54 protein-coding genes and 1 tRNA gene (1 of these 55 only partly in view) are annotated in these 56413 nt (G+C 62.2%); 18 read left to right on the forward strand and 37 right to left on the reverse strand.

The features are described 5' to 3' along the window. Positions 1 to 8 precede the first annotated feature (8 nt). The 5 genes from F8A88_RS02115 (at position 9) to F8A88_RS02135 (ending at position 2418) form a co-directional block, all read left to right on the forward strand. Positions 9 to 413: a hypothetical protein gene (locus F8A88_RS02115; protein ID WP_151149387.1), complete on the forward strand. Its 405-nt coding sequence runs from the start codon at positions 9 to 11 to the stop codon at positions 411 to 413. A gap of 3 nt (positions 414 to 416) precedes the next feature. Beyond that, entirely contained in the window at positions 417 to 1370 is a 954-nt protein-coding gene (locus F8A88_RS02120; RefSeq protein WP_151149389.1) for a major capsid protein, read from the forward strand. A 95-nt stretch (positions 1371 to 1465) separates the two neighbouring features. Further along, positions 1466 to 1702: a hypothetical protein gene (locus F8A88_RS02125; protein WP_151149391.1), complete on the forward strand. Its 237-nt coding sequence runs from the start codon at positions 1466 to 1468 to the stop codon at positions 1700 to 1702. Between the two features lie 80 nt (positions 1703 to 1782). After that, the gene (locus tag F8A88_RS02130) at positions 1783 to 2163 is read left to right on the forward strand and encodes a hypothetical protein (RefSeq protein WP_151149393.1); all 381 of its coding nucleotides are present in this window, start codon (positions 1783 to 1785) and stop codon (positions 2161 to 2163) included. A gap of 12 nt (positions 2164 to 2175) precedes the next feature. Next, positions 2176 to 2418: a helix-turn-helix domain-containing protein gene (locus F8A88_RS02135; RefSeq protein ID WP_241667313.1), complete on the forward strand. Its 243-nt coding sequence runs from the start codon at positions 2176 to 2178 to the stop codon at positions 2416 to 2418. Positions 2419 to 2519: 101 nt separating this feature from the next. On the opposite strand, the gene F8A88_RS02140 is transcribed toward F8A88_RS02135, so the two are convergent. Both F8A88_RS02140 and F8A88_RS02145 read right to left on the reverse strand, forming a co-directional pair. Next, a tRNA-Ala gene (locus F8A88_RS02140) sits at positions 2520 to 2595 on the reverse strand. A 49-nt stretch (positions 2596 to 2644) separates the two neighbouring features. After that, positions 2645 to 4183, reverse strand: coding sequence for a glycosyltransferase family protein (locus tag F8A88_RS02145; protein ID WP_241667314.1), 1539 nt, complete (start codon positions 4181 to 4183; stop codon positions 2645 to 2647). A gap of 67 nt (positions 4184 to 4250) precedes the next feature. On the opposite strand from F8A88_RS02145, the gene F8A88_RS02150 reads away from it, so the two are divergent. From F8A88_RS02150 to ruvB, 5 genes are read left to right on the forward strand one after another with little or no spacing between them, the layout of a single operon-like run. Beyond that, positions 4251 to 4850 carry an RlmE family RNA methyltransferase gene (locus tag F8A88_RS02150; protein ID WP_151149399.1) on the forward strand — a complete coding sequence of 200 codons (600 nt, stop codon included), beginning with the start codon at positions 4251 to 4253 and terminating at the stop codon, positions 4848 to 4850. A gap of 49 nt (positions 4851 to 4899) precedes the next feature. Next, a complete protein-coding gene (locus tag F8A88_RS02155) occupies positions 4900 to 5649 on the forward strand; it encodes a YebC/PmpR family DNA-binding transcriptional regulator (RefSeq protein WP_151149401.1) in 750 nt (249 codons plus the stop codon). Between the two features lie 26 nt (positions 5650 to 5675). After that, positions 5676 to 6191: a crossover junction endodeoxyribonuclease RuvC gene (ruvC, locus tag F8A88_RS02160; RefSeq protein ID WP_151149403.1), complete on the forward strand. Its 516-nt coding sequence runs from the start codon at positions 5676 to 5678 to the stop codon at positions 6189 to 6191. Next, positions 6188 to 6814 (forward strand): Holliday junction branch migration protein RuvA, encoded by a 627-nt coding sequence (gene ruvA / locus F8A88_RS02165; protein ID WP_151149405.1) that lies wholly within the window; start codon positions 6188 to 6190, stop codon positions 6812 to 6814. The genes ruvC and ruvA overlap by 4 nt, the downstream gene beginning before the upstream one ends. Next, positions 6811 to 7809: a Holliday junction branch migration DNA helicase RuvB gene (gene ruvB / locus F8A88_RS02170; protein WP_151149407.1), complete on the forward strand. Its 999-nt coding sequence runs from the start codon at positions 6811 to 6813 to the stop codon at positions 7807 to 7809. The genes ruvA and ruvB overlap by 4 nt, the downstream gene beginning before the upstream one ends. Before the next feature lie 459 nt (positions 7810 to 8268). On the opposite strand, the gene F8A88_RS02175 is transcribed toward ruvB, so the two are convergent. Then, the gene (locus tag F8A88_RS02175; RefSeq protein ID WP_151149409.1) at positions 8269 to 9228 is read right to left on the reverse strand and encodes a hypothetical protein; all 960 of its coding nucleotides are present in this window, start codon (positions 9226 to 9228) and stop codon (positions 8269 to 8271) included. A gap of 159 nt (positions 9229 to 9387) precedes the next feature. Between F8A88_RS02175 and F8A88_RS02180 the strand changes: the two genes are divergently transcribed. After that, a complete protein-coding gene (locus F8A88_RS02180; protein WP_151149411.1) occupies positions 9388 to 10806 on the forward strand; it encodes a sensor domain-containing diguanylate cyclase in 1419 nt (472 codons plus the stop codon). A 515-nt stretch (positions 10807 to 11321) separates the two neighbouring features. Here F8A88_RS02180 and F8A88_RS02185 read toward each other — a convergent pair. The 3 genes from F8A88_RS02185 to argB all read right to left on the reverse strand — a co-directional run bounded on the left by F8A88_RS02185 (position 11322) and on the right by argB (position 14757). Beyond that, positions 11322 to 12434 (reverse strand): M20/M25/M40 family metallo-hydrolase, encoded by a 1113-nt coding sequence (locus F8A88_RS02185; RefSeq protein ID WP_151149413.1) that lies wholly within the window; start codon positions 12432 to 12434, stop codon positions 11322 to 11324. A gap of 109 nt (positions 12435 to 12543) precedes the next feature. Further along, positions 12544 to 13725 (reverse strand): metallophosphoesterase, encoded by a 1182-nt coding sequence (locus tag F8A88_RS02190; RefSeq protein WP_151149415.1) that lies wholly within the window; start codon positions 13723 to 13725, stop codon positions 12544 to 12546. A gap of 156 nt (positions 13726 to 13881) precedes the next feature. Next, a complete protein-coding gene (gene argB, locus F8A88_RS02195) occupies positions 13882 to 14757 on the reverse strand; it encodes an acetylglutamate kinase (RefSeq protein WP_421958088.1) in 876 nt (291 codons plus the stop codon). A gap of 159 nt (positions 14758 to 14916) precedes the next feature. Between argB and F8A88_RS02200 the strand changes: the two genes are divergently transcribed. Continuing rightward, entirely contained in the window at positions 14917 to 16137 is a 1221-nt protein-coding gene (locus F8A88_RS02200; RefSeq protein ID WP_151149419.1) for a putative sulfate/molybdate transporter, read from the forward strand. 81 nt (positions 16138 to 16218) lie between these two features. Next, positions 16219 to 16611, forward strand: a complete 393-nt coding sequence (locus F8A88_RS02205) for a hypothetical protein (RefSeq protein WP_151149421.1) — start codon at positions 16219 to 16221, stop codon at positions 16609 to 16611. Between the two features lie 12 nt (positions 16612 to 16623). Here F8A88_RS02205 and F8A88_RS02210 read toward each other — a convergent pair whose 3' ends face one another. The 13 genes from F8A88_RS02210 to F8A88_RS02265 form a co-directional block, all read right to left on the reverse strand. After that, positions 16624 to 17358 (reverse strand): tetratricopeptide repeat protein, encoded by a 735-nt coding sequence (locus F8A88_RS02210; RefSeq protein ID WP_151149423.1) that lies wholly within the window; start codon positions 17356 to 17358, stop codon positions 16624 to 16626. 133 nt (positions 17359 to 17491) lie between these two features. Beyond that, positions 17492 to 17638, reverse strand: a complete 147-nt coding sequence (locus tag F8A88_RS15830; RefSeq protein WP_170283766.1) for a hypothetical protein — start codon at positions 17636 to 17638, stop codon at positions 17492 to 17494. Between the two features lie 126 nt (positions 17639 to 17764). Beyond that, positions 17765 to 18943 carry an MFS transporter gene (locus F8A88_RS02215; RefSeq protein WP_161598311.1) on the reverse strand — a complete coding sequence of 393 codons (1179 nt, stop codon included), beginning with the start codon at positions 18941 to 18943 and terminating at the stop codon, positions 17765 to 17767. Positions 18944 to 19020: 77 nt separating this feature from the next. Beyond that, on the reverse strand, positions 19021 to 19596 hold the full coding sequence (yfcE, locus tag F8A88_RS02220; RefSeq protein WP_151149425.1) for a phosphodiesterase: 576 nt from the start codon (positions 19594 to 19596) through the stop codon (positions 19021 to 19023). Positions 19597 to 19631: 35 nt separating this feature from the next. Further along, on the reverse strand, positions 19632 to 20795 hold the full coding sequence (proB, locus tag F8A88_RS02225; RefSeq protein WP_151149427.1) for a glutamate 5-kinase: 1164 nt from the start codon (positions 20793 to 20795) through the stop codon (positions 19632 to 19634). Next, on the reverse strand, positions 20785 to 21834 hold the full coding sequence (gene obgE, locus F8A88_RS02230) for a GTPase ObgE (protein WP_151149429.1): 1050 nt from the start codon (positions 21832 to 21834) through the stop codon (positions 20785 to 20787). The genes proB and obgE overlap by 11 nt, the downstream gene beginning before the upstream one ends. 134 nt (positions 21835 to 21968) lie before the next feature. Next, positions 21969 to 22238, reverse strand: a complete 270-nt coding sequence (gene rpmA, locus F8A88_RS02235) for a 50S ribosomal protein L27 (RefSeq protein ID WP_151149431.1) — start codon at positions 22236 to 22238, stop codon at positions 21969 to 21971. 19 nt (positions 22239 to 22257) lie between these two features. Continuing rightward, entirely contained in the window at positions 22258 to 22569 is a 312-nt protein-coding gene (rplU, locus tag F8A88_RS02240) for a 50S ribosomal protein L21 (protein ID WP_151149433.1), read from the reverse strand. Positions 22570 to 22677: 108 nt separating this feature from the next. After that, entirely contained in the window at positions 22678 to 23406 is a 729-nt protein-coding gene (locus F8A88_RS02245) for a ComF family protein (RefSeq protein ID WP_151149435.1), read from the reverse strand. Beyond that, the gene (locus tag F8A88_RS02250; RefSeq protein WP_151149437.1) at positions 23403 to 24011 is read right to left on the reverse strand and encodes a flavodoxin family protein; all 609 of its coding nucleotides are present in this window, start codon (positions 24009 to 24011) and stop codon (positions 23403 to 23405) included. The genes F8A88_RS02245 and F8A88_RS02250 overlap by 4 nt, the downstream gene beginning before the upstream one ends. 9 nt (positions 24012 to 24020) lie before the next feature. Further along, positions 24021 to 24206, reverse strand: coding sequence for a hypothetical protein (locus tag F8A88_RS02255; protein WP_151149439.1), 186 nt, complete (start codon positions 24204 to 24206; stop codon positions 24021 to 24023). 47 nt (positions 24207 to 24253) lie between these two features. Further along, positions 24254 to 24889, reverse strand: a complete 636-nt coding sequence (locus F8A88_RS02260) for an MBL fold metallo-hydrolase (RefSeq protein WP_151149441.1) — start codon at positions 24887 to 24889, stop codon at positions 24254 to 24256. Then, positions 24889 to 25410: a nitroreductase family protein gene (locus F8A88_RS02265; RefSeq protein ID WP_151149442.1), complete on the reverse strand. Its 522-nt coding sequence runs from the start codon at positions 25408 to 25410 to the stop codon at positions 24889 to 24891. Before F8A88_RS02265 ends, F8A88_RS02260 begins: the two co-directional genes overlap by 1 nt. 142 nt (positions 25411 to 25552) lie before the next feature. On the opposite strand from F8A88_RS02265, the gene F8A88_RS02270 reads away from it, so the two are divergent. After that, positions 25553 to 26566, forward strand: a complete 1014-nt coding sequence (locus tag F8A88_RS02270) for an HD-GYP domain-containing protein (protein ID WP_151149443.1) — start codon at positions 25553 to 25555, stop codon at positions 26564 to 26566. Here F8A88_RS02270 and F8A88_RS02275 read toward each other — a convergent pair. The 3 genes from F8A88_RS02275 to F8A88_RS02285 all read right to left on the reverse strand — a co-directional run bounded on the left by F8A88_RS02275 (position 26559) and on the right by F8A88_RS02285 (position 28480). After that, positions 26559 to 26999: a GNAT family N-acetyltransferase gene (locus F8A88_RS02275; protein ID WP_151149444.1), complete on the reverse strand. Its 441-nt coding sequence runs from the start codon at positions 26997 to 26999 to the stop codon at positions 26559 to 26561. The two genes, F8A88_RS02270 and F8A88_RS02275, sit on opposite strands and share 8 nt — an antisense overlap. Continuing rightward, entirely contained in the window at positions 26996 to 27739 is a 744-nt protein-coding gene (locus tag F8A88_RS02280; RefSeq protein ID WP_151149445.1) for an acyl-[acyl-carrier-protein] thioesterase, read from the reverse strand. Before F8A88_RS02280 ends, F8A88_RS02275 begins: the two co-directional genes overlap by 4 nt. A gap of 147 nt (positions 27740 to 27886) precedes the next feature. Continuing rightward, on the reverse strand, positions 27887 to 28480 hold the full coding sequence (locus F8A88_RS02285) for a MarC family protein (protein ID WP_151149446.1): 594 nt from the start codon (positions 28478 to 28480) through the stop codon (positions 27887 to 27889). A gap of 114 nt (positions 28481 to 28594) precedes the next feature. Between F8A88_RS02285 and F8A88_RS02290 the strand changes: the two genes are divergently transcribed. From F8A88_RS02290 to F8A88_RS02305, 4 genes are all read left to right on the forward strand, one after another. Beyond that, entirely contained in the window at positions 28595 to 30388 is a 1794-nt protein-coding gene (locus F8A88_RS02290) for a sigma-54 interaction domain-containing protein (RefSeq protein ID WP_151149447.1), read from the forward strand. 107 nt (positions 30389 to 30495) lie between these two features. Next, positions 30496 to 30873: a RidA family protein gene (locus F8A88_RS02295; protein ID WP_151149448.1), complete on the forward strand. Its 378-nt coding sequence runs from the start codon at positions 30496 to 30498 to the stop codon at positions 30871 to 30873. A gap of 298 nt (positions 30874 to 31171) precedes the next feature. Further along, on the forward strand, positions 31172 to 32905 hold the full coding sequence (ade, locus tag F8A88_RS02300) for an adenine deaminase (protein ID WP_151150233.1): 1734 nt from the start codon (positions 31172 to 31174) through the stop codon (positions 32903 to 32905). Continuing rightward, positions 32902 to 33540, forward strand: coding sequence for a nucleotidyltransferase family protein (locus tag F8A88_RS02305; RefSeq protein ID WP_151149449.1), 639 nt, complete (start codon positions 32902 to 32904; stop codon positions 33538 to 33540). The genes ade and F8A88_RS02305 overlap by 4 nt, the downstream gene beginning before the upstream one ends. Positions 33541 to 33578: 38 nt before the next feature. Here F8A88_RS02305 and yqeC read toward each other — a convergent pair whose 3' ends face one another. The 15 genes from yqeC to ygeW form a co-directional block, all read right to left on the reverse strand. After that, positions 33579 to 34349 (reverse strand): selenium cofactor biosynthesis protein YqeC, encoded by a 771-nt coding sequence (yqeC, locus tag F8A88_RS02310; protein ID WP_151149450.1) that lies wholly within the window; start codon positions 34347 to 34349, stop codon positions 33579 to 33581. A 20-nt stretch (positions 34350 to 34369) separates the two neighbouring features. Next, the gene (locus F8A88_RS02315) at positions 34370 to 35740 is read right to left on the reverse strand and encodes a 5'-deoxyadenosine deaminase (RefSeq protein WP_151149451.1); all 1371 of its coding nucleotides are present in this window, start codon (positions 35738 to 35740) and stop codon (positions 34370 to 34372) included. A gap of 83 nt (positions 35741 to 35823) precedes the next feature. Further along, on the reverse strand, positions 35824 to 37140 hold the full coding sequence (locus F8A88_RS02320; RefSeq protein ID WP_151149452.1) for an NCS2 family permease: 1317 nt from the start codon (positions 37138 to 37140) through the stop codon (positions 35824 to 35826). 116 nt (positions 37141 to 37256) lie between these two features. Then, on the reverse strand, positions 37257 to 38660 hold the full coding sequence (locus F8A88_RS02325; protein ID WP_151149453.1) for a nucleobase:cation symporter-2 family protein: 1404 nt from the start codon (positions 38658 to 38660) through the stop codon (positions 37257 to 37259). A 180-nt stretch (positions 38661 to 38840) separates the two neighbouring features. After that, a complete protein-coding gene (gene xdhC, locus F8A88_RS02330; protein WP_151149454.1) occupies positions 38841 to 39317 on the reverse strand; it encodes a xanthine dehydrogenase subunit XdhC in 477 nt (158 codons plus the stop codon). Further along, a complete protein-coding gene (gene xdhB / locus F8A88_RS02335) occupies positions 39314 to 40192 on the reverse strand; it encodes a xanthine dehydrogenase subunit XdhB (protein WP_151149455.1) in 879 nt (292 codons plus the stop codon). Before xdhB ends, xdhC begins: the two co-directional genes overlap by 4 nt. Positions 40193 to 40203: 11 nt before the next feature. Next, on the reverse strand, positions 40204 to 42486 hold the full coding sequence (gene xdhA, locus F8A88_RS02340; protein ID WP_151149456.1) for a xanthine dehydrogenase subunit XdhA: 2283 nt from the start codon (positions 42484 to 42486) through the stop codon (positions 40204 to 40206). Beyond that, a complete protein-coding gene (yqeB, locus tag F8A88_RS02345; protein ID WP_151149457.1) occupies positions 42483 to 43337 on the reverse strand; it encodes a selenium-dependent molybdenum cofactor biosynthesis protein YqeB in 855 nt (284 codons plus the stop codon). The genes xdhA and yqeB overlap by 4 nt, the downstream gene beginning before the upstream one ends. A 75-nt stretch (positions 43338 to 43412) precedes the next feature. Next, positions 43413 to 46283 carry a molybdopterin-dependent oxidoreductase Mo/Fe-S-binding subunit gene (locus tag F8A88_RS02350; RefSeq protein WP_151149458.1) on the reverse strand — a complete coding sequence of 957 codons (2871 nt, stop codon included), beginning with the start codon at positions 46281 to 46283 and terminating at the stop codon, positions 43413 to 43415. Positions 46284 to 46294: 11 nt separating this feature from the next. Continuing rightward, positions 46295 to 47068, reverse strand: coding sequence for an FAD binding domain-containing protein (locus F8A88_RS02355; RefSeq protein ID WP_151149459.1), 774 nt, complete (start codon positions 47066 to 47068; stop codon positions 46295 to 46297). A 23-nt stretch (positions 47069 to 47091) separates the two neighbouring features. Beyond that, positions 47092 to 50385, reverse strand: a complete 3294-nt coding sequence (ygfK, locus tag F8A88_RS02360) for a putative selenate reductase subunit YgfK (RefSeq protein WP_151149460.1) — start codon at positions 50383 to 50385, stop codon at positions 47092 to 47094. Beyond that, positions 50382 to 51812, reverse strand: a complete 1431-nt coding sequence (gene hydA / locus F8A88_RS02365) for a dihydropyrimidinase (RefSeq protein ID WP_151149461.1) — start codon at positions 51810 to 51812, stop codon at positions 50382 to 50384. Before hydA ends, ygfK begins: the two co-directional genes overlap by 4 nt. A 31-nt stretch (positions 51813 to 51843) precedes the next feature. Continuing rightward, positions 51844 to 53127 carry an amidohydrolase family protein gene (locus tag F8A88_RS02370; RefSeq protein WP_151149462.1) on the reverse strand — a complete coding sequence of 428 codons (1284 nt, stop codon included), beginning with the start codon at positions 53125 to 53127 and terminating at the stop codon, positions 51844 to 51846. A 39-nt stretch (positions 53128 to 53166) separates the two neighbouring features. Then, entirely contained in the window at positions 53167 to 55728 is a 2562-nt protein-coding gene (gene xdh, locus F8A88_RS02375) for a selenium-dependent xanthine dehydrogenase (RefSeq protein ID WP_151149463.1), read from the reverse strand. A 33-nt stretch (positions 55729 to 55761) separates the two neighbouring features. Further along, positions 55762 to 56413, reverse strand: the 3' portion of a protein-coding gene (ygeW, locus tag F8A88_RS02380) for a knotted carbamoyltransferase YgeW (protein ID WP_151149464.1). The gene runs 545 nt beyond the window's last position; only the last 652 of its 1197 coding nucleotides appear in the window; its start codon lies beyond the right edge, outside the window; the stop codon is at positions 55762 to 55764.

Consider the following 56413-nt stretch of genomic DNA (forward strand, 5'->3'; position numbering starts at 1 on the left):
GTTCCGTAATGGAAAATCAAAACACCGGCATCGTCCCCGACAGCGACGAACAGACCCCGAATCAGGACACCGGCAACGCCCCCGACAGTGGCGCAACAGAGGACACCGGCACCGAGCACATGCTACCCAAGTCGCGCTTCGACAAGGTCAACAACAAGCTCAAGGACATGACCACCCAGATTGAAGGGCTGGTCGCCGTCGAGCTTGAGGCTCTGCCCGAAGACATGCGCGACATCGTGCCCGACCTCGACCCCGTGGCAAAGCTCAAGTGGCTCCAGAAGGTCAAGGCCAAGGGCGTCTTCAACAAGGCACCCGTCCGCACCTCTGACCCTGATTCCAAGCGGCCCGATACCCCGAAAAACAACGCTGGTGCTTCCGAGTATGAGAAGTACCTCAAATCCACTGGAGCTTAATCAATGCCCATCAATGCTACTGACTTCGCTGATGCGAAGAACCCCGAACTGTACAAGACCATCGTGGAGACCGTGAACGGTGCCAGCCCCGTGCTGGACTTCCTGCCGTTCATGCCGCTCAACAACGACACCTTCAAGTACAACTCTGAAGGTCTGCTTCCCGGCGTTGCCTATCGCAACTACAACGAGGAATACACCGAGAACACCAGCGTGGTTGTTCCGAGCGTGGAATACCTCCGCATCTTCGGTGGTGACTCTGACATTGACGTGAAGATGATGGAAGCCAACGGCGGCATCGCCTACCGCGCCAACGAAGACCGCAAGAAAGCGAAAGCGCAGGCTCTGTTCTTCGCCAATGAGTTCTTCGTTGGTGACTCCGAAAACAACACCGTGAACCGCATTGACGGCCTCCGCGCCCGTCTGACCGGCGATCAGGTGCTTGACGCTGGCTCTTCTGACGGCGGCGATGAACTGACCCTCGACATGCTTGACGAACTCATCGTGTCTGTGGACGGTGAAAACCCGGACGTGCTGTTCATGAATCCCAAGCTGTGGCTCAAGGTCAACAAGCTGGTGCAGGGCACCGCCCGCGCCACCGAACAGGTCTCGGGCAACTTCGGCAAGCTGTACCCCACCTACGCTGGCATCCCCATCGCCAAGATCGGCAGCGTGAGCATGGACAACCCGGCCAACCCCGGCACCCCCATCGTGCTCAACCCGCTGGGCTTCAATGAGCCTGACCTTGATGACGGTTCCCAGAGCGTCACCACGTCCATCTACGCCGTGAAGTTCGGCAAGGGCGAGTACGTCTCTGGCCTCCAGTGCGGTGCCTTCGATGTCGAGGATTGCGGCAAGCTCCCCGGCATGAACAAGGAGCGCACCAAGCTGGATTGGATGGCTGGCCTCGCCACCTTCCACCCGAAGAGCGCGGCCCGTCTGCGTGGCCTGAAAGGCTAATTGAAAACAAGGGAACGGTCTGATGGCCGTTCCCTTTTATGCGTTGCAATGTTATAGAGCCTCTGGTTTTAGAAATCATAAACAGGGGTTACTTGATGAAACTCTTCAACATCGAAATCACCGAGGACGTTGGATTCGCTTTGATTCTGCTTGCTATGATGTCTCCCTTTATTGTGGGTTTTATAGCCTACAAGTGGGACGGTCATTTTTTCCCGCAAGAGAATTGTTGGAAGGTCCAAGAGGTCAATGGCCGCATCTTTAAGGTGAACACCTGCAACGGCGAAGTTGAAGAAATCAAGGAAGCTGACGCAAACAACGCAACGAAGAAATAACACAACGAAGCGGACTTGAATTGCAAGGCCCACCCTTTGGTTGAGGGGTGGGCCTTTTCTTTTGCCCAAGGAGACTCCCCATGATTTCTACTGTCATCATTGACCATATCGCTACCAATGTGCCCGACCTCACCACTGGCGAAAACCTCTTTGCCGAACAGAGCAAAGGCAATCAGACCGTGACCGTCATCACCCGTGACCTTGCCCCGTGGCCGGGTATGCCGCAGAATTTCCGCAAAGCCCTGATTGAGGTTGAAGTGAAGGGTTATTCCATGCAGGAAGCTCACGCACTCGCAGAAGGTCTGCTGCCTCATGTCAACGGTTTGCAGCACACGACCTTTGAGGCCAATGGCAAGACGTACAAGACCAGTTCCATTGAGAACCGCATGTGCCCCCGTTTTGTGGGTGACAACACTGTGACCTTTTCTTTTGCCCTCTACTTTGTCGTGGAGGGTGCATAGATGAAGGCCTACATGAATCAGATCAAAGCGGCAGAGTATTGCGGCTACAGCGTGGACACGTTTAGGAGGCACCTGAGAAGCTACCCCTTGCCCAAATATGGCCCGAAGAGGAATCGGTTCAAGGCCATCGACCTCGACGCATGGATGGAAGACCCGCACAAGTTCAAGGTGATCACGATGAGGCCGAGGGCAGAAAAAATGCTCTCTCTGGCAGAGCAGAAGGCCGCAGTTTTCGGGTATGGCAAGACCGGGTAGGGCGGTATGGAAAGGCCCGTATGGCACCGGCTCAGTATGGTAAAATGGTATGGTAAATGAAAAGGCACTCACAGATCGTATCTGTAAGTGCCTGTTTTTCTTGGTGGAGACGAAGAGATTTGAACTCTCGACCCCTGCCTTGCGAAGGCAGTGCTCTCCCAGCTGAGCTACGTCCCCGTTGAGGATTCGGTTTGTACTTCTTTTCGTACCGGAGGACAAGGGGTTTTTATGCGCGGGGCGGGACGAGGCGCGGCTCGTCCAGTTCCAGCGTTTGCAGCAGGGAGGCCACGCGCTGGGTGTATGTGTGCTCCATGAGGATGAGCGCTTCCCACGATGCGCGCAGTTCGCGGGTGCGGGCCGGGTGGGCGTGGAACTGTTCCCGCTTGGCGGCGATGTCGTCCGGCGCGGCAAAGGTCACGGCTTGGGCCATGTCTTCCGGGAAAAGGCCCATGCCCGGCGTGTTGTCCGTGAGCAGGAAGCCTCCGGCGCACCAGACGTCGAAATGCCGCTGGGTCAGGGCCGCGGGGAGCTGCATGCTGGTCATGTTCAGGCAGATGAGCGCCTCGCGGTACACGGCGGGCAGGCCCGCATAGTAATCCACGGGCGGGCGGACGTCCGCATTTGGCAGCAGCGCGTTCCAGCCCTCGTCGCCGAATATGGTCAGTTCCGGCGTGGCCGCAAGGCACATGGCGCGCCATGCCTTGCCGGACTCCTCGGCCGCGTGGCCCAAAGCGCGGCTCTCGTTGCCGGGCCAGAGCCGGTCCGCGTCCAGCCGCTCATGCCACCAATGGAAATCCGGGCGTTGCCCCTGTTGCAGCATGGCGCGGGCCTGTTCGAAAATATTCGCGTCCAGCTTTTGGCCCGCATAGTAGCGCTCCTTGTCCGGGAACTCCGAGCGGCCCACGAAGACCATGCGTTCCTCGATGCCCCGGGCATGGCCGGGCAGCGAGCCTGTGCCGCGAAAAAGATCCGGGCTGGCGGCCAGCGGCAGGAAATGCACGTGTCGTGCGCCCAGTTCGCGCAGCGGCAGCATGTAGCTGGAGTCGGTCATGAACAGCTGCATCTGCTGCCAATAGGAGGACTTGAGGCCCGTGAGGATGCTGAACGGGTTGTCCACCAGCCATGTGGCCACCGTGCATCCGGCCTCGCGCAACAGGCTGTATCCGAGCCCGAACGGGTCCAGCCCCTTGAAGTTCACGGAAAGGAACAGGGCCGGGGTTTCGTCCCGCAGCAGTTTGGGCAGAGCTGTGCCCGCGGAGCGGGAAAGCTGGTCCGGGTCGGGGGTGCGCACGGTGAATCCGGCCTCGGCAAAGGCCAGCCCCAACTCTCTGCCCAGCAGGTCGTTTTCGCCGTGGGGAATCCACACGCTGCGTTTTTTCGGTCCATTGGGTGCGTGGGTAGCCGAAAGCCGGGCCACCAGCGGCATCCAGAAGGCCGGAAAGGCCCGGATGCCCGGCGAATAGCGCAGGACGCGCGCCTTGCGCAGGAGCTTGGGCGTGATGTTGTCCGGCTGCACGCGCCGGAATTGTCCGGGAATGCGCTCTGCCCAGTCCGGCCCCATTTGCTCCTCGAATTCAGGGCTTTCCACATAGTGCACCGGCCCGGACACGGGAAACCATTCGGGCAGCCGGTCCGGTTCCGGCCCGAGCCCCATGAACAGGGTTTCCACGCCAAGCCCCCGGCATTCGAACTGCTCGGCGGCTGCGGGCATGGATTGCTTTTTGCCCAGTTCATTGATGATTTGGGCGTGTCGGGGTCGGTTCACGGGTACAGCCTTGGCTAATGCGCCGGTTTCGGCTACTGTCCGCCCACATCGGCAACGGAGCAGCATTATGAAGAAATATAAGGATCACTATTTCAAGCGGGCCAAAAAGGACAACTTTGCGGCCCGGTCGGTCTACAAGCTTCAGGAGATCGACAAGCGTTTCAAGATTTTTCGCAAGGGCCAGACCGTCATCGACCTGGGCGCGGCACCGGGGTCATGGACCCAGTGGGCCTCCAATAAGGTCGGTCCGAACGGCCGCGTGCTCGGCGTGGACCTGCAGGACACGGAAACCGCATTTGCGGACAACGTGGTCTTTTTGCAGTCGGACGTGTTTTCGGACGCGCCCGAACTGCTGGCGGCCATGGAACCGCTGGTCCCGTTCGATCTCGTTATCAGCGACATGGCACCCAAAACAACCGGAGTCAAGTTCGCGGACCAGGCCAACAGTCTTGAACTGTGCGAAAAGGCCTTTGAAATAGCGTTGAAGCATTTGAAAGAGGGCGGCCACTTCGTGGTCAAGAATTTCGAGGGGCCGGATACCCGGTCCTACATCGATTCGTTGCGTCCGCATTTCTCGTCGGTGAAGGTCTTCAAGCCCAAGAGTTCGCGGGCGGAAAGCAAGGAGACCTTCATTGTCGGACTTGGCTTTACGGACGCCAAAGGGTAAAAGAACTGGTTCAGATTCGATCAGGAACTACATTTTTCAGGAGGAATATATGGCCGGACACAGTAAATGGGCAAACATCCAGCATCGCAAGGGACGTCAGGACGCCAAAAAGGCGAAATTCTTCACCAAGGCCGCCAAGGACATCATTCTGGCCGCCAAGGCCGGGGGCGGCAACCCCGAGGACAACTCCACCCTGCGTCTTGCCATCCAGAAGGCCAAGGCCGTGAACCTGCCCAAGGACAAGATCGAGAACGCCATCAAGAAGGGCACCGGCGAGATCGCGGGCGGCGACATCAACGAGGTTGTTTATGAAGGATACGCCCCGGGCGGCGTGGCCGTGCTCATCGAGGCCGCCACGGACAACAAGAACCGCACCGTGGCGGAAATCCGCCACACGCTCGGCAAGCACGGCGGCAACATGGGCGAGGCCGGTTCGGTTTCGTGGATGTTCAACAAGAAAGGCGTGCTGACTTTTTCCAAGGAAAAGTTCGACGAGGAACAGCTCATGGAAGTGGGGCTGGAAGCCGGTGCCGAAGACATCATCGACGACGGCGACGTCTTTTCCGTGCACTGCGAACCTTCCGACTACATGCCCGTGCAGCAGGCCTTTGACGATGCGGAAATGGCCTATGAAGAATCCGAACTTTCCCAGGTTCCCGAAAACATGGTTCCCGTGGACAAGGAAACCGGCGCCAAGGTCATCAAGCTCATTGATGCCATCGAGGAAAACGAGGACGTGCAGAACGTCTACGTGAACGCCGACTTCCCGGACGATCTGCTGGACGAGATGGCCGACTAGCCGGTCGTTTGTACGCGGGAGTAAGCATGGCGGACAAGGATTCCGGCATAGTGGTTCTGGGGCTGGACCCGGGATCGCGGGTCACGGGCTACGGCATTGTCCGCGAGGTTTCCGGACAGGTGACGCTCGTTGCCGAAGGAACCGTGCGCACGCCCGTCAAGAAATCCATGGCCACGCGGCTGGGCGTGATCTTTACGGAGCTGGCACAGCTCATCGAGGAACATGCCCCGGCCGAGGCCGCCATTGAAAACGTTTTTGTTTCCAAGAACGTCATGTCCGCGCTCAAGCTGGGGCAGGCCCGGGGCGCGGCCATGAGTGCGTGCGCCAGCAGCGGTCTGGACGTGGCCGAATACGAGCCCACCTACGTGAAAAAGAATCTCGTAGGTGTTGGCAACGCACCCAAGTCGCAGGTGGCCTACATGGTGGCCCACACTTTGGGCATCCGCAATCCCGGCTGGGCCGAGGACGCCTCGGACGCGCTGGCCGTGGCCATCTGCCATCTCAACGAGCGCAGGCTCAGGAAACTCACGGGGGGCGTATGATCGCGTATCTTGAAGGCCGTGTTCTGCAGGTGTCGGATTCCGGTCTCATTTTGCTCACGCCGGGCGGTGTGGGCTACGACATTGCCGCGCCGACCACCGTGCTTTCCAAGCTGCCCGCCATCGGCGAGGAGGCCCAGCTCTACATCCACACCGCCGTGGCCGAAAAGGCCATCGATCTGTACGGATTCGCCTCCCACGAGGATCGCGAAGTTTTTCGTACGCTCATTTCCATTGACAAGCTCGGCCCGAAAAAGGCCATGGCCATCCTGTCCCATTTCGATTCCGACCATTTGCGCGAGATCGCGTTTCGTGAGGATGCGGCCGCGCTGGCCACGGTGCCGGGCATCGGCCCCAAGTCCGCGCGCCAGATCCTCTGGAACCTCAAGGACAAGGTGGACAAGCTCGGCTCCGGCCGCACCATTGCCGCGTCTTCGGGCAAGGCCGAACAGCCGCGCGGGCCGCAGGGCGAATATTTCGACGCCCTTGCGGGCCTCAAGAACCTGGGGTACTCCGAAGAGGAGGCCCGGCCTCTGCTCAAGGAAATTTATGAACAGGAACCGGATCTTGACGCTGCCGCAGCCATCCGTGTGGCGCTCAAGAAAATAGCGACGGCCCGCACATGAGCAAATGCACCACGGTTGACGATACCATCCGTCCCAAACGTCTATCCGATTTCATCGGGCAGGAAGCCCTGCGTTCCAATCTGGACGTGTTCATCAAGGCAGCCACGGAAAACGGCCGTCCGCTGGACCATACCCTGTTTTACGGCAACCCCGGGCTGGGCAAGACAACGCTGGCCCGCATCATGTCGTCCGAACTGGGCGTGAATCTCGTTTCCACATCCGGGCCGGTGCTGGAACGCTCCGGCGACCTTGCCGCCATCCTCACCAATCTCGAAGAGGGCGACATCCTGTTCATCGATGAAATCCACCGCATGCCGCCCACCGTGGAAGAGGTGCTCTATCCGGCCATGGAGGATTTCCAGATCGATCTGGTCATCGGCTCCGGGCCCGGGGCGCGCACCGTGAAGATCGACCTCGCGCCGTTCACCTTGGTGGGCGCCACCACGCGCATCGGCCTGCTGACCTCGCCCCTGCGCGACCGTTTCGGCTGCGTGTTTCGCATAGAGTTTTATTCCCCGGACGAATTGGGCCGCATTGTTCAGCGGGCCGCGCGCATCATGGGGGTGGAAATTTCCGAGGACGGGGCTGAAACCATCGGCCGTCGTTCCCGTGGTACGCCGCGCATTGCCAACCGCCTGTTGCGCCGGGTGCGTGATTACGCCCACGTGCAGGGCGACGGCTCCATTGACACCGCCCTGGCCGAAATGGCGTTGGACCGGCTGGACGTGGACCCCTTTGGCCTCGACTACATGGACCGCAAGATCCTGACGGTCATGGTGGAGAACTATGCGGGCGGTCCGGTGGGCGTCAAGACACTGGCCGCGGCCTGCTCCGAAGAGGTCCGTACCATAGAAGAAATCTACGAACCCTATCTCATTCAATGCGGCTTTCTCAAGCGCACCCAGCGCGGCCGGGTTGTCACGCCCAAGGCCTACAAGCATCTCAAGATGCGCTGCTTGGATGATGGCGACGACGACCAGCACTCCCTTCTGTAACGGTGCCGGATAAAGGGCCGATAGCTGCGTTGCTGCAAAAAAAGCAGAGTCTCGCGTATGTAGGAATACGCGTCGTCCCTGCATTTTTTTTGCGCCTTGCTCTCCACCCTTTCTCCGGCCCCGTTCACAGGGGGCGATGGGCCGATAGCTGCGTTGCTGCAAAAAGCGCAGAGTCTCGCGAGTTCCCTCCGGGAGGGCAGGGCTTTGCCCTGCACCCGCAAAGGACGTGTCCCTTCAGACTGTCGATAACGACCTGATTGCTGCGTTGATGCAAAAAGATCAAAACCTCACGTACGTGAAGTACGTGTCGGCCTTGGTCTTTTTTTTCGCCTTGCTCTCAAGCCGTTTTCGACAGCCTGCCGGATTGAAATCCGGATTAAGAAGGTGGCCTCGCATAAACCACCAGCGGCCCGGTCAGCTTTGCTGACCGGGCCGCTCGCCAAAAAGTTTTGGAGGTTCTCAGGAACCTTTTTCAAAAGGTTCCTGAGCCGCCGGAGGCGTTGTCCTTCCTGCTCCCATACCGCGTGCCACCATCCTGAGCGCGGCGGCCAGCAGCCAGAGCGTGGCCAGCGGCAGCACCATGGTCTGGATGACAAACAGCGTCACAAGCCGCACCAGCGTGTCGCCCGTGTTTGCGGCCATGTCGGTAATGCGCTCCACAGCGGCCTGTACCCGCTTTTTGAGGTCCGAAAGTGCCGATAAATATGGGCGTGGATCGAGTTTTTCTGCCCACGAGCGGTCCTGCTCCATGGTTTGCTGTTCATCGGTTCCGGGCACCATGTCCTGCTGCAGCGCGTCCATGTCGGTTTCGGCCTGTTGTATTTCCGCCATGTCCGACCGGTAGTTCTCGGCCAGAAAACGCTGGTCCACATGATCATAAACGAGCACGGATACGGGGATCATGAGCCGCAGGATCACGGCCGCCACCATGATCTTGATTGCCAGTCTTCTGGCCCGGAGTCCGGCCCCCTGCCTGTTCCAGAGCGCGAGCGCATAAAGAACCAGCCCGATGCAGAGCAACACCTCCATGCTGAGCCATGGCGTGATGCGCAGCAGGAACTGCTGGATGCCCACCGAGGTCATGGCCGCCAGAAAAACCCATGAGGCCCGTTCCACGAGGTCGTTGATGGGATCAAGCACCTGTCCGGCCGCAAGGTCGAGGCCGAGGCCCATGGGCTGTAATTGTATCGAACTTTCCTGCACCAGCGAAATGGCCGCGTTCAACCCCTTGGCCGCGGCAAAGGCGGCTGACGTCTTGATCAGGGTCTCGTTCAGGTATTGCTGTGCCCGTTCGTCTACGGGCAATGGCCTGTTGACCTGCGCCGGGAAAAAATGAATGGCTGCGGCCAGAGCCAGAAGCATGACGCTGGCAACGGCCCTGCGAAATATCGTTGTTGTGTGCCGGTGTGTGGTCTGCATGCCGTTGTGTACCGCAGATGTCCGGATATGCACAAGGGAGGAGGGCGTCGATGCCCTTTGTCGGGTAGGTTCAAATAGTTTCGTATGGTCTTGAATGGAGGGACGAATTGTGGTTAACTCGCGGCTCACTTCGGGAGAGTGAGTCAAAGGTGAACTAAGGTGTCGCAGACCGGTATACTTCTTCAGGCGCTTGCCAAGGGCGCAGAGGCTTTGTCACACGGCTCGGGCTGGCCGGAAAACGTGGATACGTTGCTGGCCGAACTGGGCCGGGCCACGGGCGTCAGCCGTGTGTGGATATTTCAGAACATGGAGGTCAGCGAGAATTCGTTGATCCATGACTATGTGACCGAATGGACCGCATCCCCGCGCTATTCACTGGGAGATGTGCCTTCGATGCACATGTTCCAGGTTGACGCCGAAAATCGCGAATACTGGAAAATCATACAGGAACGCAAACGAGGCGAACATCAGGATCTGGTCATAGCCGACCTGCCTGATTGCTGGCTGCGCGCTTTTTTGCAGGAGCAGGGTGTCCTGTCCATGCTGACCTTTCCGGTAATGGTGGACGGCCAGTGGTGGGGCGTGCTCGGCCTTGATGATTGCGAGCGCGAAAAGCGTTGGGAAGAGGAGGAAATATCGGTCCTGCGGGCTGCGGTCTGCATGCTTTCCAATTCCATCCTGCGCAGCCGCCTGCATGCCCATGCCCGGCAGTTCGCCATTTTGCAGCGCATCACGGACAGCCTGACCTGGGAATATGATTTTATTCGGAACCGCATCTGGCTGGGAGGGCATTCCGTGAATACGGGCCGCACGGCTACAGGCAACAGCCATTCTCCGGTCCGGACCCTTTTGCACATGTTTCACCCCGAAGACCGTCGACCGTTTCTGCAGGGGGTGCAGCAATACATAGACAACGAGCAAGGCACCTTTCGACACGACATCCGGTTCCGGCGCAAGGGTAGCTGGGTCTGGGCCGAAGTTATCGGGACACTGGAACGCGACGACAAGGGCAGGCCCGTGCAGTTGGCCGGGATTGCGCTGGACATCCGCCGCCGCAAGCGCGAGGAAATGCACCTTGCCCGCGAGGCCCGGCTTGATCCGCTCACCGGCATTTCCAACCGCCGCACCTTTGACCATATGCTGGAACATCACCTGAACCGGGCCGAGGATGCGGGCGGCGATCTTTCGCTGTTGCTGATAGATTTCGACAGGTTCAAGCAGATCAACGACACCTGGGGCCACAGCGTGGGGGACATGGTACTCAAGAAATTCGTCAACATCTGTTCGGATTGCCTGCGTTCCGACGATGTCCTTGCGCGCATTGGCGGCGAGGAGTTTGCCATCATCCTGCCCGGGGCCACCTCCAGGGCCGCGATCCGTGTGGGCGAACGTATCCGGCTCGCCGTGGAAGAACTCAACCTGCTGCTCGAAGCCGGTGCGGTCTCCTTCACTATCAGCATAGGCTGCGTCACCAAAAACAAGAAACACGACACCCCCGATGCCTTTGTGCTTGATGCGGACAAGGCTCTCTACAAGGCCAAGCACAACGGCCGCAACTGCGTGGTGAAAGGGGACTGAAGCACGGGATCACGTCGTTGCTGTCCTCAGCGCGATGCCTCGCGTATGGTTGCATACGCCTCGGCCCCGCGCCTCGATTGCGCCTTGTGCTCCCGCACTTCATTCCCCTTTCACTTGGCGTTGAGCGGGGAGTGCGCAGAATATCATGGTGGGCGGTGTCTTGGTCGGCACGGGATCACGTGGTTGCTGCTCTCAGCGCGATGCCTCGCGTATATGTTTTTTTGGGATAAGCCATTTGGAGAGGCTCCTTTTTCAAAAGGGGCCTCCCCAAACCCTTCCCCCCAAACTTTTTGGCGCTTTTTTGGTGAGCGTATGGCTTTCCATCTTTTCATCAACCGCCGCGGCATCCGTAGGATGTCGCGGCAGAAAAGGGATGCAAGGGACGTGTCCCTTGCCCGCCGGAGGCGAAATCATCCATCCAATCCCGCCATGGGCGGGGTTCCCCCTGTGATAAAAAAACGGGCTCCCGAAGTCGAACTGCGGGAACCCGTATGGGTTTGGTCCGTGCGTGCGGCCTATTGCGGGCTTTTCATGAACTCGGCGATCATGCGGGCAGTGTCGACAATATCCTGAACCGCGATTTTTTCGCTGGTGGTGTGCACGTTGGTCATGCCGTTGGAGATGTTGATGACCCGGTAATCCTTGCCGTGCAGGATGTTGGCGTCGCTGCCGCCGCCACAGGGCACCGCGGCAAAGGGCAGGTCCAGTGCCTTGCAACAGGCGGCTGCGCGTTGCAGCAGCGGGTCGTCTTCGGGCACGTCCAGCGCGGGATAGGAGATTTCATAGTCGAAATCGATTGTGCCCCCGATTTTTCGGGCAGCTTCCTCGCAGCAGCTGTGCATGTGGTCCAGCTGCCAGCGCAGCTTGGCGTTGTCCAGCGAGCGCGCTTCGGCTGTGAACGAGCAGGTTTCGGCCACGATGTTGGTGACCGTGCCGCCGGAAATGGAACCGAGGTTGGCCGTGGTTTCCTCGTCCACGCGCAACAGGTTCATGCGCGCGATTGCATCGGCCGCGAGCTGGATGGCGGAAACGCCTTTTTCCGGCTCCATGCCCGCGTGGGCAGGCTTGCCGTGACAGGTGACCGTGATCCCGGCCTTGGCCGGGGCCTTGACCGTGACCGTGCCGATGGGACCGCCCGAGTCCGTGACCACCACGTTTTTCACGGGCAGGTCCGCAGGGTCGAGGTTCTTGGCTCCGTGCATGCCGGACTCCTCGGCGATGGTGAACAGCAGAAACAGGTCCGGGTGCTGTGCGTTTTCCTCGCCCATGTGCAGGGCCGCTTCGAGAATGGCGGCTATTCCGGCCTTGTCGTCGCTGCCGAGGATCGTCTCTCCGGCCGAGGTCACAATGCCGTCTTCGACCACCGGTTCGATTCCAAGGCAGGGCGGCACGCAGTCCATGTGTGCGGAAAAGGCCATGGGTTCGCCCGGGCCGTTGCCGGGAATGCGTACGATCACGTTGCCCGTGTTGCTTCCGGCCTTTTGTCCGGCCGCGTCCACGCGCACTTCCCAGCCTTGCTTTTTGGCAAAGTCTTTCAGGTATTCGGCCATGGCCGATTCCTTGAAGGACGGGCTGTCTATTTTTACCATATCGAGAAAATTATCCAGAAGTCGTTTCGGATCGAGCATTGTTCCTCCTGTGTGATTGTCTGAAAAAGAAATGCCCCAGATTCGGGGATTAATCAATGCCCGAAACAAAATGCGGTCGGTCCTGAGAGAATGCCCGAAGCGGTGGTGGTTATGCCCGGGTCAGGGTATGCAGGGTGATTTCCGGGATGGTGCCGAGCCGAAGCGGCGGTCCCCAATAGCCTGTGCCCACGTTGACGTAGAGGCGGGTGTTGTCCACCAGATGCAGGCCGCGTACGTAGGGCTGGAAATAATGGATTACGTGGGTCCAGGGGAAGAACTGCCCGCCGTGGGTGTGCCCGGAAAGCTGTATGTTCACGCCTGTCTTGCGTGCTTCGAATACGGACTTGGGCCGGTGGGCCAGCAGTATGGATGCATGGTGGGCCGGGGCGCTGGCCATGGCTTTTTGCGGGCTGGATTCGTGGGACGGCTCAATATGCCTGGCCCTGAGGTCGGCCACCCCGGCCATGAGCAGCCTGCCATTGCCGCGTTGCACCAGCTGGTGTTCGTCCACAAGCGGTTGGAAGCCAACATGCTCCACCTCGCGCAGCCATGAGCGGACCCCGGAATAGTATTCGTGGTTGCCGGTGCAGAAGAACTTGCCCAGCGGAGCCTTGAGGTCGGCCAGTGGGGCCACGTCCGGCCGCAGCCACGAGGCATGGCCGTCGATGAGGTCGCCGGTGTGGACGATCATGTCGGGGGTGAGTTTGTTGACCTCGTCCACGCAACGGGCCAGCCAGTCTCCCTTGATGGTCGGGCCGATGTGCGTGTCGGAAAGCTGTGCGATGGTCAGGCCGTTCAGGTCTGCGGGCAGGTTGGGCAGAGGGTGGTTTACCCGCACCACTTCCGGCATGCGGCGGGCCTCGAAGACGGAATAGGCGGTCAGGGGCGCGGCTCCGGCCACGATGAACGCATTGGCCGTGTTGATGAGCAGCCTGCGGCGTTCAGGGTCGTGGTTTTTGAAGAATATCTTGCGTTGGGCCGGCTTTTTGGGCCGGAGTTTTCGGGTCAGGGTCCGGAGGAGCAGGGCCGTATCCTTGAAAAGAAGGAACACGACCACAAAGGAGATAAAACCCAGTCCTATGTAGTCGGCCCACTGGACAGCGTCCAGCAGGGATTGGGGTACGCCCTTGTCCCGGAGCAGGCGGATCATGGGCGGTCCGATCAGCAATGCCCCCAAAAGTATCCATGCTGCCATGCGCACACCCGTTCTGCGGGACATGGGCACGATGACGCGCCAGCCCACATAGGCCGTCACGAAAACGGATACGGTCAGGACGATTATAAGCCACATGCGTGTGACGCTCCGGGTACGTTTTGGTCGTATTGTGTCCTAAAAAGCGTATTGGCGCAATATGGTGTGCGAATATGTTGGAAAAATGAAATAAAATACGAGGTTGGATGCGCGGACGGCAATGGCGTCGCTGCCTGCGCCGCCCTGCGCACGCCCCTAGGGCGTGATTTCCGTGCCAATGCCCGAACGAGTGAACATTTCCAGCAACACGCAGTTTTCCACCCGGCCGTCGATGATGTGCGCCTTTTCCACGGCGGGCAGGGCTTCCAGGCAGCACTTGATCTTGGGGATCATGCCGCCCTTGGCGGTGCCGTCCTCGATGACGGCAAAGGCTTCGTTGCGGTCCATGGAGGTGATGAGTTCTCCGTCCTTGTCCAGCAGCCCCGGAACATCGGTGAGCAGGTGCAGCCGTTTTGCGCCGAGCGCTGCTGCCACGGCACCGGCCACGGAGTCCGCGTTGATGTTGTATGTGTTGCCCTGATCGTCCACGCCCACGGGCGCTATGACCGGGATGAAACCGGATTGTTCCATGGTACGGATGACATCCACGTTGACTTCGGCCACTTCGCCCACCTTGCCCAGATCGATGATCTCCGGGGCCGTGTCATCCTTTTCAATGGCCAGTTCCTTGCGCTCGGCCTTGATGAGCATGCCGTCCTTGCCGGAAAGGCCCACGGCGCGGCCGCCGTGCATGTTGAGCAGGTTGACGATCTGCTTGTTGACCTTGCCAACCAGCACCATTTCCACCACGTCCATGGTGGCGGCGTCCGTAACCCGGTATCCCTGCCGGAACTGGGTTGGAATATTGAGCGCTTCGAGCATTTTTCCGATCTGCGGTCCGCCGCCGTGGACCACGACCGGGTTGACCCCGATGTATTTGAGCAGGATCACGTTCAGGGCAAACGCTTTTTTCAGGTCTTCGTCGATCATGGCGTTGCCGCCGTACTTGATGACCACGGTTTTTTTATAGAACTCGCTGATGTAGGGCAGGGTTTCGATGATGCCACGAGCCTGCTTCTGGTAGCGTTTCATGTCGCGTTCGGAAATGGGTTGTTTTTTCATGGGGGTATGTTCGCTCCGTTTCATTGCAATGACTGGCCGATAGTTGCCCAAGCCCGCCCGTAAGTCAATGGCCGGGGCAATGCGCATCATGCTGGTGACAGAACGCCCGGCTTGGGCTAACCTTGTGGCATGACCGACAATCACACGACGTTTTTGAGCGCCTTTCGTTTCAATCGCATGGAGTTGGCCGGTTCCCTGGGTGACCTCGGCACGTTGTTGCCGCTGGCCATGGGGCTGATCATGGTCAACGGCCTTGATCCGGTGGGGCTGTTCGTTTCCGTGGGACTGCTCTATATACTGGGCGGGCTGTATTACCGGGTTCCCATTGCCGTGCAACCCATGAAGGTCATTTCGGCCTATGCCATTGCAACGGCCGCAACCCCGGCGCAGATATCGGCTTCGGGCTGGCTGCTTGCGGGCATGCTGCTTTTTTTGGGGGTGAGCGGGCTTGTGGACAGGGTTTCGCGCCTCATACCCGTGTGTGTGGTGCGCGGGGTCCAGCTTTCCACGGGTGTGCTGCTCATGTCCAAGGGCGCGTCCTTCATCGCCGGAACCTCGGCGTACCAGCAGGCCCAGGGGGCCCCAGAACCGTTTCTGTCCGTGCAGTTTCTGGGACCGGTGCCGGTGGGCGCACTCATCGGTGCGGTGCTGGGCGTGGCCGCCCTGCTGCTTTTGAACAGCCGTCGTTTCCCGGCCGGCTTGGTGGTGGTCGTCGCCGGATTCGGCTGCGGGCTGCTGTTGGGCGGGGCCTCCGGGTTGGGCGGTGTGCATGCCGGATTTTTCCTGCCGGAAATTCTGCCGTTCGGCCTGCCTTCGGGGGTGGATTTCACGTGGGCGCTGCTGGCCCTCGCCCTGCCGCAGATTCCCATGACATTGGGCAATGCGGTCATCGCCAACCGAGACCTGAGCCATGAATATTTCGGGGGACAGAGCCGAAGGGTCACGGACCGGGCCCTGTGTGTGAGCATGGGGCTGGCCAACATGCTGGCCGCCCTGTTGGGCGGCATGCCCTTGTGCCACGGCGCAGGCGGGCTGGCCGCTCATTATCGTTTCGGGGCGAGAACCGCCGGTTCCAACCTGCTGATCGGCGGCGGTTTCCTGGTGCTGGCCTTGGGGCTTGGCGCCGGGGCGTTGCTTGTCCTGCGCCTGATTCCCCTTGCCGCGCTTGGCGTATTGCTTGTCTTTGCCGGAGTTCAGCTGGGACTGGCTATCATGGACCTCAGAAAACGCAGCGACATGTTCGTGACGCTGGCCATGTGCGGCATTGCCCTCGGTCTGAACCTGGCGTGGGCGTTCGGGGCCGGGCTGGGGCTGGCGCTGGTTTTGCGCAAGGGAACAGTCAGGGTCTGATGTTACGAAGTGTTTCCGTGATGATTATCATTCCTTCCGGTATGGATTGCGGTATTTTCATACCATACGGGGAGGATCGGTGTGAGGGTCTTGCGTCAGCTTTTCAACTGCGTGCTGGCAGGTTCCATCGGTAGTTTGCTTGCCTGCCTTATGTTGCGGGGAGCCGTGGCCGTGGGGTTCGAGGTGCCTGTGCGGGTCGGGGATGCCGGATTCTGCCTCGGCTGGGCCGTGCCCCGCATGGTGGTCTGGTCACTGTGGGGTGTGTTGTTCCTGTTGCCGTTTTTGTCCAACAGGTTGGTTCGCAAGGGATTGCTGATCAGTCTGGTGCCCAGCGCATTCATGTTTCTCGAAGCGTTGCTTCATGCCAACGGGCAATGGATCGGATCGGCCATCGCGTTCGTGCTGGTCTTCAATGCTGTCTGGGCATTGTGTACGGCCGGGTGGTTGATTTTGGACCGGCACTGGGAATTCTGAAGTGCTTGCGCTTCATGCGGAAAGGCGTTCGCAGTGACTCAGGAATTTTTGCGCTTCGACAAATGAGGGATTCAGGTCCAGCGCATTTTTCAGGGACTTCATGCACCCGTCACGGTCGCCCCGTTCATAATGAACCCGGGCGAGGTTGAAGTAGAGGTTCTCGTCCTTCTTCGTGAATTCAAGCGCCTTGTTGTAATACCGGAGCGATTCGTCATAATAGCCGTTTTTGCGCAGGCTGATGCCGAATTCGTTGAACCGCTTGCGCTGTTCCTCCACAAAGACCTCGTCGATGGACAGCAGCGTCTCCAGAACCTTTTTCAGTTTTTCAAATTCATTTTTCTCCGCATATACCTTTCCGAGCCCCATGTTGGCATCCACGTTGCGGTCGTCGATCATCAGCGCCTTGATGAACTGCCTTTCCGCCTCGTTGAGGTCGCCGTTTGCAAAGGCTTCGTTGCCCTGCCGTATTTTGCGTGCCAGTGACTCAAGGGCCGGGACCGTGTTCATGCGGTAGTAGGCCGGTTCCGGAGTGTAGGTGGTCAGGAATTGGGATTTTTTGACCGAATTCTTGATGCCGGACGGCACATGGTATTGGTTCAGGGGCTGCACCTCGAAATCATCGGGCGACAGGATTCTCACATACCAGTACGTGATATTTTCACGGTTGCGTTTGGTTCCGCCCGTGCCGATATCACCTTCCTTGAGCATTGAGAAAACACCCAGAATCTGCGGGAATTGTTGCACCATGCCTCCTTGGTCCTGCACTCCGTGTGCAATGGGGTATACTAAAGTGCTTCATGATAGAAGAGAGCCTTGGTCCAAGGCAATAGGTATAACTCCTTTTTTTATATGAAGGCTTTAGAATGCCCGGATCACGGGCTCAGGGTGCGACCAGACGGTACACGAACCGTTCGTAGCAACCGCACAGGGTTCGTGCCGCATCATAGGAAAGTCCCAATTCACGCAATCGGCAATAAACGTGCAAGGGGTTGAAATGATGTTGTATGTGTGCTCTGAATTGTTGCATTTTCCTGCTTCCCTTTGCCTTCTTATCGGCCGGGATGCGTTAGGACTATAGTCCTGTGCCGGGGGAACGGCTGTCGGCACCTGTTTTGTGCCGACCTGAACAGGATGGGGGATTCTCCCAAAAAAATCAGACAGGTGAGTTTTTCGTGCCGGGTTCGACCCCGAAGATTGCCAACAACAGGATGGCCACGGCACAGAGCAGGCCGCTCATGTACACGGCCTCCATGCCCAGCCATGCGTAGATGCCGCCCATGAGCATGGGCGCGGCGGTCTGGGAAAGGCGCAGGATCATGCCGTTGGCGGCCATGAACGCGCCGCGCTGTTCCATGGGGGCCAGGGAGGTGAGCATGGTCATGACCGTGGGTATGTTCAGGCCCTGGGCAATGCCGAAGCAACTCACGGGCAGGATGGTCAGCCAGAATCCGGGCATGTTCGGCACGCCCACCATACAGAGTCCGTAGAACAGTGCCCCGGTGGCCAGCAACGCCCTGTTTCCGAATCGTTCCGCCAGACTGCCCAGCCGGAATGACGCCAATGCCGTGGCCAGGGAAGCGGCAAGGAACACCGAGCCGATGGTGGCGGGCGTGGACTGGAAGCGCTGGTTCAGGAGTATGGGCAGGTAGGTCACGATGGGGCCGTAGAGGATCACGAAAGTCAGGAACGTGGTGGCGAAAAGCACCAGTGCGCTTCTGGAGCGCATCTGCTGCAGGGTATCGCGCATGTAGGCGCCCAGCCCCACCTTGCTGCGGGGTTCGGGGTTGTTCATGCGCAGGGTGATGGCCAGTCCGAGGGGAATGGCCAGCAACGGCAGCACGAAAGGCCAGTTCCAGCCCAGCATTGCCAGCGCGCCGCCGATGGCCGGGAATATGGCTGTGCCCAATGAGAGCACGCCGGCGTTATAGCCCATGGCAGTGCTGCGGTCGCGTCCCGAATAGAGGTCGCCGATCATGGTTCCGTAGAGCACGCCCAGCGGGGCCGCCCCCATGCCCTGCACGAATCGCAGTACCAGCAGGGTGCGCACGTCGCGGGCAAAGAAGCAGCAGAAACCGGCGATTCCGAACAGAAACAGGGACGGGACGAGGATTTTTTTTCGCCCCAAGCGGTCTGCCAGAACCCCCACAAGGGGCGAGAACAGCACGCCGGGCAGGGTGAACGCGGCAATGACCGTGCCTATGGTGGCCGGGGTCATGTGCAGGCCCTGCATGATGTCGGGGAGCGCAGGGATGATGCTGGATACACCCAGCACAGCCATGAGTGTGACCCCGAAAACGAACTGGAGTTTTCTGTGCAGATAGAGCTTGGACAATGGTGTTCCGCCTGTTGATGCGTTGGAGAGGGACCATACGCCACTTGTGTGCGAATGAAAACCCGGGCTTGTGATCGTCAGGCGGTTTTCTGCTCGGTCATGGTTGCGGGGAACAGGCGGTCTTCCAGAACCGTGTTGCCGTCCATGTCCATGGCGCGGAACACGCCGTTTTCATACAGGCCATAGCCCGCAACCGAGCCCTCCTTGGGCAGGCAGGGACAGCCGGGGTTCCATATGTGGATGCCGTTTTCCACCCGGGCGGACGGAAAGTGCACATGACCGGAGGCGAACACGTCGCCCGGCATGAGCGGGGGCAGATTGGACGGGGACCACAGGTGTCCGTGGGTCAGGAACATGCGTTTTCCATCCGCAACCAGCCATGCGAAATCGCAGGTCATGGGGAATTCCAGCAGGGTCTGGTCCACTTCGCTGTCGCAGTTGCCGCGCACGGATACGATCTTCTGTTTGTACCGGTTGAGCATCTGCGCGGTGGCCTTGGGGTCGTATCCCTCGGTCAGGGGGTTGCGCGGTCCGTGGTAGAGAATGTCGCCCAACAGGGCGATCATGTCCACGTTGGCGGTGTCGGCAATGTCGAGCAGTTGGCGTGTGCGCGGCGCATTGCCGTGCAGGTCGCCGATGAACAATATTTTCATGGGTGAGTGCTCCGAATGGAATTATGGGAATTGGTTCAGATGGCAGCGTCCGGCAACAGGTTGTCCCGGTGGACGGCTTCCTTGTAATGTACCGGACCGATCAGGGCTTCGATCTGCGAGGTGCGCAAGCCCTTGATGCTGTTCAGGTCGTCGGACGAATAATTGGTCAGGCCAACGCCGATGGTGGTGTCGTCCTGCGTGCAGATGCGCACCAGCGCGCCGGGCTCGAAACAGCCCTTGACCGTGGTGATGCCGGCGGGCAGCAGGCTTTTGCCCTTGGCTGTCAGTGCGCGGGCAGCACCGCTGTCCACCGTGATGGTCCCGGCAGGTTCGTCGTGGTAGGCCATCCAGAATTTTTTGCTGGAAACCGTGTGGTCCTCGGGCAGCACCAGCGTGCCCGGACCGTTGTCATCCAGGGCGTGCTCAAGGGAAAACCGGTTTTTTCCGGATACGATGAGTGTGGGCACGCCGAGCTGTGCCGCGCGGCGCGCTGCCCGGAGCTTGGAATACATGCCGCCCGAGCCGGATGCGGTCTTGCCGTCGCACATGGCGTCGATGTCCAGCGCGGCAATGTTCTCGATCAGGGGCATGCAGGCCGCGTCCGGGTTCTTGTCCGGGTTCTTGTCGAATACGCCGTCGGCCGAGGTCAGGTTGATATACAGGTCCGCGCCGATCAGGCCCACGGCCATGGCGCCCAACGTGTCGTTGTCCCCGAATTGGAGTTCCTTGACCGACACGGTGTCGTTTTCGTTGATGATGGGGATGACATCCCACGCCAGCAGTTGTTCCAGTGTGTTGCGGGCGTTGAGAAATCTCTTGCGGTCGCGCAGGCCATCGCGGGTCAGCAGTATCTGGGCCGTGGCCTTGCCGAACCAGCCGAAGGCCTCGTCGTAGTCGTGCATGAGGCGCCCTTGGCCCACGGCGGATGCAGCCTGCCGCGCGGGCAGGTCGCTGATGGCTCCGGCCACCGAGCTGCCCAGAGTCTCCGCTATGCGGGTGCGCCCCGCTGCCACTGCGCCGGAGGACACCAGTACAATGCCGATGCCCCTGTCGTGCAGCCGGGCCAGTTGACCGGCCAGCCGGATGATGGTCTTGCGGTTGATGCCGTCCTGCGTGGTCAGTACCGCACTGCCCACCTTGACCACGATGCGTCGGGCATCCTGCAGCAGGTGGGCGCGGCCGTTGCGACTATTGCTCATGGTCTCCGGCTTCCTGTTGCGCAGTTTCCAGCGCGCGGAGCTGCCGCCACATTTCGTCGAGCAGCGCGTCCACACCCTGACCGGTGAGGGCCGAAATGAAAAAAACCGTCGTATCGCCGCAGGCCTGCCGGAGTTGTTCCAGCTCTTCCGGGGCAAGAGTGTCGATTTTGTTGATGACGCGGATCTGGGGCTTTTTGGACATGTCCTTGTTGAAGCACTCAAGCTCCTCGTTGAGCATGTCGTAGCCGTCAAGGGGGTTTTCCCGATTCAGGTCTTCGGCCGCAAGGATGTGCACCAGAAAGCGGGTCCGCTCCACATGCTTGAGAAATGTGTGCCCCAGCCCCTGTCCTTCGCTGGCACCTTCGATGAGGCCCGGGATGTCCGCGATGACCATGTGTTGGAAATTTTCATCTTCCACCACGCCGAGATTGGGCACCAGCGTGGTAAAGGGATAGGCCGCGATCTTGGGCCGTGCTGCCGAAACTTTCGAGATGAAGGTGGATTTGCCCGCATTGGGCAGGCCGAGCAGGCCCACGTCCGCCAATACCTTGAGCTCGAGGCGCAGGTGTTTTTCCTCGCCGGGCTTGCCTTCTTCGGCAAAGCGGGGTGTGCGGTTGGTGGACGATTTGAAATGGATGTTGCCCCGGCCGCCTTCGCCGCCGTTGCAGATCACGAACTCCGTGCCGTCGCTGACAAGGTCCGTGAGCAGCTTTTCGTGGCGCTCGCCATTTTCATCCTCGGTCACTTCATAGACCAGCGTGCCCACGGGCAGGTCGATGTACAGGTCGTCGGCGGCCTTGCCATATTTGTCGCGGCCCATGCCGGGCTGGCCGTTGCGCGCCTCATACAGCCTGCGCAGCCGGAAATCGTACAGGGTCATGAGCCGGTTGGAGGCGCGCATGATGACATCGCCGCCCTTGCCGCCGTCGCCGCCGTCCGGTCCGCCCTTGGGCCGGTTGGCCTCGCGGCGCAGGGACGCGCAGCCGTTGCCGCCCTTGCCGGAACGAACTGTGATGGTAGCCTCGTCAACGAATCGCATGCATGCCTCCGGCCTTTTGCGCCAGCATCAGGAAATTTGTTTGGGTAATACCCCAGTTGCGCCCCGTGGTCCAGAGCGCACGAAAAGGGCAGAAGGCATGTGCCTCCTGCCCTCGAAAAAAGTTTCCGGAAAGCCTAGGCTTCGGCCGGAAGCACGTGCACGCGGGTTTTGACTGCGCGCTTGCGGGTGTACTTTTCGTACGTGACCACGCCGTCCACCAGAGCGAACAGGGTGTAGTCCTTGCCCATGCCCACGCCCTCGCCGGGGTGGACCTTGGTGCCGAGCTGGCGCACAAGAATGTTGCCTGCTGCGACGGACTGACCGCCGAAGCGCTTGATGCCTCGCCGTTGTCCGGCACTGTCGCGACCGTTTCTGGAACTACCAGCAGCTTTTTTATGAGCCATGATATCCTCCCCTCACGCGCTAGGCGGTGATGGATTTGACTTTCAGTTGAGTGTAGTCGTGACGGTGACCCTGGGTCTTGCGGGCATCCTTCTTGGGCAGCTTGTGAAAGACGATGACTTTCTTGCCGCGGGTGTGTCCGAGAACCTCGCATTCGACCTTGGCGCCGTCCACATAGGGAGCGCCGATCTTGGTGTCGCCCTTGGCGTCCACCAACAGGACCTTGTCGATAGCCAGCGTGTCGCCAGCGTTGGCCTTCATGAGATCTACATTGAATTCAAGGCCTTCTTCAACGCGGTACTGTTTCCCGCCAGCCTCGATGATAGCAAACATAAAAATATCCTCCGTTCGTAAGAGACGGCAAGCTAGCCGCAATCAACGCGTTTAGTCAAGCCTCTGAGGGAAATATTTCGTGTTTTTTTTGCATTTCACGCATGATGGTCACGATTGCCTCCCGGCCACGCTTAAAACCAGCACGTCGATGCGCACGGCTCCGGCCTTTCGCAGGGTCCTCGCGCACTCGGTCAGGGTGGCTCCGGTGGTCAGCACGTCGTCCACCAGAAGCACGTTTTTTCCCTGCACGGAACCGTCGGCCGCAAAGGCACCCCGGATGTTCGTGCGTCGTTGGTCCGGTTTGAGCCGCGTCTGCGGTTCGGTGTGTCGGGTACGGCGTAGCGCGTTGCGGTCCAGCGTGGCTTGGGCTGTCCGCGCCACGGGGCGTGCCAGCTCAAGGCTCTGGTTGTAGCCGCGCCAGACGAGACGTTTTTTGTGCAGGGGCACCGGAATGACCAGTTGCGGAGCCGGAGTGTCCATGCGGACCTGCGCCTGGGTGATCATATGCCGGAGCAGGGCCGAAAGGTGCAGTCCTTGCCGAAATTTGAAGGCCAGTACAAGTTCGCGCAGCAGTCCTTCATGCGGGCCGTGAAATCCCAGCGCGTCCCACGGCGGCGGCGTGGTGCGGCAGGCGGCGCAGAGGTGAACGGGGTCGTTGTTTTCCCCGAAGATCAGGCCGCAGCGCGGGCAGAATCCACCGGTGCGCGGGCGCAGGTGTTCGGCGCATTCGGGGCAGAGCCTGTTTCGGGCGTGCTGGGTGCCGCACACGGCGCAACGGCCCCGGCCCGTGGTGGCGAGCCGTGCCAGCCGGGCCAGAGCGCGGCGCACCATGCTCATTCGAGGCTCTGTTTCCAGGCCTGTGCAGCCATGGCGCGGATGGCGCGGGCCTGTTCGTCCTGCTCGTCGAGGTCGCCCGGAGCGTCCACCCCGCGGAGGCACATGGATTCGCCAGGGCTGATGTTGAAGTTCCACAGGAAGTATTTGAGGGAGAGTTGCGCGCCCTCGAACAGGCGTTCGCCCGTGGGACGCCCTGCCACGAATACGCTGTGAGCCTTGCGCACGGGAAGATCCGCCACCCACGCTTCCTTGTCCATGCGCGCCTTCCAGAATTGCTGGCCGCGGTCGATCCATGTCTTGAAGCGCGACGGCAGGTGATAGAAGTATATGGGCGTGGAAAAGAAGACCAGCCGTGCGGAAAAGAGCGGTTCGAACAGGACGGCCGCATCGTCCTTGGGTCCGAGGATGCAGCGGTCTTCAAGGCGGCCGTCCACGTTGCGGTCGCAGTGGCCGCAGGCCTTGCAGTGCATGACCTCATGGTCGCGCACGGTCATGATCCGGGCCGTTCCCCCGGCCTCGGCAACACCCTGCTTCAGGATTCGGGCCACCGTATCGGAATTACCCTTGCGGTGGCTGCAGGCATAAATGACAGCCGTGTCGTGCATGGTCGCTCCTTACTTGTCGTATACCGGCTCCTTGCGCCGGAAGGTGAAAAGAAGGTCCGGACCCTGTTCACTGGACTCGATGGTCCAGTCCGGGTGCATGTCCATGGCATAGCGCACGGAATCCGCCGAACCGGGCGACGCCAGTATCTCGACCTGATCGGTCTTTGCAAAACGGAGGTACCAACTTACCTCCATGCTCACGCCTCAGCACTTGCCGCGAATGTCGGCCTTCATGACCTCGCTCATTGCGCCTCCGTGCGAAATTCCGAAAAGAACGGATTGTGGTTTTTCTCGTCGTCCACCGTGGTGTCAGGTCCGTGGCCCGGAAAGAGTTTCGTGTGGCCGGGCAGGGTGAAGATGTGGTCGGCAACGGATTTCTTGAGCACCTCGAGGCTGCCGCCGGGAAAGTCGGTTCTGCCGATGGAACGGTAGAAGATGAGGTCGCCCACAAAGCATACGGCCGCGTCCGGAAAATGGAAGGACAGGCTGCCCTGGGAATGTCCGGGCGTGTGGAATGCCTCGCAGCGCATACCCGCAAATTCGTGCTCGCCTGCTTTGATCTCCTGTATTTCATACTCTTCCACCACGGGCAGCCCCATCATGCCGCCGCGTCCGAGTTCGGACGAGAGCAGGGGCAGGTCGTCGGCGCAGGCCAGTATGGGCAGACCGGTGGCCCGGGCAAAGGCCGCATTGCCGTATGTGTGGTCGAAATGGAGGTGCGTATTCAGGATATTGGCCGCCTTGAGGCCGTTTTCCTCAAGGTATTGCAACACCGGAGCCGGATCGCCGCCCGGGTCCACCACAACGGCGAGACCGTCTGCGGCAAGGATATGGCAGTTGGTTTCCAATGGACCCAGCGGGATGGTCTTTATGTGCATCAAAGCGCCTCCAGAAGCAGCTCGTTCATGGTTTTCCGTTCGGAACTTCCTTTCTGCGCGGGGTGTCCCACGGCCAGAACGGCCTGAAGTTCATAAGTGTTCTCGTCGAGGCCCATGGCGTTCAGCGCTGTGGCCTGATCATTGATGATCTGTCCGAGCCACACGGCCCCAAGCCCTTTGGCGTGGGCGGCCAGCAGCATGTTCTGAATGCAGGCGCCCGCGCCCTGATGGTCCTTCATGGGGCTGTACATGGCTTCCTTTTCCAGCAACACGCATACGAGGGCTTGAGCCTGGCGCACGACGTGGGCGTATTTGGTGCAATCGGCCAGTCGTTCTGCGCGGGGATCCTCCGGGCGGATCACCAGAAAGCGCCACGGCTGGTTGTTCAGTCCGCTGGGTGCCCAGCGTCCGGCCTCGAGCATGGCCTCCAGATGCTCACGCTCCACGGGTTGGTCCGTGAATTTGCGTATGCTGCGCCGCTGGCGCATGGCCTCCAGTACGGCCTTGGCATGGTCGTTCATTGTTTCTCCGTTTGGTTTGCCGCATCAGTGTAGCGTGTCGTCTTTTTCGGGGCAAGGGCGCGTTGACCGGGGCTCTTGCAACCTTTGCCCGAAAACGGGTATGCTGGATCATGGAAAACCGTTCTGCCGCACGGAGGCCGTCATGAAGCCCGAAGACGATGTCCAGCTCGAAGAGCGTTTCCTGCAGATCAGTCCCAACATACTGGAGAGCTTTCCGCGTTTTCGTCCGCCAGTGAATCTGCATGTCTGGGACGAGGAGCTCGGTTCGGTCCGTCTGCTGGCCGGGGCGGACAGCCGCCTGAGCGAGAAGCGGCAGCAGGAAGTGGCCGACCACTGCCGGGCGGGCAACCTGTATCTGGACCGGCGGGACTACCGTGAATATGCCGTGCACCTGAGCCGCAATCTCGGATTGGTGCTGGTGGAGCAGGACCTGAACCCGGACGAGGTTTCCGAAATATTCTATCTTGCCCTGCGCCGGACGCTGGACGCCTTTTTCGAGCAGCCCATTGCCGGACGGTTGCAGGATCTGCAACGCGACCTGAGCATATTGTGTGAATATATCTGGATCGATCCGGGGCGCACCGAGTTTCTGCTCAAGACGCTGGACAAGCAGTACGACGCGGCCACCCACGGCGTGAACAGCACCTTCGTGGGGCTGGGCGTGTTTGCCATGCGCTACCGGACCCGGCTTGAGCGCACCAACCTCAATCATCTTGCCCTCGGGCTGGCCGTGCACGACATGGGCATGGCCATGGTGCCGGGCTTTATCCGCGACAAGGAAGGCATTTTGCTGCACCGGGACAAGGAATCCGTGCGCAGGCACCCGGACCTCGCTTTGGGCATGCTCACCCGGCTGAAGGTCAACGACCGCATTGTGGAGCAGTGCGTGATGGAACATCACGAGCGGCTGGACGGCACCGGCTATCCCAAGGGGGTGCGTGGCGACGCCGTCAGTCTGCCGGGCAGACTGTGCGGACTGGCCGATTCGTTCAGCGCGGCCATTGCCGAGCGGCCGTATCATTCCGGTGAGGAGGCCCTGACTGTTGCGGGCCAGTTGTTGCGGCAGGAGGGGCGCTACGACCGGGGCATGGCCCGGGCCCTGCTGGAGTTGCTCAAGTGCGGATTCGCCGGATGCGGGGTGGACCCGGCTACCTGATATATCCCTTGCGCCGCATGTCTTCCGGGTCTGCGGAAAGCAGCATGGCCGTGCGCATGACGCAAAAGCCGAGCCGTTCGTAAAAGCCTTCCTTGCCCGGCACGGAGTGCAGTTGCACGTTGGGCGTTTCCAGCCTGTCCAGCATGGCGCGCATCATGCGCGTGCCCAGTCCGCTGCCCTGATATTCCGGAAGCATGCACAGGTCGTATATCACGGATTGTACTACATGGTCGGAAAGGGCGCGGGCAAGGCCCACGGTGCGCCCTCCGTGCCATGCAAAGCAGACCAGCGCACTGTTTTCAAATGTCGTGCGCAGCCTGTCAGGTTTGCGGGTCCCCAGGGGCGCGCGTTCGAAAATGGTACAGGCCTGTTCCCAGTCCACCCCCGAGCAGTCGAAACGCAGGGTGATGTCGTTTGCCGGGGCGTGGTTCATTTCCTTTCCTGCCACCATGTCTGCATGCGCGCCACTTCGCGGTCGTCCGAGGCGCGGAACAGCGCATGCCGTGCCGTGCCGTCGTCCTGCGGGCTGCACAGGGCGACCAGCTCTTCCCCGGCGTGGCATTCGGCCCGGAACTGCACGTCCGCGGCCACGCATTGCCGGGTTTCCTTCCATTCGACCGGGCACGATTCCAGTAGAAATTCCACCTGCCGGATGCTGTTTACGTGGCGGTTCACGTCTTCGTCGCCCTGCCGGGCCAGCACATTTGCCCGGTGCTCGCCTTCGCGGATGCGTTTGACGGCGCGCGATTCGAATTCCAGTGCCCGGTCCCGTTCGGGGCTTTTTCGTTTGGCCATGATTTCCTCGGCGTTCACGGCCTTGCGCGACTCCAGGTCGATGATGGCCCATGCGCTGGTAGCCCGGCCCACTATGCGGTCGTCGAGCCGGATTTCGTAGTCGCGTGTGGCTGCCGTGCGGCCCGCGCCCGAGGGCCAGGTGGTCACGTCCACGACCTCGCCGAAGGCGGGCAGGGCGTCCATGCGCAAAAAGGCACGCACCAATACCCACGCGCAGCCCATGGCGTGCAGGTCCGCATAGCCGAAGCCGAGGCGTTCGGCATGCATGGAGGCAATGTCCTGCAAATGGTTGCATAGGGGCGGGATCGTGACTTTCCAGTCGTACCCGGTTTCATAGGACCGTATGCGGTAGGGTTGGGTGAATAGGAGTTCGTTCATGTGTGCTTCCTTTGCGGGAATGTGTTGGCGAAAAGAATGTGAACTTTGCAATACACCGGGGGCGGGCAGGGGGCAACCACGTTGGCGTGGAATCAGAACATGGTGCGGAATCCCGACGCTTGCGAACAGCGTGGAGCCGTGCCCTGTTTATCCGAGAAAGTTGCGGATGCCCGTGAACATGATCTGGGCGGAGAGTGCCGAGAGCACCAGCCCGGTGATTTTCTGGAGCATGGACAGGCCCATTTTGCCCACCAGCCTGCGGATGGCCGGGCCGAGCAGCAGGAGCAGGCCCACGGACATGCCCGCCGCCACCATGGCCGCGCCGCCCAGCAGCTTGGCCGCGGTGGTGTGCAGTTCCGCGCCCAGAATCAGCAGCGTACCGATGGTGGCCGGGCCGATGGTCACGGGCATGGCCAGCGGTACCACGGAAATGTCGCCGTCGTCTTCGGGCGTGTCCGGTCCGGATTTGCCGCTGACAAGCTGCACCGCGGAAAGGAACAGCAGTGCCCCGGCCCCGATGCGGAACGCGTCCAGCGTAATGCCCAGCGTGGCGAATATCTTGTTGCCCACGGAGTAGAGCACCAGTCCGATGATGATGGCGGCCACGGCAACGCGGATGGCTATGCGCCGTTGTTCGGGCAGTTCCATGCCCTTGGTCATGGACAGGAACACCGTGAGCACGAAGAACGGCGTGAGCAGGAAGAACAGTTTTATGTACAGGCTGAAAAATAGGGAAATCATGGGATTGATTTTTCCAGAATCGGAAACCGGAGGCAAGCGGGAATGTACGTTTCCGGCCACAGATGCCCAATTGTGTCTGCATGGTTGCCCAAGCGCGATTCTGCCTGTAGATTCATGCCCATGCTGAATGAAATACGGTCGTATGTGAAGCGGTCCGCGCAGGTGATCGCACAGGTGGTTGGCATTGACGTGGAAGTGGTGGACGCCCGTCTGGTGCGTCTGGCTGGCACCGGGGTGTATGCCTCGGGCGTGGGCAGCAGCATCAGTGAAGAGGGCGAGGTATACCGGCATGTCATGGACACCCGGACTCCGCTGATCATGGACAATCCCCGCGAGCACCCCCTGTGCCGCGACTGCCCCAACCGCGACGAATGCCGCGAGGTGCTTTCCGTGTGCACGCCCATCACGGACGGCGCGGACGTGGCCGGGGTCATCGGGCTGGTCTGTTTTGACGAGCGCGAGCGGCAGCGTATTCTGGACAACCGCCAGACCTATCTGGATTTCATCGACCGCATGGCCGACATGCTTTCCCACAAGATGGCGGACCGCCGGGAACACGCACGTGCCGAGGAGCTGCTGGACATGATGATGCAGGTGGTGGACGTGAACAACCGGGGCATCGTGGTCTTTGACGCCGCGGGCCGGGTTTCGTTCATCAACCGGCAGGCGCGGCGCGAGCTGGATATGGAAACCGGAGCTGGGCTGAGCGACGCTCTGCCCGAACTGCAGGTGGAACGCACCGGGGATTACGTTTCCGACCTTGAGGAATTCGTGGTCAACGTGCACGGCATGCGGCGCACGCTGGTGGGCAGGATGCAGGATCTGCCGCCCGGCAGTTCGGAATTTTCGCGGGTGCTGGTATTCGAGACCCTGCCGCGCGTGGCCCGGCGCATGTCACAGTTTGCGGACGGGGTGGAGCGCACCGGGCTGGATGCGATCCTTGGCCGTTCGCGCAGCATCAAGGCGCTCAAGGCCCAGATCCGGCGGGTGGCCGCGTCCACGTCCACGGTGCTGGTGACCGGGGAATCCGGCACGGGCAAGGAGCTGGTGGCCCGGGCCATCCATGCGTCCAGCGACCGCAACGACCAGCCGTTCATTGCCATCAACTGCGGCGCATTGCCCGACAATCTTCTGGAAAGCGAATTGTTCGGCTACACGCGCGGCGCATTCACCGGGGCCAACCCCAAGGGCAAGATCGGCAAGTTCGAGCTGGCCCACGGCGGAGTCATTTTTCTGGACGAGATCGGAACCCTGCCCCTGTACCTGCAGGTCAAGCTGCTGCGCGTATTGCAGGAACGCCAGTTCTGCCGCCTCGGGTCCAACCGGCTCATCCATGTGGACATCCGGGTCATCGCCGCGTCCAATGAAAATCTTGGTGAGTTGATCACCCAGGGCCGGTTCCGCGAAGATCTTTTCTACCGCCTGAACGTCATCCCGCTGGAAACACCGCCCCTGCGCGAGCGTCCCGAGGATCTGGCCGTACTGGGCGCATTTTTCCTGAACCGCTACTGCGAACGCTTCGGCAAGCAGTCCGCGCCCCTGCATGAATCCGTGCTGGCCGCGTTCCGCGAGTACGACTGGCCGGGCAACGTGCGCGAGTTCGAGAACGCCATCGAATACATGGTCAACATGATGCCGGACGGCGGTCCCGTGCATCCGGGGCTGTTGCCGGGCAAGCTGCTGGACGCGCTGGGCCGGGCCTCATCTGCGGCGCAACCGGCCGGGGAATCCGAGGCCGGGACAGACCCGCAACTGCTGCCGCTCAAGGTGCTGGAACGCCGTGCCGTGCGCGATGCGCTGCAACATTTCGGCGCGGACACCCGGGGCAAGAAGCTGGCTGCGGAGTCCTTGCAGATCGGCATCGCCACCCTGTACCGCAAGATCAAGGAATACGATCTCAAGCTCTGACGGCAGGTCGCATCGCCTGAAAAAAAGTATGGTTTCCCCTTGCTTGTTAGGGGCCGAAATAATACATTGAACCCGCCCTGTACGGCAGGGCATGGAGGAAGACGACAATGTCCAAACAGATCATCAGCACGGAAAACGCCCCTTCGGCCGTGGGCCCCTATTCCCAGGCGGTTCGCCACGGGGACATGATTTTCGTTTCCGGGCAGATTCCGGTTAATCCCGAGACCAAGACCATGCCGGAATCCTCCGAAGATCAGGCCAGACAGTGTCTGAACAACCTCAAGGCCATCCTTGAGGAGGCCGGTTCCGGCATGGACAAGATCATCCGTGCGGGTATTTTTCTTACCGATCTCGGCGATTTCGCCACGGTCAACGAAGTGTACGCCAGCTTCTTTGACGGGGATTATCCGGCCCGGGCCTGCGTGGAAGTATCCAAGCTGCCGCTGGGCGCCAATGTCGAGATCGAGTGTGTGGCGTACGTATAGGCATCCGGGTTCAGAGGGACCCATAGGCCGTCCGGTCTTTGGCGTGGGCAACGCCGAGGCGGGTTTCGGACGGTCGGCCATGACAACCTCCGTGTATCAAAGCATGTAATGGCCATCTCGTGAGCCGGTCCCTCGGCCTATCACCGGAAGCAGACGCACTTGGTCGGGCAATACCCCGTGTGTCTGCTTCCGGTTTTTTCATGCCGATGCCTTTTGCCGCTGTCTGTGGTATTGCGGCAATAAACCGCAAGACAACCATCCACGTCCGAGGAGGCGGGAACCGATGAACACCTTTCGCATGAATCCCGAAGAACAGAAAAAGCTGGTGGACATGGCCGCGGGGCGCATTCCCGCCGACCTTCTGGTGACCAACGCCCGCGTGGTGGACGTGTTTTCCCGGCAGGTGGTTCACGGTTCGCTGGCCGTGGGCTGCGGGCGCATCCTGGGCATGGGCGACTACGAGGCGCGCGAAACCCTGGACGCGGGCGGCGCCTATGTTGTCCCCGGCCTGATCGACGCGCATGTGCACATTGAATCCTCGCTGGTGGCTCCGCCGGAATTCGCCCGGGCCGTGGTGCCCCATGGCGTGACCACGGTCATCGCCGACCCGCATGAGATCGCCAACGTGCGCGGTTTGACGGGCATCCGCTACATGCTGGACGCCTCGCGCGATCTGCCTTTGGGCGTTTTCGTGATGCTGCCGTCCTGCGTACCGGCCACGGCCGGAGAACACGCCGGAGCCGTGCTGCACGCCGCTGATCTGGCCGAACTCATTGACGACCCGTTCGTGGGCGGCATCGGCGAGGTCATGGATTATCCTGCCGTGGCTGGCGGCGACCCGCAGGTGCTGGCCAAGATCGCGCTCGGCCTTTCGCGGAACAAGGTGGTGGACGGCCACAGCCCCATGCTCACCGGCATGGACCTGAACGCCTATGCCGCGGCCGGGGTCATGACCGACCATGAGTGTTCCTCGCTGGAGGAAATGCAGGACCGCATTGCCCGGGGAATGTACGTGCTGCTGCGCGAGGGCTCGGCAGCGCGCGACCTGCAGTACCTCGTGCCCGGCGTGAACACGGCCAACTGCAGCCGGTGCGTGTTCTGCACGGACGACCGCCAGCCCGCAGACCTGCTGGAAAACGGCAGCATCGACAACAACATCCGCATGGCCGTGTCCATGGGGCTTGATCCGCTCATGGCCGTGACCATGGCCACGCTCAACGCGGCCCAGTGTTACGGGCTGCGGGACAAGGGCGCGCTGGCTCCGGGGCGCGACGCGGACTTTTTGCTGGTGGACGATCTCGAGAATTTCGAGGCGCGCGCCGTGTATGCCGGCGGAAAGCTGGTGGCTAAAAACCGGACCATGCTGGCCGAGCTGCCCGATCCGGACAACACCCCGGTGCTGGACACCGTGAACATCCGCCCGGTTACGCAGGCGGACCTATCCCTTGAACTTGAATGCCCGCGTGCCAACGTCATCGGCATCCAGCCGCACAGCCTCGTGACCGAGGCACTTGTGCGCGACGTGGTCACCGATGAATCCGGCGCGTTTTCCTGTGCAAAGAATCCCGGTCTGCTCAAGCTGGCCGTGGTGGAACGTCACCACGCAACCGGCAACGTGGGCGTGGGCATTATCGAGAATTACGGCCTGACCAACGGGGCCGTGGCCACCACCGTGGCCCACGATTCCCACAATATCGTGGTCTGCGGCGACAACGACCACGACATGCTCGCGGCAATAAGCGACATCGAAGCCATGGGCGGCGGCATCACCCTTGTGCGCGCCGGCAAGGTTGTGGCCCATTTGCCCCTTGCCGTGGGCGGGCTCATGTCCGAGCACGACGCCGGGCATGTTGCCGAACAGCTGGAACGCATGAACCGCATGGCCCGGGAAGAGTTTTCCGTGAACCCGGACCTTGAGCCGTTCATGACCCTGAGCTTCATGACCCTGCCGGTGATCCCGGAACTCAAGCTCACGGATTCCGGGCTGTTCGACGTGCGTTCCTTTTCGCTGGTTCCGGTGTGCGCCTCGTGAGCGTGACGGAATCCGCGACGCCATGCACCGTGGCCGGAATCGTGCTGGCCGCCGGGCAGTCCTCGCGCATGGGGCGCAACAAGATGCTTTTGCCCGTGGCCGAAACGCCCATGGTCTGTCATGTGCTGGAAGCGGCTTTGCAGGGCGGCCTTGCTCCGGTGGTGCTGGTCACAGGCAACGAATCGGAGCGTGTGCTGCGGGCCGTGCGCGATTATTTTTCGGGCCGGAATGTGGATCAGCAAATCGTGGTGCGGGAAAATCGGGAATATGCTTCGGGCCAGTCCGCGTCGCTGCGGACCGGGCTGGACGCGTTGCCGGAACAGTGCATCGGGGCCATGTTCCTGCTCGGTGACCAGCCCCTTGTGCGCGCGGACACCGTGCGCACGCTGGCCCAAGCCTTTGTGCACGAACCGGACCGCTGGGTGGCTCCGGAACATGCCGGGCAACGCGGCAATCCGGTCATTGCGCCGTGTTCATGGTTCGGCCGTATTCGCGCGCTGACCGGCGACACCGGGCCGCGTGCCTATCTTGGGAAGACCGAGGCCCGGCTCATGCGCGTGTGTGTGGACGATCCCGGCGTTGTGCGCGATGTGGACACGCCCGACGAGTACACGGCTCTGAACCGACTTTTCTGAATGCGCGGGGCATGGTTTTCGCGTGCCCCGGCAATCCGTCAATATACCAGCTTGTAGCGGCCTTCGTGGATGGAGGCGATGCACCACAGGTCGGGCATGGTGCCTTCCAGCTTCTTGGCCGCGCGGATGATGTGGTGCGCGCCACGTTCGGCCTCGGGCAGGTCCATCTTGTTCAGGAATACGATACGCCGCGCCGATTCCGGGCAGCCCTTGAACAGGCCGCCGGGAAGGACTGCGAGCCGGGCCATGCATGTGGCCGTGACCGTGGTGCCCAGCTCGATGCCCGTGAGCTGCGAAACGATTTCCGGCCGGAACACCCACCGTTTTTCCAGTGGTTTGCCCAGTGCGTCCAGCCCCATGACCGCGATGCAGACATCGGTTTTTTCCGGGATGACCGGTTCGTGTTCGTCCGGGGCCTTCAGGGATTTGCGTGCCGCACCGTCCGCCTCGATGATCACGTGGGCCGCTGCCGCCACCCGGGGCAGATCCTGCGCGGTTTCCGCGGTCACGCCTTCCAGTTTGCTCACGCCGGGCAGGTAACGATGTGCGGCCGTGATGTGGCCGGTCTTGTCCAGCCGGCGTTTCAGGTCCGTGGAAAAGCCTTTTTTGCCGATTTCAAGGGACAGCCCCCCGGTTTCATCGCGGTGGGGCGGAAAGATTCGGGTCGTGGTGGTGGATACCACCCGTTTTCCGGCCTCGGCCAGCTCCCGGGCCAGCAGGTACATGAGCGAGGTTTTGCCGCCGCCGCCCGTGAGGGAGATGAGTTGTTCGCCGGGGTTGATCAGTTCCGAAACGTTCTGGATGCGCATTGCGTGTCTGTTTTCCTGTTTCACTGTTGCCCGAAGAGCGGGCGGATGGTTTTGTTGTCGAGCATTTTTGCGCACAATGCGTTGGCTTCGGCAACGGTCTGTTGCATGTCGATGGTGGTCAGTTTTCCTTCACGCAGCAGCAGGCGGCCGTTGACCATGGTGTGGGTCACGTCCCGGCCCGAGGCTGCATAGACCAGCAGGGAGGCGGGATCGCGTTGCACGGTGGGCGCGGCATGGAGCGTTTGCGGGTCCACCACGGTGATGTCCGCGCGCTTGCCCGGCTCGATGCTGCCGATTTCCTTTTCCAGTCCCAGCGCGCGAGCTCCGCCGATGGTGGCCATTTCCAGCACCGTGGAAGCTGGCAGGGCCGTGGGTGAAAGTTGCCGCACCTTCTGCAGCAATGCGGCGTGGCGCATTTCCAGAAACATGTCAAGATTGTTGTTGCAGGGGCCGCCGTCGCAGCCAAGGGAAACGCTGGTTCCCATTTCAAGCATTTCAGTCACGTGCGCCATGCCGGACGCAAGCTTCATGTTGCAGGTGGGGCAGTGCAGCACGTGCAGGCCCGTGTCTGCGGCAATGTCCATTTCCTGCTGGTCCAGCCAGATGCAATGGGCCAGCGCGAGGTTCGGTCCGGTGAGCCCCAGCTTGTGCAGGTAGGTCAGGTTGCGCATGCCGCGTTCCTGCTCCACCAGCGCGATTTCCCCGCGGTTTTCCGAGGCATGGGTGTGGACCATGACTCCGTGGTGGCGGGCCATGTCGCGTACGCTGGTGAGCAGTTTTTCCGTGCAGGAGACAACAAAGCGCGGGGCGAATGCGTAGCGGATGCGGCCTTCGGCCGTATCGTGCCAGCGTTGGAGCGTGGCTTCGGATTCGCGGATGGATTGGTCCGTGTCTTCCATGAGTCCGCCGGGCACGCCCTGGCCGTGGTCCATCATGCACTTGCCGATAACCGCCCGGAACCCGGTGTCGCGCACGGTTTCGCCCACGGCGTCCGTGTGGTTCACGGTACCCATGTCCAGGATGCAGGTGGTGCCGCCCCGGACCAGCTCGGCAATGCCGAGGCGTGCGGAAATGGCGTTGGTGTCGTGGTCGTGCTGTGCTTCCAGCGGCCAGATGCGCTTGCCCAGCCAGTCCATGAGCTCGAGGTCGTCGGCCAGCCCGCGAAACAGGGTCTGGGTCAGGTGCAGGTGGGTCTGGATCAGGCCGGGAATGACGATGCGGTCTGTGGCGTCCACGATTTCGTCCACCGTGCCCATGTCGGAGTGTGCGGCAAGGTTCGCGTCCACGCGTTCTATGCGGCCGTGGCGCACCAGCACGTCCGCGTTCGTCAGCACCTCGCGACGCGGGTTCATGGTTACCACGGTTCCGTTCTGTATCAGTATGCAGCTCATGGTTTTCCTCGTTGCTCGTGAAATCGGCTCCGTTCCCGGAGAGGGAGCGGAGCCGAACAGCGTTGCGATGTCCTCTCTTGGCTCTAATGCATGAAGAACTTGGATGCAAACAGAATGAAGAGCAGGTATGCCAGCGGCGGAATGTCCTTGGCCCGGCCGGTCAGCAGCTTGAGAATGACGAAGGAGAGCATGCCGAAGGCGATGCCTTCCGCGATGGAGAAGGTGAACGGCATCATGACGATGGTCAGAAATGCCGGGATGGATTCGGTGTAATCGTCCAGGTCGATTTTCTTGATGGGACTCATCATGAACAGGCCCACGATGATCAGGGCCGGGGCCGTGGCCGCGCCCGGAACCAGCAGGAAGATCGGGGCCACCAGCAGGGCCAGTCCGAAGAGTACGGCCGCTGTCAGGGCGGTCAGCCCGGTGCGTCCGCCTTCGGCCACGCCCGCTGCGGATTCCACGTAGGTAGTCACCGTGGAGGTGCCGAAAACAGCGCCCAATGTGGTGCCGATGGCGTCCGCGAACAGGGCCTGCTTGGCCTTGGGAATGGAGCCGTCCTCATTGAGCAGGCCCGCCTTTGAGCACACGCCGATGAGCGTGCCCACGGTGTCGAACATGTCCACGAACAGGAAGGTCAGCAGCACGATGGCCATGTCGTGGGTGAATATCTGCGAGAAGTCCAGCTTGAAGAAGAGCGGGGCCATGCTCGGGATGGTGAACAGCCCGGCCGTGTTGAAGTTGGCGATGTCGGTGACGCCGCAGAAGGCACCGGCAACCGTGGCCGCGAGGATGCCCAGCAGCAGCGCGCCCTTGATCCGCCGGGCAATGAGGATGCCCGTGACCACCAGCCCGAACAGGCAGACCAGCGGGGCCGGGCTGAGCACGTTGCCCAGCGTGACCAGCGTGGCCTGATTGGCCACCACGATGCCCGCGTTCTTGAAGCCGATGAAGGCGATGAACAGGCCGATGCCGCCGGATATGGCGTGCTTGATGGACATGGGCACGCAGTTGACGATGGCCTCGCGCAGGTTGGTGGCCGTGAGTATGAGGAATATGAGGCCTTCAAGGAAGACCGCGGTGAGCGCGAACTGCCACGAGTAGCCCATGGTCAGGACCACGGTGAAGGCGAAAAAGGCGTTGAGCCCCATGCCCGGAGCCAGCGCAAAGGGCAGGTTGGCCGCAAAGGCCATGAACAGGGTGGCCACGCAGGCGGACAGCGCGGTGGCCGTGAATACGGCAGCTGCGTCCATGCCGGCAGCCGCGAGGATGCCCGGGTTGACGGCCAGAATGTAGGCCATGGTCATGAAGGTGGTCACACCGGCCGTGATTTCGGTCTTGGTGTTGGTGCCGTGTTCGGTCAGCTGGAAGCGTTTTTCCAGAAAGCCTTGCCCACTCATTGTGCGTCTCCTGTCGAAGTTGTTCCTCCGAACCGGAAAAACGCCCCCGCGTATTTCCGGTTTGCAACGGCGGCCCCGGGCAAAGGCCCGTCAGCCCGGGGCCGTCACCATAGTATTCAGGCGTTCTCGCCTGCCGGTTCCATTTCGTGCGCTTCGTCTTCACCGGGATCGCGGGGAAGAATCAGGTTGGCGAAGATGGCCGTGAATCCGCCGGTGGTGATGGCCGAAGAGAATACGGTTTTCACAAACGGCGGCATCTGGCCCAGCAGGTCGGGCGCAAAAACCACGCCGAGGCCCGCGCCAAAGGACATGGCCATGATCAGCATGGCCCGGCGGGTGATGACCTGCGAGGCGATGATCTTGATGCCCGCTGCGGCCACGGACCCGAACAGGATCAGCGTGGCGCCGCCCAGCACGGGCTTGGGAATGAGCGAGAACACCCCGCCCACGATGGGGAAGATGCCCACCAGCACGAGAATTCCCGCAATGTAGAAGCCCACGTAGCGGCTGGCCACTCCGGTGAGCTGGATCACGCCGTTGTTCTGGCTGAAGGTGGTGTTGGGGAATGTGTTGAACACGGCGGCCAGCGCGGAGTTGAATCCGTCGCCCAGCACGCCGCCCGAGATGGTCTTGATGTATTTGTCGCCCTTGACCGGCTGGTTGGAGAGCATGGCCGTGGCCGTGAGGTCGCCGATGGATTCCACGATGGTGATGATGTACAGAAAGCCCATGAGCACGAAGCCGGACCAGTCGAACCCGAGGCCGTACTTGAAGGGCACGGGCACGGAAACGATGCTCAACTGTCCGATTTTGCCGAAGTCCACCAGCCCCATGAACGCAGCCACCACGTAGCCCAGCAGCAGGCCGATGGCCACGGACCCGATGCGAATGAACGGGCGTTTGCTGCGGTTGAGCACGATGATGGTCAGCAGTACCAGCATGCCCAGCCCGAGATTCTGGGGGCTGCCGAAGGTGCCGTTTTTCATGGCCCCGAAACCGCCGCCGAAATCCACGATGCCCACCTTGATCAGCGAAAGGCCGATCATGGTCACCACGATGCCGCTGACCAGCGGCGGGAACATGCGGCGCAGCAGGGGCAGAAAGCGGCTGCAGGTCATCTGGAAGACGGACCCGGCCAGGGCCACGCCGCAGATGGTGCCTACCGCGTCTTCCGGGGTTCCGCCCTTGGAGATGACGCCCATGCCCATGGAAATGATGGTGCTCAAAAACGCGAAGCTGGTACCCTGTATGCTCAAAAGGCCCGAGCCGAGCGGTCCGAACTTGCGGGCCTGTATGAAGGTGGCGATGCCGGATACGAACAGGGCCATACTGATCATGTAGGCGCTCATTTCAAGCGACATGCCCAGCGCGTTGCTGATGATGATGGGCGGGGTCATGATGCCGATGAACATGGCCAGAAAGTGTTGCAGGGCGGCGTAGATGGACGCGCCCACGGGCGGGCGGTCCTCCAGGCCGTATATCAGGTCGAATTTTTGTTCGGGTTGACTGGTGCGAGACATTGTACCTCTCCTCATGCTGGTTTGGGTTTCCGGCGGGCCGCTTTGGGCCGCTCGTCGGAACCCGGGCCCCCCAGCCCGGATTCGGTGCCTTTGTCCTGCCCCGCGCATGGCGGGGCATCCTCGCGCGCCCGGTTGTTCCTGTTCATGGAAGACGCCGGGCGAAAAATTCCTTGCAAAACCTTATTCTTCGTTTTGCTTTTTTGCTGCCAGTTCCACGGCGCGCACGATTGTTTCGTACCCGGTGCAGCGGCACAGGTTGCCCGCATGGCCCACGCGGATTTCCTCGCGGCTCGGCTTCTCACCCTTGTGGTTTTCCAGAAACGATGTGGTGGTCATGACCAGCCCGGGCGTGCAGAAGCCGCACTGCACGGCTCCGGCCTCCACATAGGCCTGCTGCACCGGCGAGAGTTCGCCGTTTCTGCTTTCGCCTTCTGCCGTGCGGATGTTCTTGCCGTGGGCCCACATGGCCAGATAGATGCACGAATCCACGGGCACGTCGTCCACCAGCACGGTGCATGCGCCGCATTCGCCCACGCCGCAGCCCTGCTTGACGCTGGTGAATCCCTGCTGGCGCAATACGTCCATGAGCGAGGCGCGCACGTCGATGTCCAGGGTCAGTTCTTTATTGTTCACGGTCATGGTGATGGTGCGCTTCATGCTACCTGCTCCCCGAGTTTTGCGGCTGCTTCGGTGATGACCCGTGCGGCCAGCGTGCGGATGACGTGCATCCTGAATTCCTTGGTGGCGCGCCACGACGTGCGCGGCTTCACGTCCTGTTCCACGGCCTGCGCTATAGCATCCAGCGTGTCCGTGGTCAGCGGCTGTCCGGCGGCTGTTTTTTCGGCCTCGGGGCAACGGATGGGCGTGGGCGCGGAAACCGTGTAGGCCAGCCGCAGTTCGGCAATGGCGCCGTTTTTCGTGCGTAGCCCGGCAGCGCAGCCGATGGTGGCAATGTCCATGGCCTCGCGCATGGCGTATTTGTAATAGGCCGCGCCCATGTTTTCGTGGTTTTCCGGCCGGATGCGAAAATGCGTGAGCAGGTCGCCGGTTTTCAGGTTCACGCGGCCCGGCCCGGCGTGAAAGCCGAGCACCGGTTCCACGCGCTCGCCGTCCGGGCTCTGGATCACCAGATCCACCTCGTGCACCAGCGCGGCGCAGGCGCTGTCCGCACTGACCGCGCCGTTGCAGATGTTGCCGCCCATGGTGCCCCGGTTGCGCACCTGCGGGCCACCCACCGTGGCCACGGATTCGCCGATGACCGGCACGAATTCGCGCACCAGCGGGCTGTTCATGATTTCGGTGAACGAGGCCAGCGCGCCGATGCAGATGGAGCCGTCGTCCTCTTTCCATATGCGGCGCAGTTCGTCCAGCCTGTTGATGTCCACGAGGTTGCGGTAGTCGGCGTGGCCTTCGTGCAGCCGGATGAGCACGTCCGTGCCCCCGGCGATGACCCGCGCGTTTTCATCCTCGGCCAGCGCGCGCACCGCGTCCTGCACGCTTTCGGCCATATGGTATTTTTCAATGGGAAACATGGGGCATCTCCTCAGATCAGTCCTGCATCGTGAAAATGAGTGAACAACGCCTTGGGAGACATGGGCATGCGGTTCACGGCCACGCCCGTGGCATCGAGAATGGCGTTGCGGATGGCCGGGCCGGGCGAGATCACGGGCGGTTCGCCAAGGGACTTGTTGCCGTAGGCCCCGGTGGGCTCCGTGGTCTCCACGAACGCGCAGCCGAGGTCCGGCGTGTCCACGCAGGTGGGGATCTTGTAGTCCAGCAGGTTGTTGTTCAGCACGCGGCCGTTTTCCGGGTTCGTGAGCAGCTCCTCGTAGAGCGCCATGCCAACGGCCATGCCCATGCCGCCGTGTACCTGTCCTTCGGCCAGCAGGGGATGGATGATCGTGCCCGCGTCGTGCACGTTGAGAATCTGGTGCACGCGGACCTTGCACATGGGAATGTCCACCTCAAGGTCCACGAAGGTGCAGCCGAACGAGGGCGCGTTGGTGCGGGTCTTGTGCGAGACGTCCGCGGTGAGCTGGCCCCCGCGCTGTTTGTGGTAGTATGCGTCGATGGCCAGTTCCGCGAGGCTGGTGACCACGCGCTCCGGCCGGTTGGCGTTGACCACGTTGCCGTCCACGACGTCCAGCCCTTCGGCGGCCTTGCCGGTCATTTTCCGGGCATGGTCGAGGATGGCGGCCTTGAGCTGCAGGGCGGCCTTTTTGATGGCCGGAGCCACCACGTATGTCTGGCGCGAGGCATAGGCTCCGGTGTCAAAGGGAGCCACGTCCGTGTCCTGCGTGGTGACCACGTGGATTTTGTCGTAGGATACGCCCAGCGTCTCCGCAGCCATCTGCGCAAAGGCCGTGTCCGAACCCTGCCCGATTTCGGTCGCCCCCACCTGCATGTGCACGGAGCCGTCCTGGTTGAGGATCAAACGGCAGCCCGCGATTTCCACGCACACAGGGTAGGTGCCCGAGCCGTAGCTGAAACAGGCCACGCCCAGCCCGCGCCGCACCGGACCCTGCTGGTGGGCAAAGCGGCGTTTCTTTTCGTCCCAGCGGATCAGTTCGCGGCCTTTTTCCAGGCACTCCACCATGCCCGCGCTGCGGATGGGCTTGTTGCTCAGGGGATTGACGTCCAGCTCCCGGGCCACGTTTTTGATGCGGAAATCCACGGAATCCATGCCGATCTCGCGGGCAAGGTCTTCAAGCACGCACTCCAGCCCGAAGATGACCTGCGGCGAACCGTAGGCGCGCATGGCCCCGGCCGCCGGGATGTTGGCATAGTGGGTCAGGGCGGAAAAGCGGATGGCGTTGCGCGGGTAGAGGTTGCAGGATTTTGCGCCCCCGGCCGAGGGGATGGAGTGGCCGTGGGAGGCATAGGCCCCGGTGTTGGAAGTCATGGCGATGTCCACGGCCCTGAGCGTGCCGTCCCTGTCCGCTGCCGCGCGGCAGTCCAGAATCGAGGAATGGCGCGTGCGGGTGCTGGTCATGCACTCCTCGCGGTCCAGCTCCAGCTTGACCGGGCGGCCGTCCAGCTTCGTGGTCAAGAAGGCCACCATGGGTTCGAGCACCACGTCCTGCTTGTTGCCGAACCCGCCGCCGATGTAGGGCTTGATGATGCGCACATTGCCCCACGGCATGTCCAGCGCCTGTCCCACAACGCGGCGGCAGATGTGCGGGATCTGGGTGGAGGTGACCACCACCACGTGCTCGAAGTCGTCCATATAGGCGTAGGCGATGTGGTTTTCCATGTGGCAGTGCTGCACCACGGGTGTGTAATACTGGCCGGAAACCGAGGAGTCCGCTTCACGTATGGCCGTTTCAAGGTCGCCGCCCACCTCGAACTGGTGGGACTTGATCACGTTGCCGCCCTTGTGGATGGCGGGCGCGTTTTCGTCCAGTGCGGAGGCCGCGTCCACGCAGACCGGCAATTCCTCGTATTCCACCAGCACCGCGCGGGCCGCTTCCTTGGCCGCGAGCTTGGTTTCGGCCACCACCACCGCGATCTCGTCGCCGTGGTAGCGCACCTCGCGCGTGAGCAGCAGCCGGTCGGCCACGTCCGTATGGTCCGGGTCCAGCGAATAGGGATGCCCGGCCGTGGCAAAGAGGATGTCCGGCACGTCTTCATAGGTGAAGATGGCTTCCACGCCGTCCATGGCCAAGGCTTTGGAAATGTCGATGTTCGTGACCGTGCCGTGGGCGATGGAGCTACGCACGTAGGCTGCGTGCAGCATGCCGGGCATGGTGAAGTCGTCGGTGTAGCGGGCCTTGCCCGTGACCTTGGCCACGGCGTCCTTGCGGATGGGTGACGAGCCGACTGTCATGATCTGCCTCCCTGTTGTGGGCATACGGCATTGCCGGAAAGGAACCGCGCCAGCACGGCCTCCAGCACGCCGCCGCCGATGGCCAGCGCCTTGTCGGATACCGTGTTGCAGAAGGTGGGGTTGTCGCGCGGGTCGATGTCTCCGAGTTTGAGGCCCGTGCGTGCCGGGGTGTGGGAGCGCAGCAGGCCGCGCAACACGCCGTCTATTTTCGCGTATACGGGTTCGCCGCCCACCGTGGCCACCATGTCGCCCTGTCGCACGCGGTCGCCGATGTCCCTGTCCGTGAGAAATTCGCCGTCGCAGGGTGCGCGCAGCAGCCGCTCGATGGTCTTGCCGCCTATGTTGCCGGGGATGCCGGAGTTGGGCGCGGCCTGCCCCTGCCTGATGACACGGCCCATGTTGTGGCCGCGCTGTGTCTCGATGACCGCGTGGGCGTCCTTTCCCGCTTCGAAGCCCGGGCCCAGCGCAATGACCAGCGGCGCGTCGTCTGTGCTGGTGCCCAGGCGGTTGCGCTTGGCAATGAGCGCGTCCACCACCACGTCCGGCTTGAGTTCCTTGAGCACGGTTCCCTGCGGATCGGCCAGCACGGGCAGCTCTCCCGCGTCCCAGCAGGCCCGGATGCCGGTCATGGCGTCCTCAACGGCGACCAGACGGGCGGTCACGTTTTCCACGCTCACCGTACCGAGGCGCACGGCCTCGGAAAAGGCGGCCTTGCGGCGCACGGTAAGCGGCTCGGGTGTTTCCAGCATGACGATGTTGCGGAATCCGGCGTTGTAGAGGCGCATGATCACGCCCGAGGCTATGTCCCCGGCGCTGCGGATGGCGAAGATGAGGTCGTTGAGTTTCTGCATGATTGTTTCAGCCCGGGTCAACCAAGCACGGCACGGCGCGAACGTCAATGCCGGACAGGGGTATCCCGTTGATTGTTACAATGTTCCCATGGCCCGGAGGATTTTTTCCGGGGTAAAGGGCCAGTCGCGTATCCAGACGCCCACGGCGTCGTGGATGGCCTCGGCAATGGCCGGAGCCGCGCCGTTGGTGGCGATTTCCGATATGGATTTGGCTCCGAAGGGTCCGTGCGGGTCGTCGGTGACCACGAAGTCGGCCCGGAAGTCTTCCGGGATATCCAGCATGCCGGGCGCGCAGTATTCTTCCATGGTCGGATTTTCGGGCGTGCCTGTTTCGTCCAGCACCATTTCTTCCCAGAGCGCGTGGCCCATGGACTTGAGCGCGCCGCCGTAAATCTGCCCGGCGGCCAGTTCCGGGTTGATGGGCGTGCCGCAGTCGTGCAGGGCGTGGTATTTCTGCACCCGCACCTCGCCGGTGCGTTTGTTGACCGCCACCTGCGCGAAGTGCGCGCCGTAGGGGATGGCATGATGCTCGGTGGTGAAGCTGCCCCTGCCCCAGATGGGACCGAGGCCTTCGCCGCTTTCCGCGTCGTGCGCTATCTGGGCCAGTGTCAGTTCGCGGGGACCGCCCGTGACCACGCCCGGATAGTCGAGCCGCAGGTCGTCCACGGAGGTTTCAAGGATGTGCGCGGCCCGCTTGAGCACTTTCTTGTGCAGGTCGCGCGCGGCCAGCATGGCGGCTCCGCCCGAGAAGAACGTGCCGCTGGAGGCATAGGCCCCGGTGTCGAACGGTGTGGCGTCCGTGTCGCCGGAAACCACGGCCACCTTGTCCAGCGGCACCTGCATGGTCTCGGCGGCCATTTTCGCCATGACCGTGTCCAGCCCGGTGCCCAGATCCGCGCCGCCCTGCTGCACCAGCACGGAACCGTCCGAGCACAGGCACACGCGTCCGTTGGCCTGATCCAGTCCGGGCAGGCCCGAACCCTGCTGGATGATGGCGAAACCCTTGCCGATGCACACGTCCGGGTCGTTCGACGTGGCCGGGGTGTCCAACTCCATGCTCTGTGCGCCGCGCTTGAGCGCATCGCCCAGCCCGCAGCTTTCAATGTCCGCGGCAACGCCTTCGCGACCTTCGCCGAGGATGCGCATGAGCTCAAGGCGGCTGCCCTGACGCACGCGGTTCTTTTCGACCACGTCCATGTGCGACATGCCCAGTTCATGGGCCAGTTCGGCAATGGCGGTCTGCAGGGCAAAGGAACCCTGCGGCGCGCCATAGCCCTGATACGCGCCCGTGGGCAGGATATTGGAATAGAAGATGGTCACCGAAAAGGACACGTTGTCGCACAGGAACAGAGGCAGGGACTTGGAGCAGGCGTTCATGGGCACGGTCAGGCAGTGATTGCCGTAGGGACCGGTGTCCGCCTTGGAGTGCATTTCCACGGCCGTGAGCGTGCCGTCCTTTTTGGCGCCCAGCTTGACACGGATGGTCATGGGATGCCTGCTGGAGCAGGCCGTGAATTCCTCGGTGCGGGTGTAATGCGAGTACACGGGCCGGTTGGTCCTGTAGGTGGCCCATGCGCACACGTCTTCCAGCAGGATGTCCTGCTTGGAGCCGTAGCCGCCGCCCACGCGTTCCTTGACCACGCGCACCCGGTTCTGGGGCAGGCCCAGCACCGTGGCCACCAGCCTGCGCACGTGCCACGGCACCTGCGTGCTGGCGTGCACCACCACGCGGTTGTTGTCCATGTGCGTATAGACCACGTGGGTTTCCGGGGGCGTGCAGTAGATTTGTCCGGTCTTGTAGGTCTGTTCCAGCACCACGTCCGCCTGTTCGAATCCGGCTTCGGTATCGCCCAGCCCGCCGGAGATGGAGGCCGCGATGTTCTTGCGCGGGTTGGCACCGATGGGGAACTGGTAGGTGATCTTCCCGTCGCGCGGGTCCGAGTCCCTGTTCATTTCGTCAAGATCGTCGGGTGCGCCCACCACGTATTCCTGCGGGCCGCCGTGCACCAGCGGCGCGCCTTCGCGTTCGGCCTGCTCAATGTTCAGCACCGGCTCCAGCACCTCGTATTCGACCCTGATCCGGTCCATGGCGGCCTGCGCGGCCTCATGGGTTTCGGCCACCACGGCGGCCACGCGGTCGCCCACGTGCCGTACCTTGCGGTTGAACATGCGCCGGTCGTGGGGCGAAGGCTCGGGGAATCCCTGTCCGGCCTGCGTGTAGTTGGTTTCCGGGCAGTTTTCGTGAGTGACGATCAGGTGCACGCCCGGCATTGTTTCGGCTTCGGAGGTGTCGATTTCGGTGATGTAGGCATGGGCATGGGGACTGCGCAGCATGTGCAGCACCAATGCTTCCGGGGCCACGCGGTCTTCCACGAAGGCCTTCATGCCCCCGGCGAGGCCCTGCCCGTCCACGCGGGCGCGGGGTTTGCCCACCTCCCGGTATTCCGGACGGAACGAAGGCGCGGGTTCCATATCCCGGCCCTGTCTGCGGGCAAGGTACAGCTCGATGGCCGTGAAAAACGGTTCATATCCGCAGTCGCGCACGAACAGGCCGGACAGGGCGTCCTGAACCTGTGCGCGGTCCGGTTCGGCCACGCGGTTGAGCAGGTCGTGCAGCAGCAGGGCTGCGGCCGGGCTGTTGTAGCCGTCCTGAACGGCCCCGGAATCCACCAGCGCCCGTTGCAGGTCCGAGAGTTTGCCGGGTTCCGGGCTCAGGGATTCCACAGTGCGGATGTCCCGGCCATGCAGCTGGGCCGCGATGAGCCGTTGCGCGGACATGGGCGTTTGGTCCACGAGGATCACGTCGTTGCCGATGTATCCTGTGCCGTCGTCCCCGGAGCGGACCGAGGGGATGTGCATGACGGTTTGCAGGAACTTCTGGGCGTTCATGCCCGGTTCCACGGTGACGGTGCGGGCAATGCCGTTGAGCGTGAATTGGATGCGCATGATGCTTCTCCCTATGCGTGTTGCCCGATGCAGTGCGCCGCAGCAGCGCCGCACAGGTGGCGGAAATAGTCGTCTGATCCCAGCCAGTGCCCGGTGGGTGCAATCTCGCTGGCCGCCTGTCTGGCGATCTGCTCGGTATCGGCACCCGATGCCAGCAGGGCTTCGGTTTCAGGCAGCCGGGTCAACCCGATGCCCGCGCCCGAAACCGCGATCACGGGATTGTCGCCATCAGTGTCGCGGCCCACGGCCATGTTCATGAGCAGAGGGCCGCGCTGCGAACGGTTTTGACGGAACAGCGCGCAGCGGCGTTTGCCTTGTGCGGGCACGGTCACGGAAAGGATGAGCGCGTCCGAGGTTCCGGAAACGTATTCCTCCACGCTCATTTCGCCCTGGTCCGCGGTCTGCACCGTGGCTTGCAGGGCCATGAGCGCGGCCGCAGTGAACGAGTCGTGTTTGCGCGCGGCAATGTCGCCGCCAACGGTGTGCTGGTTGCGCATGTGGCGGGAGCGCAGGAACCCGGCGGCTTCACGCAGGGCCTGCGGCATGTCCGGGTGGTCGGCCACGGATTGCAGGGTGGCGCACGCGCCGATGATCACGTCGTCGCGCCCGGTGGCGATGCTTTCCAGCCCGAGACCGGCCAGCGAGACCGCGCAGTCGCAGCCCGCCCCGGAGTCCGGGGCGTTGATCTGTGCGCCGCCGCCCATGTAGCAGGCGCGGCCCTGATGCTTGCGGAACAGGTCCACGGCCTGTTCAATGCTTTCCGGTCGGTGGTATTCCCTGATCATGTCGGGTCCTCCGGTTGTGTTGTTCAGAACCGGACCGCAAACGGGGCGCGGTCCGCCAGCAGCGTATGGAGCACCATCATTTCCGAGGCCGGACCGAGGTCGGCTCCGGTGGCTCCGTTCTTGAGTTCCGCCTTGCGGGCCGTGAGGGAATCCTTGGCGAATTCCGCACGGACCCTGTCATCTTCGTAAACGTATGTCTTCCCCTTGTCCTCAAGGGTGCTTTGCCCGTGTTCCCCCTTGCTCCTGAGCAGGGTCGGGGTTTCGAAATGATACCCCTTTTCCGCCTCGGCAAAGCTCTGCGCCGAGAGGTGCAGGCGCGGCTTGTCCCTGTAGGGCGCGCCGCTGGTGGGACAGAACGTGGCGCAGTTGCCGCATTCGTTGCAGTAGTCCGCGATGTTGATCACCTGATAGGCTTGGCGGATGTCGGCCATGCCCAGCGTCCGTATTTCGAGTTGACCGTCATGCGTTTCTGCCCGTTGCAGGGGATATTCCATGGGCATGGTGGGCACGGCCATGTTGGCCCGGTTGGGGCAGACGGTCGTGCAGATGTTGCAGATCAGGTCGCATTGCAGGCAGCGGTTTGCCTCGGCGCGGGCGTCCTCTTCGCTCAGGGTGTCCACGAACAGTTCGAAGTTCAGGCGGTCGCAGGCATCCTTTTCCGGCATGGCCGGGCCATACAGCTTGCGGGCCTGTTTGATGCGCAGGGCGTCGAGGTTCGCGTTGCGGGGAGCGCAGGCGTTCAGGCGGGTGCGCTGTTCCTGCCCGCATTCCCGCATGATGCTTTCGGCCGCGCGCCGTCCGTCGCCGATGGCCTTGATGAGCGAGGACGCGCCACGGGCCGCGTCGCCGCCCGCGAATACCCGATCCATGTCCGTGCGCATGGTTTCCATGTCCACATTCAGGCTGCCGCCGGGCAAGAAGCCCAGTTCCACGCGTTGGCCGATGGCCACGATGACGCTGTCCGTCCCGATACGGTAGTTGGAGCCTTCCACGGGGATGGGGCTGCGGCGGCCGGATTCATCCGGTTCACCCAGTTCCATGCGCACCGCTTCCAGCGCGGTCACGCGGCCGGACTTGGTCTCGATGCGTTCGGGCGCGGCCAGTTCCACGATGTTCACGCCTTCTTCCACGGCTCCGGCGATTTCGTCCGCGTCCGCGGGCATTTGCGCCCGGGTGCGGCGGTAGACGATGCTGACCTCGCCGTCTTTGCCCACGAGCCGCTTGGCCGTGCGCGCCGCGTCCATGGCCGAGTTGCCCGCGCCGATGACCACGACCCTGCTGCCCAGTTCAACGGGCCTGCTGCGCCGGACGTCGCTCAGGAATCCGAGCTGGTCCAGCACGCCTTGGGCTTCCGCGCCCGGCACGTTGAGCCGTACGCCGGTCTGCGCGCCCACGGCCACATACACGAAGTCGTTTTCATTGGTGAGCGTTTCAAAGGCCTTGGCGTCGATGGTTTGGCCCGTGTGCAGGGTCGCGCCCAGCGAGAGAATGAAATCGATGTCCTTTTTCAGGCTGCCGTCGTCCAGCCGGAAGGCGGGGATGCCGTCCGCGGCCATGCCGCCGGGAAAGTCCTTGCTTTCGTATATGGCCACCTCGAAACCTTCCAGCGTCAGGAAATACGCGGCGGCCAGCCCGGTGGGTCCCGCGCCGATCACGGCCACTTTTTTCCCGTTGGCCGAGGCGGGCTGCATGGTCACCTTGCCGTGGCATTTTTCGGCCACAAAGCGTTTGACCTCGCGGATGAGCAGGGTGGAATCGTAATTCATGCGCGTGCACTTGAACTGGCAGAGGTGGTCGCAGACCATGCCCTGCACGTGGGGGAACGGGTTGGTGGCCAGTATGGTGCGGTAGGCTTCCTCATAATCGCCCCGGGCCACGCTATCCAGATAGCGCGGAATGTCCTGCCCGGCCGAGCAGGCCGTGACGCAGGGCGCGCCCGCGCAGTCGAAGGTCGGCAGGTCGCGGCCCGTCTTGATGGAGGTGTAGGGAAATTCCTCCTTGGCGTAGCGGCCGGATTCCAGCACGGCCTCGGCATAGGCGTCCAGATTGGCCATGCGCGCCTGCGCCATGTCCTTTTTGCCCGCCCGGGTCGTGACCAGTTCATCCAGATTCTTCGCGCCCAACTCGGTGCAGGCCGTGCGCGCGGTCTCGGCATACTGGGAAAGGCGTCCGTAGCCGCCCGGCTTGAGCAGGTCCGAGCACACGGTCACGGGCCTGAGTCCGCAGGCCAGCGTGCCCGCGATATTCACGGTGTCCACGCCAGCGGAAAAGGAGATGTTCAGTTGCCCGTCAAATTGCTTTTGCAGGCGTGCGGCAAGGTTGATGCTGATGGGATGCAGGGCGCGGCCCGACATGTAGACCATGCCCTCGTTCTTGGGCAGGTTCTGGTCGATGTTGCTGGTTTCCAGCGTGTTGGTCAGCTTGAGGCCGAACTCCACACCCTTGGCCTGTGCGGCCCCGGTCAGGTTTTTGATGATGCTCACGCCTTGATCGTACTTGAGGTCATGACCGAAGGCCTCGTCCGGCACCGTGATCTCGAAGCCGAGGGTGTCGTTGAGGATTGCCCGCAGCCGGTCCGGGCCGAGCAGGGTGGGGTTCATCTTGATGGTGGTGTGGTAGCCCCGGTCCTCGATGAAATAGCGTCCGATCTTTTCCACCTCGTCCGGCGGGCAGCCGTGCATGGTGGAGACCGTGAGATTGTCCGAGAGCCTTGCCGGGATGTCCAGTTCGCGCACGGCAGGATACAGGGCGGCGATGCTGTCGATCTTGCGGCCAAGCTCCTCGCTACAGTCTTCCATGCGGTCGAAGAACCGCTGCACGCCCGGGCTGAGGATGCCTTCGAGGTTGTAGCCCGCGCTCATGTTGAATATCCAGCCCGGGTTCTGCGGGTCGTATTCGCGGCCCAGCCTGTGGCTGAGCACGTGCATGAGCACGTGGGCGTTCAGGTATTCGTTGAAGGACTGGTCCAGCTTGAGTTCCTGCGACCATTCGCAGTTGTAGCCTTCGTCGGTCATGTCGATGCACGGCTTGGTCACGTCCAGTTCGTCGAGCACCTGAATGGTCTTCAGCTCTATGTAGCGCGCCCCGCACAGCCATGCGGCCACGATGTTCTGGGACATCTGCGTGTGCGGCCCGGCCGCCACGCCCAAAGGCGTTTCCAGCAGCCTGCCGTAGCGCTGCATGCGGAAGGGGTCGGACGTGTCCGGGGTGAGGAACAGGGCCTGGGGAATGCCCAGCGCTTCGCCGTTTTCAAGGTCGTTCAAAATCCATTGGAGCATATGTTCGAGCGATGCGCAGTGGAATCTGTCTGTGGTCATGGTTCCTCCGTGATGCGTTGGTATCCTTGTGATTGCCGCGCGTTTGATCTGTGTATGTCCGGTGTGCGCGGTACATAGTGTCCCATGCCGGGCCGGCCCGTGAATCGGCCCTCCCGCGCCCCGACCTCGCCGCGCAGCAGCACGGCGCGCGGCCAGCCCGGGACCTCCATGCCCGCAAAGGGCGTGTAGTCCGCCGGATGGGCCAGAGCTTCGGGCGAAATCGTTCTGGGGGCGTGGGGATCGAAAATGACGATGTCCGCGTCCGCGCCCGGGGCGATGTCGCCCTTGGCCGGGGCAAGGCCCATGATGCGTGCCGGGGCGGTGCTGATCAGCTCCACAAAGCGGTTCATGGTCAGGCGGTTCTTTGCCACGCCTTCGGACCAGAGCAGGGGCAGGCGCGTTTCCGCACCGGGAATGCCGCCCGGGCAGTCGAATACGTTGTTGCCGCCGCGTTCGATTTTCTGTTGCAGGCTGAAGCAGCAATGGTCCGTGGCCACGGTGTCGATGGTGCCGTCGGCGAGCCCCTGCCACAGGGCCTCGCGGTCCTCGGGCGTTCGCAGGGGCGGGGACATGACGTATTGCAGGGCCTCGCTGCCGGGCCGTTCGTATCGTTCGTCCGTGAGCAGCAGGTAGTGCGGGCAGGTCTCCGCATACACGGGCAGGCCCTCGGCCTTGGCCGCGCGCACGTGTTCCAGCCCGGCTTTTGTGGAAAGGTGTACGATGTACAGGGGCGCGTTGCCCGCGGCTTTTGCAAGCGCGATGAGCCGCTGCACGGCTTCGGCCTCGCACCAGCCCGGCCTGCTGGCCGGATGCGCCGGGGGCGTTGTTTCGCCCTTGGCGCGCAGGTCGGCGGTCAGTTGGGTTATGGCCGCATGGTTTTCCGCGTGCACGGTCACCAGCCCGTTTTCGCGGCCCATGGCCGCAAGCACCGTGGCCAGTTGGTCGTCGTTCAGCCTGCCCGCGTAGGTGGTGTAGACCTTGACGCTGGGCACGCCGCCGTGAACGAGGGTGGCGAGGTCTTCCGGCGTGTTTTCGTCCACGCGGGAGACAACGCCGTGTACGCCGAAGTCGGTGGCGGCCCGGTTCAGGGCATGGGTACGGGTATCGGCCAGCGGAGTGAACAGGGAGCCGTCTTCGGCGAATCCGGGGTGCTCCACGATGGTCGTGGTGCCGCCGCACAGGGCGGACATGGTGCCGGATTCGAAGCCGTCCGAGACCTTGAGGCCGTTCACGGTCAGGTCGAAATGGGTGTGCACGTCCACGCCGCCGGGCAGCACATAGCAGCCCGTGGCGTCCATGACCTGTGCGTCGTCGGCGTTCAGGTTCGGGCCGACCTCGATGATGCGGCCGTTTTCCACGCGCACGTCCGCCCGGGTGGTCCGCGTGGCCGTGACCACGGTTCCTCCGGTAATGACCAGTGCGCTCATGCGTTTCTCCCTGCGTTGCCGTTTTGTTGCGTTAATCTTCGGTCAGCCTGTTCCAGAGCCGGAAGCCCTGCTCGCGGGCAAAGGCCAGTATTTCCTGTTCGTCCACCAGCGTGGAGCGGCGGTCTTCCACGATGACCCGCCCCTGCGCAATGACCGTGTTCACGTGGGCGGCTTCCAGCCCGAAGATGAAGTGGCCGAGGAAATTGTCGTCCGTGATTTCGGTGGGGGAATCATAGTCGAGGATCACGAGATTGTTGGGCCCGTCGCCGATGCCCTTGAACTGGGAAAGGTAGCGGTGCACGTTGCGGAAGCGGCGGTATACCTCGTCGTAGCCGATGCCCTCGGTGCCCGTGCAGACCAGATGGTGCGCCTTGGCGCTGCGGATCATGTCGTTGTGCATGCCGTCCGTGCCGAGCATGACATTTTGCAGCCAGCCGTAGCCGGTCAGGCCCACGTTGTTGTTCTGGTTGGATTCCACGTTGGAGACCACCCATGCCGGGGATTCGGCCACGATGGCCCGTTCCTCGTCCGTGAAATGCACGCAATGGCCGAGGATGGTCTTGGGGCTTTTCAGCACGCCGAAGTCGCGCAGCCGCTCGGCCACGCGTTTGTTGTAGGTGGCTTCGCAGTGGTTCTCGTCGGCCGCGTCTTCGGCCACGTGGATGTGGATGCCGGTTTCATGCTTGTCGGCAAGGTCCACGGAGGCGGCCAGCAGGTCGTCGTTCACGGTGAACGAGGCATGCAGTCCCACGAGTCCGTGGCGGCCCGAGGACAGGTATGCGTCGTGTTCGGCAAGGCTCTTTTCCGCGATATCCTGTCCGTCGCGGTTGGATGACTCGTGGCAGAGCAGGTGGCCGATGCCCACGCGTTCGAATGCCCGGGCAACGGTTTCGAGGCTGCCTTCCACGGCAAAGGGTGAGGCATGGTGGTCGATGCAGAAGGTCACGCCGCGCCGGGCCATTTGCAGGGCCGCCGCCAGTGCGCTGGCCTCGACCATGTCGCGGTCCAGCCGCTTGTCCACGCGCCACCACACATATTGCAGCACTTCGGGAAAGTTGGAAGGGATCACGGGCGGTGCGGGCATGCCCCGGCACAGGGCCGAATAGATGTGATGATGGCCGCAGCCGAACGAGCGGGTCACGAAGCGGTTTTTGCAGTCCATGACGCGGTCTTCAGGCTGGCGTTCGTCTTCGTTGGGAATGTCGTTGATCAGCGCGATGGCCCCTTCGGGTCCCGGTTCCACGGCAAGGGTGGTGGAGCGGACCTTGAGGGTCTCGGAGTCTATGTACCGGGCGTTTTTCAAGTACAGGGTCATGGGAGCCTCCCTGGCTGTGCCGGTTTGTGCCCGCAGGCGTTATGATTTCGTCTTCGGTTGTTCCAGCGGCAGGGTGCATCGACGCCTGCCGTCATAATGGCTGAATGCGTTGGCAATGGCCGGGGCCGTGGCGATGCAGCCGATCTCGCCCACGCCCTTTGCCCCGTAGGGGCCTTCCGGGTCATTGCTTTCCACGCCAATGACCTCGATCTTCGGCAGTTTGTGGATTTTGGGGATGCCGAGGCGCATGTATTTTTCCGAGGTCAGGCGCCCCTTTTCCTGCGGCACGCTTTCATAGAGCGCGTATCCCACGCCCATGGCCACGCCGCCTTCGATCTGCCCCTGAAAGAGCTTGGGATTCATGATTCGCCCGGCGTCGTGGGCCGCGATGACCCGTTCCAGCCGCCCCGCATCGTCCAGCAGGGCGAGGTTGACCGCGAATCCGTAGGAAATATGGCTGATGATCTTGCCGGGCTCGCCCTCGGCGTCGGTGTAGTCGCAGATGAATTCGCCTTCGTAGCGGTTGCCCGCAAGCTCCCTGAGGCTGGCGTTTTTCAGGTCTTCGCGCAGTCCTTTGGCGGCCTCGATGACCGCGCGGCCGAGCATGAGCGTGCCCCGGCTGGCCGTTGTGGGGCCGCCTATGGCCTCGGAGGCGGTGGTCACCCGGGGGTGGATGACCACGGAAGCGTCCAGCCCGGCGGCCTCGCGCAGTACCTGCATGGCTATGGTGTGCACGCCCTGTCCCATTTCGGTCCAGCCGTGGTCCAGCGTGATGGAGCCGTCCCCGTTGATTTCGAGGAAGGTGCGGCTTTCCTCCACCAGCCCGTTGCCCATGCCGCAGTTCTTGATGGCGCAGGCCAGCCCGGCGTGTTCGGACGCCTCGAATTCGCGGCGCACGGATTCAAGGCACTGGCGCAGGCCCACGCCCTTGCCCAGTACCTGTCCGGTGGCCACCATGCGGCCTTCGTCCAGCGCGTTGTCAAAGCGGAATTGCCAGCGGTCGAACCCGCCCTTGGCGCACAGTTCGTCCACAAGGCCTTCCACGGCAAAGGTGACCTGATTGACCCCGAAGCCGCGCATGGCGCCGCAGGGGATGTTGTTGGTGTATACGGCCCGGGCCTCGATATCCACGTCCGTGAAATGATATGCGCCGGAAGCGTGCGTGGCCGCGCGGGCCATGACCGGGCCGCCCACGGACGCATAGGCTCCGGTGTCGCCGAGGATGCGGGCGTACAGGCCGGTGAGCATGCCGGATTCGTCGCAGCCGATTTCGTATTCCATGATGGCCGGATGCCGCTTGGGGTGCATGCGCATGGATTCGGGCCGGGAGAGCTTGACCTTGACCGGCCGTTGCAGGTGGTAGGAAAAGAGCGCGGCATGACCTTGGGCGGTCATGTCCTCCTTGCCGCCGAACGCGCCTCCGCAGTCCACCAGCACCACTTCCACGTCCTGTTCCGGCAGGCCCAGCATTCCGGCTATTTCGTGGCGCTCGCGGTATGGTCCCTGACTCTGGGAGTAGGTGCGCACTCCGCGTTCGGTGGGTTCGGCCACGCAGCATTCGGTTTCCAGAAAGCCGTGGTCGATGGCCTGCGTCTCAAAGGAGCCTTTGGCCGTGTACGCGGATTCGTCCAGCACCGTGCGGATGTCGCGGCCGCGTTTGACCTGCTTGTTGATGAGCAGGTTGCCGTCCTCGTGGATTCTGATGGGGCTGTTTTCGGCCTCGCGCATGTCCGTGAGCGGTTCCAGTACCTCGTATTCCACGTCGATGAGCGCGACGGCGGCCCGGGCCTGCGCCTCGGTTTCGGCCACAACTCCGGCCAGCACGTCCCCGATGCAGCGGGTGGTCTCGCCCACGGCCGCCATCAGGGGCCAGTCCAGAATAAGCAGGCCCACGTTGCGGTTGCCGGGGATGTCCCCGGCCGTGAATATGCGGATCACGCCCGGGGCCTTTTCGGCCCTGCTCAGGTCCATGGAAAGAATCCGGGCGCGGGGATGGTCGGAAAAGCGCAACGCGCCGTGGACCATGTTGTCGAGCCGCAGGTCGTCCACAAAGGGCTTCTGGCCCAGCGCGCGCTCCACGGCCATGTATTTGGGGCTGCTCACGCCGATGCCGGGCGCGGATTCGAATTCGATTTCCCGGTCCTCGCGCAGGGCGGCCGCCGCTTCGAGCACCGCGTCCACGATCTTGACGTAGCCGGTGCAGCGGCACAGGTGCGGGCGCACGGCCTTTGTCACTTGCTCGCGGGTGGGGTCCGGGTTGGAATCCAGCAGTATCTTGGTGCGGGTCAGGAACCCCGGGGTGCAGAATCCGCATTGGACCGCGCCCTTGGCCACAAACGCGCGGCCAAGGGTACGGCGAAGTTTTTCCGGGAATCCGTCAAGGGTCACCACCTGCGCGTTTTCCAGCTTGCGCATGGGCGTTGAACAGGACAGGGCGGCCTTGCCGTCCACTTCCACGAGGCACGCGCCGCACGCGGCCTGCCCCGAGCAGCCGTCCTTGACCGAGGTGACGTTCATGTCGTTCCTCAGCCATGAGAGCAGCGAAGTTTCCGGGTCGCCGTGGTATTCGGCGGGTTGTCCGTTCAGGGTGAGCCGTATCAAGATTCCTCCTCGATATTCCGGTGCGTGCGCGGGTTAGCGCATGCGGGGTTTTTCTTCTTCCAGCAGGCGGTACAGGGTGTCCGCCGGGCTCTTCATCTTGGACAGGAAGATCATGGCCGCGATGATGTACGGCTTGTAGCTGGCCTGCTTGTATTGGGGCACGCGGTAGCGGTCGAAGACCGAAGCCTCCACCTCGCCGTGTTCGCAGGAGACGCCGGAGATGTCCGCGGGCAGGCAGTGCATGTACAGGCCGGAGCCGTTGTATGTGGTCTGCATGAGTTTTTCCGTGCATTCCCAGTCCATGTGGCTCTTGTTCTGTTCCAGCAGCTTCTTTTCCAGCGCGTCGATGCCGTCCCAGTCGCCCTGACCATAGAGGTCGGTGCGTTCCTGCATGGCAGCAAAGGGCGCCCAGCTTTTGGGATAGACGATGTCCGCGTCCGCAAAGGCGTCTTCCATGGAATTGGATTGCACAAAGGAACCGCCGGATTCGACCGCGTTGCGCTCGGCCACTTCCAGCACTTCGGGCATGACTTCATAGCCTTCGGGGTGGGCAAGGTGCACTTCCATTCCAAAGCGTGTCATCAGCCCGATGACACCCTGGGGCACGGAAAGGGGCTTGCCGTAGGACGGGGAATAGGCCCAGGTCATGGCGATCTTGCGACCGCGCAGGTTTTCCACGCCGCCG

It is taken from the genome of Pseudodesulfovibrio senegalensis (assembly GCF_008830225.1).
GTDB lineage: Bacteria > Desulfobacterota > Desulfovibrionia > Desulfovibrionales > Desulfovibrionaceae > Pseudodesulfovibrio > Pseudodesulfovibrio senegalensis.

Bases quoted from the DNA above. Each gene is read 5' to 3' on its own strand.
- F8A88_RS02115 (WP_151149387.1), top strand. From the start codon at position 9: ATGGAAAATCAAAACACCGGCATCGTCCCCGACAGCGACGAACAGACC.
- F8A88_RS02120 (WP_151149389.1), top strand. From the start codon at position 417: ATGCCCATCAATGCTACTGACTTCGCTGATGCGAAGAACCCCGAACTG.
- F8A88_RS02125 (WP_151149391.1), top strand. From the start codon at position 1,466: ATGAAACTCTTCAACATCGAAATCACCGAGGACGTTGGATTCGCTTTG.
- F8A88_RS02130 (WP_151149393.1), top strand. From the start codon at position 1,783: ATGATTTCTACTGTCATCATTGACCATATCGCTACCAATGTGCCCGAC.
- F8A88_RS02135 (WP_241667313.1), top strand. From the start codon at position 2,176: ATGAATCAGATCAAAGCGGCAGAGTATTGCGGCTACAGCGTGGACACG.
- F8A88_RS02150 (WP_151149399.1), top strand. From the start codon at position 4,251: ATGAAGAAATATAAGGATCACTATTTCAAGCGGGCCAAAAAGGACAAC.
- F8A88_RS02155 (WP_151149401.1), top strand. From the start codon at position 4,900: ATGGCCGGACACAGTAAATGGGCAAACATCCAGCATCGCAAGGGACGT.
- ruvC (WP_151149403.1), top strand. From the start codon at position 5,676: ATGGCGGACAAGGATTCCGGCATAGTGGTTCTGGGGCTGGACCCGGGA.
- ruvA (WP_151149405.1), top strand. From the start codon at position 6,188: ATGATCGCGTATCTTGAAGGCCGTGTTCTGCAGGTGTCGGATTCCGGT.
- ruvB (WP_151149407.1), top strand. From the start codon at position 6,811: ATGAGCAAATGCACCACGGTTGACGATACCATCCGTCCCAAACGTCTA.
- F8A88_RS02175 (WP_151149409.1), bottom strand. From the start codon at position 9,228: ATGCAGACCACACACCGGCACACAACAACGATATTTCGCAGGGCCGTT.
- F8A88_RS02185 (WP_151149413.1), bottom strand. From the start codon at position 12,434: ATGCTCGATCCGAAACGACTTCTGGATAATTTTCTCGATATGGTAAAA.
- F8A88_RS02190 (WP_151149415.1), bottom strand. From the start codon at position 13,725: ATGTGGCTTATAATCGTCCTGACCGTATCCGTTTTCGTGACGGCCTAT.
- argB (WP_421958088.1), bottom strand. From the start codon at position 14,757: ATGAAACGCTACCAGAAGCAGGCTCGTGGCATCATCGAAACCCTGCCC.
- F8A88_RS02200 (WP_151149419.1), top strand. From the start codon at position 14,917: ATGACCGACAATCACACGACGTTTTTGAGCGCCTTTCGTTTCAATCGC.
- F8A88_RS02210 (WP_151149423.1), bottom strand. From the start codon at position 17,358: ATGGTGCAACAATTCCCGCAGATTCTGGGTGTTTTCTCAATGCTCAAG.
- F8A88_RS15830 (WP_170283766.1), bottom strand. From the start codon at position 17,638: ATGCAACAATTCAGAGCACACATACAACATCATTTCAACCCCTTGCAC.
- yfcE (WP_151149425.1), bottom strand. From the start codon at position 19,596: ATGAAAATATTGTTCATCGGCGACCTGCACGGCAATGCGCCGCGCACA.
- proB (WP_151149427.1), bottom strand. From the start codon at position 20,795: ATGAGCAATAGTCGCAACGGCCGCGCCCACCTGCTGCAGGATGCCCGA.
- obgE (WP_151149429.1), bottom strand. From the start codon at position 21,834: ATGCGATTCGTTGACGAGGCTACCATCACAGTTCGTTCCGGCAAGGGC.
- rpmA (WP_151149431.1), bottom strand. From the start codon at position 22,238: ATGGCTCATAAAAAAGCTGCTGGTAGTTCCAGAAACGGTCGCGACAGT.
- rplU (WP_151149433.1), bottom strand. From the start codon at position 22,569: ATGTTTGCTATCATCGAGGCTGGCGGGAAACAGTACCGCGTTGAAGAA.
- F8A88_RS02245 (WP_151149435.1), bottom strand. From the start codon at position 23,406: ATGAGCATGGTGCGCCGCGCTCTGGCCCGGCTGGCACGGCTCGCCACC.
- F8A88_RS02250 (WP_151149437.1), bottom strand. From the start codon at position 24,011: ATGCACGACACGGCTGTCATTTATGCCTGCAGCCACCGCAAGGGTAAT.
- F8A88_RS02255 (WP_151149439.1), bottom strand. From the start codon at position 24,206: ATGGAGGTAAGTTGGTACCTCCGTTTTGCAAAGACCGATCAGGTCGAG.
- F8A88_RS02260 (WP_151149441.1), bottom strand. From the start codon at position 24,889: ATGCACATAAAGACCATCCCGCTGGGTCCATTGGAAACCAACTGCCAT.
- F8A88_RS02265 (WP_151149442.1), bottom strand. From the start codon at position 25,410: ATGAACGACCATGCCAAGGCCGTACTGGAGGCCATGCGCCAGCGGCGC.
- F8A88_RS02270 (WP_151149443.1), top strand. From the start codon at position 25,553: ATGAAGCCCGAAGACGATGTCCAGCTCGAAGAGCGTTTCCTGCAGATC.
- F8A88_RS02275 (WP_151149444.1), bottom strand. From the start codon at position 26,999: ATGAACCACGCCCCGGCAAACGACATCACCCTGCGTTTCGACTGCTCG.
- F8A88_RS02280 (WP_151149445.1), bottom strand. From the start codon at position 27,739: ATGAACGAACTCCTATTCACCCAACCCTACCGCATACGGTCCTATGAA.
- F8A88_RS02285 (WP_151149446.1), bottom strand. From the start codon at position 28,480: ATGATTTCCCTATTTTTCAGCCTGTACATAAAACTGTTCTTCCTGCTC.
- F8A88_RS02290 (WP_151149447.1), top strand. From the start codon at position 28,595: ATGCCCATGCTGAATGAAATACGGTCGTATGTGAAGCGGTCCGCGCAG.
- F8A88_RS02295 (WP_151149448.1), top strand. From the start codon at position 30,496: ATGTCCAAACAGATCATCAGCACGGAAAACGCCCCTTCGGCCGTGGGC.
- ade (WP_151150233.1), top strand. From the start codon at position 31,172: ATGAATCCCGAAGAACAGAAAAAGCTGGTGGACATGGCCGCGGGGCGC.
- yqeC (WP_151149450.1), bottom strand. From the start codon at position 34,349: ATGCGCATCCAGAACGTTTCGGAACTGATCAACCCCGGCGAACAACTC.
- F8A88_RS02315 (WP_151149451.1), bottom strand. From the start codon at position 35,740: ATGAGCTGCATACTGATACAGAACGGAACCGTGGTAACCATGAACCCG.
- F8A88_RS02320 (WP_151149452.1), bottom strand. From the start codon at position 37,140: ATGAGTGGGCAAGGCTTTCTGGAAAAACGCTTCCAGCTGACCGAACAC.
- F8A88_RS02325 (WP_151149453.1), bottom strand. From the start codon at position 38,660: ATGTCTCGCACCAGTCAACCCGAACAAAAATTCGACCTGATATACGGC.
- xdhC (WP_151149454.1), bottom strand. From the start codon at position 39,317: ATGAAGCGCACCATCACCATGACCGTGAACAATAAAGAACTGACCCTG.
- xdhB (WP_151149455.1), bottom strand. From the start codon at position 40,192: ATGTTTCCCATTGAAAAATACCATATGGCCGAAAGCGTGCAGGACGCG.
- xdhA (WP_151149456.1), bottom strand. From the start codon at position 42,486: ATGACAGTCGGCTCGTCACCCATCCGCAAGGACGCCGTGGCCAAGGTC.
- yqeB (WP_151149457.1), bottom strand. From the start codon at position 43,337: ATGCAGAAACTCAACGACCTCATCTTCGCCATCCGCAGCGCCGGGGAC.
- F8A88_RS02350 (WP_151149458.1), bottom strand. From the start codon at position 46,283: ATGCGCATCCAATTCACGCTCAACGGCATTGCCCGCACCGTCACCGTG.
- F8A88_RS02355 (WP_151149459.1), bottom strand. From the start codon at position 47,068: ATGATCAGGGAATACCACCGACCGGAAAGCATTGAACAGGCCGTGGAC.
- ygfK (WP_151149460.1), bottom strand. From the start codon at position 50,385: ATGACCACAGACAGATTCCACTGCGCATCGCTCGAACATATGCTCCAA.
- hydA (WP_151149461.1), bottom strand. From the start codon at position 51,812: ATGAGCGCACTGGTCATTACCGGAGGAACCGTGGTCACGGCCACGCGG.
- F8A88_RS02370 (WP_151149462.1), bottom strand. From the start codon at position 53,127: ATGACCCTGTACTTGAAAAACGCCCGGTACATAGACTCCGAGACCCTC.